A 55549-nucleotide genomic window follows, 5' to 3' on the forward strand; every position below is an offset into this window, starting at 1 on the left:
GCGCAGCGGGCAAAGCCTATGACATCGACACGTCGATCAGTTATTTGCTCGGTATCGGACTCGTTGAAGGAAGAACGGAGCCGTACCCGATCGGGTTCCACCCCGACGAGCCGGTGACCCGGGCGGAAGCGGTGACGTTCGTTCAGCGCTTTAAGGCGTATTTCCCGCAGCTGCAGTCTGTGTCGACAGGCGGCTTGCAGCCGAACGAAATGGATCCGTTGACGGCCAAGGTCGGCGATCAGGTTGCAGGCTGGACGATCGCGAGCATCGAGACGACGCTCTATGAGGATGGTGCACTCATGTCGGCGATCGTGAATTTCGAGCCGCGGGAAGTAACGGTCAGCGGATTTTATCAAAATATGCCGGACGGCAGCGAGTTTTTCGACGGTATTATTTTTACGCCGGATGCCGCTTCCGATCAGGTGATCCCGAAGCTCAGGATCGGGCAGCATACGGTCGGAGACCGGTTTCTGTTCCGGTCGGAGGAGGCGGAGGCGGCTTTCCTGCCGCAAGGGTCGAAGGGGAAGGCCACGATCGTCATCTCCGGCTTCTCTTACCACTACTGGCCGAAGGACGATTACAGAGACAACACGACATTCGTCAAGCTGGTGGAGATCGATAAAGCGACTCCGTAGATGGATAACGAAAATAGGGCGCCTTGGGCGTCCTTTTTCAGTTTCGGTATGACGAGGCATGCAAACGACTTACGGTTGCAATTGTCGCCCCAGCGCGATACAGTGAGGAGGATTCCAAGCTTGGCAGCAAGGAGCGGGAGATGAAGAGCGTTCTAGTTACAGGATACCGGGCGCACGAGCTCGGCATTTTCGATCAGAAGCATCAAGGGATTCCCTATATCAAGCGGGCGATAGAGGCGAAGCTGCTGCCCCTGCTGGACGAAGGGCTGGAGTGGGTGCTTACGCCGGGACAGTACGGAGTCGATCTGTGGGCTGCGGAGGTCGCGATCGGGCTGAAGGAGCGCCAGTACCCGCAGCTGCAGCTGGCCATCGTCACCGCGTATGCGAACCCGGAGGAGAAATGGAAGGAAGACAAGCAGCAGTACTACCGGGATATTTTGAAAAAAACCGATTATTACGGCTCGGTGAGCAACCAGCCCTACAACGGCGTATGGCAGCTGACGGCACGCGACGAGCTGCTGCTTCGTAAGTCGGACGGGATTGTGCTGTTCTATGATGAGGATGCTGCCGAGGCGAGTCCGAAATATATGAAGCGGAAAGCGCTGAAGAAGAGCGAAGAGACCGGATACCGGATCATCACGATCACAGCGGAAGATGTGCAGAGCATGGCTGAGCAGGAACGTTACGATGGAGACGGAATGGAGGCATATACCGATGTTATTGATGAACGAGAAAATTAAGGCGTCCGAGGTGGCGCTAACCGGCTTGGACGGCGAAGATCTGGGGATCGTGCCGACCAAAGAGGCGCTGGAGATGGCCAAACGGCTGAAGGTCGATTTGATTTGCACCTCGCTGATGAGCAGTCCGCCCCCTTGCAAGCTGATGCGCAGCGGGAAGGCCAAGGAGGAAGCGCAGCAAGCCCGCAAACGCGAGGCGGGAGCGAAGCTGAAGGAGCTGCGGCTGACGGCGCGGATTGAAGATCACGATTATGAGACGAAGAAGGCGCAGGCGGAGCGAATGTTGACGGGAGGCGATGCGGTTCTGTTCGTCGTAAAGCTGCAGGGCAAGGAGGGTCCGGAAGCGAAGGCGCTGCTCGAGTCGCTCGTCAAAGAATTGCGGCACGCCGGCCGGGCTGCCAGCGGTATTCAGCTCAGTGGAAAGCAGGCGGCGGTACAGCTGAATCCGCTATAAGCAAGGGGGAATTATTTGTATAAAAAATCCCTCTTGCGCATCTTCGGAAAACGTGGGATTCTTACCCTTGATCGGGTTGTTTGACAAGGGAGCGACATGCGATGATCAACAGCATTATTCAGAAGCTCGGACTGCATATGAATCCGGAGACGAAGCACAACTTCTTCAGCGATTTCGGTGCAGCGGTGATATTCAGCTTGTTTAACGTCGCATTCAACCAATTTTATATGCCGTTTGCGATCCGGCAAGGCGCTTCCAACGTGGAAGTCGGCCTGCTGGCGGCCGCGCCGGCGATCGGGCTGCTGTTTTCCCCGCTGTGGGCGGGATGGATGCAGCAGCGAAGCCCGAAGCCGTTCGTCATCATACCGAATCTGATCGGGCGGCTGCTGCTCCTGATTCCGGCGTTCTTCGGAGCTCCGGCCGTTTATGTCACGACTGCTCTCGTCTATCACTTATTAATGGGCATCCAGGCGCCTGCCTACGCTACCTTGGTGACACGCATGTACCAGCCGGAGCTTCGCGGGCGTCTGATGGGGTACGTTCGCGTGGCGATGGGGGCGCTTATGATTCCGCTCGCCTACATCGTCGGGTTGTGGACGGACCAAGCCGGACCGAGCGGACCGCTCGTTGCGGCGGCTCTGACCGGGGGATTGTCGATCCTGTCGCTGGCCCGTGTGCGGGAATTCCCGGTGAAGACGAGCGGTACGACGCGCCGTTCGACCTTCATGGAGCAAATTCGGCTGGTCAGCAAGCACCGCGGGCTGCTCGTCTTCTTCGCTGCAACGACGCTGTCCGGCTTCGGCAACATTCTCGCGAGCCCGCTCTACCAAATTGTGCAGGTGAATGAGCTCCAGCTGAACAACGCTCAGATCGGCATCGCGAGGATGGCGTACTATCTCTGCCTGCTGACGGCTTTCTTCGTCGTCGGCTGGGCGATCGACCGTTATTCGGCGAGGCACACGCTGGTGTACGGCATCGCGGCGTTCGCTATCGTGCCGATGCTGTACGGCTTGTTTCCGAGCTACACGGCCGTCATCATCGGGAGCGGCGTGCAGGGGATCGGCGACGCGATCTGGGATATCGGCATTCTGGCCTTCGTCTTCCGGGTGATGCCGGGCAAGGAAGGGATCGTGTTCGGTCTGCATCTGATGCTGTTCGGTATTCGCGGCACGATCGCCCCGCTGCTGAGTACGGCGCTTACCGATCATGTGCCGCTTGCGGCGCTGTTTCTGGCGGCGTCGCTATTCGGCTGGCTGGGGACGCTGCTGTTCGCATGGAAGGCGAAGGAGGCCGACCGCGAAAGCGCGATGGAATAGGAACAGGCCCGCTGCTTGGCAGCGGGCCTGTTCGGTTTGACCGGCTAAGTCCGGCCATCGAGCAAGGCGGCGACGAATTGGGTACGATTTTTCATGCCGGTTTTGTACAGCATCGACTGAATGTGCTTCTTGACCGCTGCCTCGCTGACATACAAGGCACCGGCAATTTCCCGGTTGGTCGCTCCCTGAGCCATCAGCTGCGCGACGTCCCGCTCGCGGGGAGTCAGGTCCGGCAGCCGAATTGCTTGGGCCGGCTCCTGTCCGGCCGGAGACAGCGGAGTCGGAGAGGATTCTGTACGCGGCCTGCTTTCGTCAGCCACATCGTCGAGCCATGCACCGAGCTTGCCGCCCCGCGTATCGAGCCTATAGAAGACGGCAGGCGTGTCTCCGTCGTAGCGGAGGCCCGGCACGCCGGCAACCTCTTTGAAGCCGTAGCTGCGGTGGGCGTCGCGGAAATACGGAACGTCCGGCAGCACCGTGATCAGCAGATTGCCCGCCGCAATATGCTCGAATATCAGGTGTACCACATCGGACCGCAGCTCCGTCTGCTTGATATCCTTCACATCAACGGCGAAGATGAAGCGGCCTTCCGGTCTCGACGGCGGAGCCGAGCGGCACGCCTGCAGCTCCCGCTCCGGCAATGCGCGGAAATACGGCGACGACAGCGGAGATTGCTGCAAGTAAGGCATCGTTCCTTCGTGAATCGGAACGATGGCCGCCAGACCGACGACTTCCCCGTCGGCGCTGCGCAGCAGCCTTAGGGCGTCGCCCGCATGCGCAGCCAGTTCGCCCGGCTCCCAGCCGTACAAACGCATGATGCTGACTTCCGGGGGCAGCTCGTAGCGGAACCAAGTATCGCTTTCCGTATCGACGCATACGATTTTGGCTGCACTGGGCTGTGCCCGGCGCAGCGCCGTGTAGCGCTCCGCTTCGGGGAGCGTCGACGCCGTGACCGTTTCCCAATAGTTTTCCGAGCTGCGGCTATTGCGGAAGTGAGCCCGCAGAATCGGGTTGCCGATGACGCTGAGCAGCTCCGCTGCGTGCAGCGTGACGCTCGCACCCGCGGAGAGCCCTGCGTCGATGCGGTTCTTCAGCGTCTCGACCGCGCGCTTCCGGTATGCATCGAAGGTGTCCGGCATGCGGGTGCGCAGCAGGTCTCTGGCCGCATCCCGAATCAAGTCGTGAATCGTCCAGCCGTTGGACGATTTTCTTACGAAGGACAGCTCGAGCAGCCGTTCGAATTGCTCGGCGGATATTTTGTAGGAGGTAACGGCGCTGAGCAAGTCCTGATCGAAGGTGCGGGGGACGGATGCCGCATACACCAAAGAACGCAGCGGATCTTCCGGAGCCTCCTGCAGCCAGTAGCGCAGCAGCTCCGCGAGTGTCCGGCGGCGGGGCTCGGCAAGGGCGGCTTCGCGCTCGCCGAGCGTTGCGAGCAGCGAAAGCGACAGCGGGTGGCCGGATGATTCCAGCCACAGCCGGTCCCGCAGCGCTTCGTCCGCAATTCCTTGCCGGCGCAAATAATCGTGAACCTCCTCGTACTGAAGCTCGCCCAGAGGCAACGGCAAGATCAGCTTGCGCCATAGCGGGGACAGCCTCCATGGGCCTCCCAGCGCATATTTTCCGGCGATGACGATACGGGTGGCGGCGTGCAGCGAAGGGAACAGCTCATCGCGCAGCCAGGAATCCAGCCCGCCGGCTTCCTCGTACTGGTCGAAGGCGAGCACGACCGTACGCTTCTCCGCCTCCCGGTTCACAATCCAGCCCGCCGGCTTCCTCGTACTGGTCGAAGGCGAGCACGACCGTACGCTTCTCCGCCTCCCGGTTCACAATCCGGGCTGCCGCCGCCGCCGTTTCGCCTGCAGCATAGCCCGCCGGCGCCTCGTCCTCGTCCTCGTCATGCAATTGCTCGGCGATGACCCGGAGCACCGTCCTGCTGTCACCCATACATTCCCTCATGTCTACCCCCGCATACGCGGCCCCGCCGTTCTCCGCAATGACCCGATAACGCTCCAGCAGCGTCGATTTGCCGATGCCGCCTGTACCGTGCAAATTCAGGATGCCGGCCGGCGAGCCCCTATTTCCTTCCAGCAGTTGACGAAACAGCTCCAGCTCAAACGAGCGGCCCGTAAATTCCGACGCGGCCATCCGGTTCATCGCATCTTGAAACGTGCCCATTCGCCGGCACCTCCGATTCCGATTTTTAGCCAAAAGTATACTATCAAAATAGCAGCTTGGGTAGTACTCTCTCCGAACCGTCCATGTTACGTTGAAGAAGCAAAGTCGAGAGAGAGGAGCAAGAGCATGATAAAAGAACAGGCAGTTCATCCCATCCGGCAAAATGAAACGATCAGCGGCTCCGAAATATTGCTTCGCACCTTGCTGAAAGAGGGAGTGGAGTGCGTCTTCGGCTACCCCGGCGGCGCGGTGCTGTACATTTATGACGCTATGCACGGGAATCCCGAGTTCCGCCATGTACTGACCCGGCACGAGCAGGGGGCGATCCATGCGGCGGACGGTTACGCGCGGTCGACCGGCAAGACGGGCGTATGTCTCGCGACCTCGGGTCCGGGAGCCGTCAATTTGCTTACCGGAATCGCAACAGCTTACATGGACAGCGTTCCGATTGTCGTCATTACCGGCAATGTCGCTACCGATCTGATCGGAACGGACTCTTTCCAGGAAGCCGATATCGTCGGTATGGCTCAACCGGTAACGAAGCACAGCTACTTCGTCCGGCGTGCCGCAGATCTCGCGAGTACGCTGCGCGAAGCGTTCTATCTCGCAAACACCGGCAGGAAGGGGCCGGTGCTGGTCGATATTCCGAAGGATGTGTCCGCCGAGCATACCGAGTTTGTTTACACACAGGAGAGCATTACGGTAAACGGGTATGAGCCCTATCCGGACGTTGACATGGAGGAGGTGCGGCGGCTGGCCCAGGCCATCCGTTCCGCCGAACGGCCGCTCATCATCGCCGGAGCCGGCGTTCTGCACGCCGGAGCGGAAAAGGAGCTGGCGGCACTCGCGCACCGTGAGCGCATACCGGTCACGACGACGCTGCTCGGCCTCGGTGGCTTCCCGTCGGGCGACCCGCTGGCGCTCGGTATGCCCGGGATGCACGGAACGGTAACGGCGAACAGGGCGCTGCTTGCGTGCGATCTGCTTGTTGCTATCGGCGCCAGATTCGACGATCGGGTGACGATGCGGCTCGACGGCTTCGCGCCGCAAGCGGCGAAAGCGCACATCGATATCGATGCGGCGGAGATCGGCAAGCTCGTCCCGGTTGACTACGCCCTCGTCGGAGACGCCAAGCAAGTGCTGCTGGAGCTTCTCGATGAGCTCGAGAGGACGCCGCCTGCGGCACCACAGGACCCTGCGGCCAATTCGGGCCGAACGGTGGCCTGGCTGCAGGAGCTGGAGATGATTCGCTCGCAGCATCCGCTGCGCTACCGGGACGACGAAGACATTCTGAAACCGCAATATGTGATCGAGATGATCAGCCGTACGTCCGGTGAAGATTTCATTATGACGACGGACGTCGGCCAGCACCAAATGTGGGCCGCCCAGTACGGCCGGTTTCAGCGGCCGCGCTCCTTCATCTCCTCCGGCGGTCTCGGGACGATGGGCTTCGGCTTTCCGTCCGCGATCGGCGCCCAGATCGGCAATCCCGGCCGGCTCGTCATTTCGGTCAACGGAGACGGCGGGATGCAGATGTGCGCCCAGGAGCTGGCGATATGCGCCATTCACAACATTCCGGTCAAGATCGTCGTCATCAACAACCGCACGCTGGGCATGATCAAGCAGTGGCAGGAGCTTGTGTATGACGGGCGGCACAGCCATATCGACTTGTCCGGCTCGCCGGATTTCGTCAAGCTGGCCGAAGCCTACGGCGTGAAAGGGCTGAGGGCCGCGACGAAGGAAGAGGCGGATCGCGTGTGGCAGGAAGCGCTGGCGACGCCGGGTCCGGTGCTGATCGATTTTGTCGTGGACCGCGATGAGCTGGTGTATCCGATGGTGCCTCAAGGCAAAGCGCTGCAGGATATGATCACGGGGGAGGAATAACGAAGCGATGAAACGCCATACACTTTCGGTCCTAACGAACGATCATCCGGGTGTGCTGCAGCGCATCGCGGGTCTGTTCGCCCGCCGCGGCTACAATATCGAGAGCATCACGGTAGGGTCGTCCGAGCGGGAAACGTTCTCGCGGATGACGATCGTCGCAGCCGGCGACGACCGGATCCGCGACCAAATCGTGCTCCAGCTCGCCAAGCTCATTGATGTCATTGATGTGACCTTGCTGGATGCGAAGCCGATGGTTTCGCGGGAGCTCATGCTGGTGAAGCTGCAGGCCGGTCCCGGGGAAAGAGCGGATATTATGGCGATTGCCGAATCGTTCCGCTGCGCGGTTGTCGATGTCAGCCCCGGCACGCTGATCGTTCAGGTCGTCGGCGACTTTGCCAAAAACAACGCCTTGCTGCAGCTGCTGCGTCCGTTCCGCGTCGTGGAGCTGACGCGAACCGGCGAAACGGCGATGAGCCGGTCTTCGTAGCAGCGCCGCAATCCGTATGCATAGAAGCACCCCGGTTTGGAGAATTTATGCAAAACAACCAAAACAGGGAGCTTACTACCGATGACATCGAACCGAACGATATCTACAGCTGCCGAAGCCGCAGCGATGCCGCAATTTCCCGAATCGTACTGGCTGGACTCGACCCGAATCCCGACGTATCCGAAGCTCGACCGCGATATAACGGTCGATGTCGCGATTGTCGGCGGCGGCATTACGGGCATTACAACGGCTTACCTGCTGACAAAGCAGGGGCTCAAGACAGCCGTCGTCGACGCCGGACGAATACTGCGCGGCACGACAGGCTCCACCACAGCGAAAATTACGGCGCAGCACGACTTGATCTACGACGAGTACATCACCCACTTCGGCGAAGAGAAGGCGCGGCTGTATTACGAAGCGAACAACGAGGCGCTGCAGCTGATCAAGAAACTGGCCGCCGACCACAACATCGAGTGCCAGCTGTTGGAGCAGGACGCCTACGTCTATACGAGCGATGCGAACTATATCCGCCAGATCGAAGCCGAATATCGCGCCTACGAGAAGCTGGGCATTCCGGGAAGTCTCGTCGACAAGACGCCGCTCCCGTTCGAGACGAAAGCGGCCGTCATCATGAAGGATCAGGCGCAGTACAACCCGGTGCCGTTTCTCGTGGCTTTGGCCGAAGAGGTCGTGCGAGGCGGCGGACAAATCTTCGAGCTGTCGACGGTAGTCGGTGCGAAGACGGGAAGCACGTGCACCGTGAACACCCAGGACGGACCGAAAATCACGTGCCGGCACGTCGTCAGCGCCTCTCACTATCCGTTCAACGATCGCAAAGGGTTTTATTTTGCCAAGCTGCACGTGGAGCGGTCGTACGCTATGGCGGTGAAGACGGAGAAGAGCTATCCGGGCGGCATGTACATCAGCGCGGAGAAGCCGGCGCGCTCGCTGCGCTCGGTGCTCGTGAACGGGGAGCCGATGGTCATCGTAAGCGGGGAAGGACACAAGACGGGGCAGGGAACGGCCACGCACCGGTATTACGAGAATCTGCAGAAATTCGGGGAGGAGACGTTCGGCATTCGTGAAATTGCTTACCGCTGGTCGGCGCAGGACGTATTCACGCTGGATCATATGCCTTACATCGGGCGCGAGCTGGCGGATACGCCGAATTTGTATATCGCCACCGGGTTCCGCAAATGGGGCATGACCAGCAGCGTCGTCGCCGCCATGCTGAACACGAAGCTGATCCTCGGCGAAGCGACGCCTTATGAGGACGTGTTTACGCCGCAGCGCTTTCAGGCGAACCCAAGCATCCAGACGCTGGTGTCCGAGAACGCGAACGTAGCCGGCAATTTGATTGCCGGGAAGTTCGACATGACGTTCAGACAGCCGGAAGAGCTGCAGAAGGGCGAGGGCGGCGTCGTGAAGGTGAACGGCAAACGCACCGGCGCTTTCCGCGATAACGAGGGCCGGCTGCATCTGGTGGATACGACTTGCAAGCATATGGGCTGCGAGGTCAATTGGAACGACGCGGAGAAAACGTGGGACTGTCCGTGCCACGGCTCCCGCTACAGCTACGAAGGCGACGTCATCGAGGGTCCGGCCAAGCAGCCGCTCGCAAAGGTGGAGCTGGAAACCGCCCGCTGAACAATGAAGCATGACAAAGAAACCACCCATTGAAAAGGGAAGCCATCGGGCAACCACTCCATGGAGTGGTTTTCTTTCGTTTACGCGCGATTCGATACGATGCTTCTACACGTAAACTTAACAAAGAAATGTCGAATAACCTAGTATAATTAGGGTATTCGACATGTGAAAAAAGTCCCGGAAAGGATTGTACGGAATGAAGCTAACGATCGCCAAACAAATTGTCATCGGATTTCTCATCGTACCTCTGCTCCTTGCCGGCATTGGCGGAATGTCCTATCGATACTTGCAGCAAATAGACGAATCGTACGACAGTATGATGAAGGTTCAGGCCGCCGCGGCCTCCAGTGCACATGTCATCCAGTTCGACGCCGCCCAGCAGATGAACTTCCTCAGCTCCTATATGATGACGAGCGAAAGCCAGTATCTCGACGGATTTCGACAGACGAACAGCGACTTGAACGAGCTGAACGCCAAGATCGTTCCGCTGCTGGCCGCAGAAGAACAGGAGTCCGTCCGGAAAATCCAGGAGCTGAACAAGCGGCTTCTAGAGCAGGCGGACCGAGTGTCGGCGCTGCTGAAGAGCGACCCGAAGCAGGCGGAGCTCATTATCAGGCAGGAAGTGCTCATTACCGGGACGAATATTAAGAGTTTATCGAAGGAGCTGGTCGACCGGCAGGAGCTGCTTATGGAAGAGATGAGCCGTTCGAATTCGGCGCTGATCGGTTCGACCAAAGAATTGATCGTCATCGCCAGCGCCATCGCGATTGTCATTGCTCTTCTCACGGGTATCGCTTTCGCCGTCCGCATCTCCAGACCTATCTCCCTCTTGACGAAGCAGCTGAAAAATATCGCCCAGGGCGAAGGCGATTTGACGCAGGAAATCCAGATCAAGTCGAAGGACGAGTTCGGCCTGATTGCCCTGTATTTCAACGAGATGGTTCGCAAGCTGCGCAGTCTGATGCTGCAAATTCATGCGCATGCGGAGACGCTGGCCGCTCAAGCGGAGCAATTGAACGGCAATGCGGCGGTTACCGGCTTGGAAGCGCAGAGCATCACGGACACGATTCAACACGTTGCCTCGGGGACCGATCTGCAGCATGAGCATGTCGAAGAAAGCTCCAAAGCCGTCGGCGTCATCTCGCAGCATGCCGGTCAAATCGCCGGAAGGTCGGAGCAAGTATCGACGATGGTTCATGACACGAAAGATCGGGCGCTCGAAGGGAATCAGGCGATCGAAACGGCGATGAGCCAGATGTCGGCGATCCATGCGTCGCTTGCCGCGATTGAGAACGCCGTTCTGCAATTGGAGGAGCGGGCGGTGCAGATCGAGGAGTCTACGCTGCTGATTACGAGCGTCGCGCGTAAGACGAACCTGATTGCGCTTAACGCCGGCATCGAATCTTCCCGGGCGGGCGAACAAGGGCGCAGCTTCGCGGTCGTGGCCGGCGAGGTACGATCCCTGGCGGTGCAGTCGTCCAAATCGGCGGAGACGGTAACCGAGATGATTTTTTCCATTCGGGAAGAGGCCGGGCGCATCACCTCGTTAATGAAAGCGAGCGCGAACGAAATCGAGCGCGGTCTTCAAGATGTGAACCGGGCGCGCAGCGCCTTTGATTCGATTACGCATTCGATTCAACAGATCGACAAGGAGATGGGGGAAGTCGCTTCCGCCTCCGGCCAGATGGCGTCGGATCTTCGCGACGTGACATCCGCAATCGGATCGATTGCCGAAGTGGCGGCGACGAATGCGGACAGCACGAAAAATATTTTCCATTCCGCCTCCCATCAGCAGCAGTCCGTTCAAGATATTACGTCTTCGATCCGGATGCTGTCCGAATTGGCCGGGCAGCTGCAGGACGACATCCGCCGATTCAAAATCAGCTAGCGAAGGAGCAGAGAAGCGGCACCATGACCGAATTCACCGAAAAAGTCATCACCGTCATCCGTGCAATTCCCGAAGGAAAGGTGATGACGTACGGACAAGTCGCGGCGGAAGCGGGCAGCCCGCGGGCGGCTCGCCAAGTCGTGAGAATTCTTCATTCGATGAGCGCTCCATACAAGCTGCCTTGGCACCGCGTCATCGGCGGCAAGGGAGAACTGCGTCTTCCGGACGGCGAAACGCTGGAGGAGCAGCTGTTCCTTCTCGCCGCGGAAGGCGTCGAGGTGACTGGCCGGCGGTACGTGGATTTGGAGCGCTACGGCTACCGGACTTAGGGGCCGCGTGATCGCTAGGCAAGATCGAATATTTGGACCACGAAGTGGTAATGCGCCAACAAGCAAGCCCGGCTCCAGACGTTTCCAACGTCCGGAGCCGGGCTGTTTGTTTGCCTATTTTCACTGCCGTTAAGGCGCTTGCCTAGGCCAAGCGAACTGACGAGCATAAGCTACAAATGAACATCCAAGATACTGGCTGTCTTGGGACGAATCGAGGTGGAACAACGATGACCCCGGTAATTACAAAGGCACAAGTCAAGCCCCTTATCGGCAAGTACGTGTATGCGCTGAAGAAGGACGGCACGGTCGTGCATGGCAAGCTGGTTCGCGTCAAGGGCTACGAGCTGATTCTCGCGCCGAAGGCGCGGAAGGGCGCCCGGAAAAACGTACAAACGAAAGCGTTCTTGGCACCGCTCGTTCTCTTCGATCTGCTGGCAATCGGTACGGCGCCTTACGCGTTCGGTCCCGGCTTCGGCCCCGGATTCGGCGGATACCCGTACGGCGGAGGCTTCTTCTGGTAATTCTTAACCCCCTCCATCGCAAAAAGAAAATTTTGAGAAGGAGGTGACGACCATGTCCAACATCGGCTTCGGCTTTACATCCACTGCTGCAATTCTGGTTCTGTTCATCCTGCTGGTTATCGTTGCTCGCGCATTCGTACTGTAAAGTGACCGCTGTAAAGCGTCCGCATCCCGATTATCGGGCGGCGGGCGCTTTCCGTCGTAACGGATTACCGCTGCGGCCCGGAAGCAGAATTCGCTCCGGACAGTTTCTGCTGAGCCATACGAACCATTTCACGGACCATTGCGCCGCCGATCTGGCCGCCGATCCGTCCGGCGTCCTCCGTTTGCAGCTGTCCGTTATATCGCGGATCGAGAGGAATGCCAAGCGATTTGGCCACTTCGAATTTAACTTGCTCCGGTCTTGCCGCCTGATATCCTTCTCGTCTCATGACGTCCGCTTTAAATTGATCGAGCGCTCTTCCCGCATGAGGGACAAGCGGGCGATTGCTGCGTCTGCGCGCCATCGATAGAAGCCTCCTTGTACTGAAATCGTACGTCCTGTGCTTCATATGATGCCCAATTGCAGCGCAGTTATGAACCTCCCATGGACCCTTCGGCAAGGTTAGGAAATGCCCGCGTCGGTCAACCTCGAGGCAGGAACGGACAGCGGCATTTCCGATGCAGTGTCGAGCTCCTTCTCGATCAAGTAGCGAGGACGCTGCTTGACTTCGGAATAAATTTTGCCGACGTATTCTCCAATTAAGCCTACAGCGAGCAGCTGAACGCCGCCGATGAACCAGAGTGACAGCATCAGCGATGTCCAACCCGAAACAGCGGTCCCGGACCACTTGCTGATCACTGTGTACAAGCCGGCCAGCAGCGAACAGACGAATAATACGAAGCCTGCGCCGGTAACGAACCGGATCGGCTTCGCCGTAAACGACGTAACGCCTTCGAAGGCAAGCGACAGCATACGGCCGAGCGGATATTTGCTGGTTCCCGCGGTACGCGGCTTGCGGCTGTAGTATACTCGGGCCGCCGGAAGTCCAAGCAGCGGTATGAGCCCGCGCAGAAACAAATTGACTTCACGGAACTGCTTCAGATGCTCCAGCGCGCGGCGGCTTAGCAGGCGGCAGTCCGCGTGATTGTGCTCGAGCTTCACGCCGAGCCGGGCCATGACCCGATAGAAGCCGACGGCTGACGTACGTTTGAACCAGGAGTCGGATTCGCGGTCCTCCCTAACGCCATAGACGATGTCGCAGCCGTCCCGATACAGCGTGATGAAGCTGCGAATCACCCGGATATCGTCCTGCAGGTCCGCATCGATGGAAATGACGCAGTCGGCGCCGCGTTCTCCCGCCCGCTGCAGTCCGCAGAGGAGCGCGTTCTGATGCCCGGCATTTCGCGCGAGCTTTACCGCCGTAACTAGCCGATTGGACCTCGCGTGCTGCTCCAGCAGCTGCCAGGTGCTGTCGCGCGAACCGTCGTCGACGAACAACAAGCAGCTTCGCCTGGAAACGAGCTCATCCTCCATCAAACGATCCAGCTCGTCGGACAGCGCTTCTATTGTTGACGAAAGCACTTCTTCTTCGTTATAGCAGGGAACGACAATCATAAGAACAGGCTCTTGGGCAGGCATGGAAACTCTCACTTTCTGCTGATAGGAGCGGGGAGTCGTATGATTTCCATTGTGGCCCAAGGATGAAGAGTACAAACGCTAAACCCCTCCATTGCTCGCAATAAGCACTGGAGGGGCTGGGGGGGTTAAGCTTTGGACTGGAACGGGCGCAGCAGCAAGCGGGGAATGTCGGTTTCGAATCGCATCAGCTTGCCGGTGCGCGGGTGCTCGAAGGAGAGGACCCTGGCATGAAGCCCGAGCCGGCCGATCGCCCTTGAGCGGGAGCCGTATTTTTTGTCCCCGACGATCGGATGACCGATGTCCGCCATATGGACGCGGATCTGGTTCTTCCGTCCGGTCTCCAGCTGCACCTCGAGCAGCGAAAAATCGCTTGTAGTTTGCAGCGTCTTGTAGCGCGTTACCGCATATTGGCCGTCGTTCGGATGCTGGCTGGAATACATCAGCAGCGTCTTCGTCTCCTTCAGCCACGACGTGATCGTATCCTCCGCTTTGCGGACCTTGCCTTCGACCAGCGCAACGTACGTACGTTCCTTGACGATATCCTGCCATTCGTTCTGCAGCTTCTGCTGGATCTCTTCGCTCTTCGCGAACATCATCACGCCGGACGTATCGCGGTCCAGCCGGTGGACGACGAATATTCTGGCATGCGGATTGACGACCCGGACATGGGCGGTCAGCTGCCGATAAGCCGTTAGCTCCTGATTGTCGGCCTTGTCGCCGGCCGAGATCGAAAGCAGCCCGGCTTCTTTATGGATAACGATAATATCGTCGTCTTCATACAAAATAGTCATCGCTGCCAACGGCAGCTTCTCGGCAGGCGCTTCCTTGCGCAAGGTAACCGTCTGTCCGGGCTGCAGCATGTAATCGTATGCCGTTACGCTGCGGCCGTCGACTTCAATTTGCCCGCGGGCCAGCATCGATTTGAGTGAATTCCGCCCTTGGTTCGTAACTGTCTTCAGCAGGAAGCTAAGCAGTTCGTCGGCTTCCGCCACCGGATAAGTTTTGTCGCCCCCGGAGCGGCCCGGTCTTGCAGCTGCAGTATGCATACGGAGCTCCTTGCGCTGGGAGAGCCGCCCTCCTTGCTGCCGTTCACCGCGGCCGGAAGTCCAGCCATCGCCGAGCGGAGCATTCCCTCGTCCATCGGCGGGCCGCCGCCGTTCCTGCTTGAACGGCCCGGCATTCGGCTGCTCCGCCGAGGTGTTCCTGGGACGGCCGGCCAGGCGCTGCGCCTCGCTGCCCCGAGGTTCGCGTACATGGCTGCGCTGCTTCGGTTCCTGCGGCGCTTGCGGGGCTTGCTCACTCAGCCGGGCCAGCAATTCCTGCTCCTCCAGCCATGACCGGCCGCCGCCGCGCAGCTTCGGCCGGGCCGCCGGAGCGCCAGGCGGTTTCCGCCCGGCGCCGCTGTGCCGCGCCTGTCCGCCCGGACGGCCGCCTCCGGGACCGCTCCCGCCGGGGCTATTGCCGCCGCCTGCGCGCAGCCCTCTGCTACCGCTTCTTCTTTCGTTCGTCATAAGATCGTGTCATCCCCTTTATATCGTTCAACCCACTATACCATATCGTAACCCTCCGGCATAACATTACTCGGGCATGGGAAAGCTGGATAGTAAAGTTAAGCGCATTCATGCGCCTATCCTCAGTATAAACGAAGGAGTATGCCCCATGCTGCTTTACCAATTATCGCAATGGCTGGATGAACGGCAGCGTTTGCAGCAAGAGCTTCGCCTCACTGGAGCCGATAACGAAGCGTTCTTCGGCGTTCAGAACCGGATTCACGATTTGGAGGAACGCCTGTACAGCCGCGCCCGGGAGTGGAGCGCTGCTCATTATGTGCAGCCCGCTGCTTCGTCCGCCGCGCCTGACAATGCGGCGCTGCTGAACGGTACGCCGTATGAGCCGCCTGTGCTGCTGGACACCGAACCGGAGCTGCCGTAACGCCCCATTTTGCCGATGCCGACGTTTCCGTGTAGAATGTTAGCATAACGCCTGCGGATTGGCCGCAGCTGCACGAAAGGTCGTAACCAACATGAATGTCGTTGTCGCAACGTTAAACGCCAAATATATTCACACCTCGCTTGCCCTGCGCTGCCTGAAGGCGTTCTGCCAAGACGAGTTCGTCGTGGAGATCGCCGAATATACGATTAAAGACCCTGCCATGAACATCGTCTCCGACCTGTATGCGCGTGGGCCCGACGTGGTCGGCTTCTCCTGCTACATCTGGAACATCGAGGAGACGCTCGTCATCGTCAGCATGCTGAAAAAAATTCGTCCCGATCTGACGATCGTCCTCGGCGGTCCCGAAGTTTCTTATGATACCGAGTATTGGATGAAGCGCGTGCCCGAGGTTGATTTTATCGTTGTCGGGGAAGGGGAGGAGACGTTCAAGCATTTCCTGCAGGAGCTGTCCTCCACCCGCAAATATCATTTCGTATACGGGCTCGCCTACCGCAAGGCGGATGAAGTGATTCTGACGCCCGGCCGCCCCAAGCTCAATCTGGCCGAGCTGCCGTCGCCGCACCGTTTCCCGGAAGACGTACCGACACTGGCGAACCGCGTCGTCTATTTCGAGACAAGCCGGGGCTGCCCGTTTTCGTGCCAATTCTGCTTGTCCAGCATTGAAGTCGGGGTCCGGTATTTCGATATCGAGCGGACGAAGAGCGATTTGCTCTACTTGATCGGATCGGGAGCCAAGCTGATCAAGTTCGTCGACCGTACGTTCAATATCAAACGCGATTACGCGATGGAGATGTTCCGGTTCCTGATCGAGAATCACGGGGGCTGTACGTTCCAATTTGAAATTACCGCCGACATTATGAGGCCCGAGGTGCTGGCGTATTTGCAAGAGCACGCGCCGCCGGGAGTGTTACGGTTCGAGATCGGCGTCCAGTCGACGAACGATTTGACGAATTCGCTGGTGCAGCGCCGGCAAAATTTCACGAAGCTGACCCGCACGGTAACGATGGTCAAAGAAAGCGGCAAAATCGACCAGCACCTCGACCTGATCGCCGGACTGCCGGAGGAAGACTACAACTCGTTCCGCAAAACGTTCAACGACGTATTTGCCCTCGGTCCGGAGGAGCTTCAGCTCGGCTTCCTGAAGATGCTGCGCGGAACCGGCCTGCGGAACGATGCCGCTCGCTGGGGCTACGTGTATATGGACAACGCGCCGTATGAAATTTTGGGCAACGACATTTTGCCGTTCGAGGATTTGATGCGGATCAAGCGGGTGGAGGACGTACTGGAAAAATATTGGAACGCCCACCGGATGGATCGTACGATGACGTATTTGATTCGCGAAGAGTTCGAGTCGGCGTTCGACTTCTTCCAGGAGTTCGGCGATTATTGGGAGCAGCGGGGCTGGCAGAAGATCGGCCACCAGCTGGAGGATCTGTTTACGAGACTGTGGGCGTTCCTGTCGCATCGGGGCGTACGGCGTCCGGACACGGCGCTCGGGCTCATGAAGCTCGATTATTTCTTGGGCCATAAATACAAGCCGCGGAAAATATGGTGGGACTTCACCCTCGAGAAGTCCGATCAGTCGGAGCTGCTGCGGCGGGTTGCCGAGCATCCGCACGCTTTATCGGACGCATTCGCGTCACTGGGATTGTCGGAGAAAGACCTTCACAAGCATACGATGGTCGAGGTGCTTCCGTTCGATCTGGCCGCTTACGAGGCTGAAGGCGTGCTGGCGGCGGTGCCGACGCTGCTCGTCGTCTATTATCCGCCTGACGCCGCTTCGCCGGCTTCGTATTACTCGATGAAGCTGGCCGAGAGGGCAGGGGCGTTCTAACGTCGGCTGCAGGCTAGGCCCTTCGGCAATGAAAAAAACCTTCCCTGCCATCCGGCGAGGAAGGTTTTTTGACCATATCAAAATTTATAGATTTCGCTTAGAGAAATGTGAATCTAAATTGGCATGAAAAAGCTTCCTCTACGCCGGGTCATCCTTCGCGGAAAGGGCTTAGGGCTTGGAATAGAAGCTTTTCTTAGTAGCGGTTCCGAACGATCTCTTGGACTTACGTATACGGTACCGTTCATATAGCTTCATGTGAGAAGCTCTTCAGAGCAGTCTTATGTCAAGTTGATCGTTTATGAGCAAAAAAACATGTAAATGTACAGGAATCTTTAACGTACCCGGGACGTGTAGAGCAAATGCCTGCGAATGTACAGGAATCTGTGCGGTTTAAGCCTTTGTCGGGTTGTTTATAACGAAACAAATGTAAAATCGCAGTAATCGAACCGTGGAAAACCAGCTAGACTCGGGTTCCTGCACTTTTGCAGGCATTCTTCTACAAATGACTCCGTGCTGAAGTTTGGATCGCATAGTCGAAGGCGCCAAGCAACAAGCACTATTTTGCACAACCAGATTAACGCGGTAAATATACTCGTCCAAGGATGGCGCAAGCCGTTTTCTTACTAGCCGTCCGTTCAAGGCACCATGCTGCGCAGTACGGTCATGTTATCGCCCTCTAACGTGTAGGCGCCGAGCGTTGCCGGCAGAAGGAAGCACTGGCCCGCCTGGGCATCGAGTCGGCCGCCGTCCCATCCGATCGTCCCGCTGCCGCTGCAGACGATGATGATCGTGAAGCTTTCCGGCGTCGTCTCGAGTGCCCAAGAGCCGTTCACCAGACCCTTCTGCGTAACGAAGTAAGGAGACTGCGCCAGCGTCAGCCATTCGTTCGGCTGCGACACATTCGTCTTCATCCGTGTCGCTCCGGAGCCTTCATAAGCGATTACGTTCAAGGAATCTTCGATATGCAGCTCGCGCGGCTTGCCGTCCAGCCCCGGGCGGTTATAATCGTACAGACGGTACGTTGTATCCGAGTTTTGCTGAATTTCGGCAACGAGCACGCCGCTGCAAAGCGCATGAACCGTTCCCGCCGGAATATAGAACGAATCCCCGGCTTCAACGGATACCTCCTGCAGGCAGTCCATAATACGCCCGTCGGCGATAGCGGCTGCTAGCGAATCGCGTGTGACGCCGGGCTCCAAGCCATATATGATTTTAGCGCCAGGCTTGGCGTCGAGAATGTACCACATTTCGGTTTTACCCAGCTCACCGGCAGGCAGCCGCTCGTACGAATCGCTTGGATGCACCTGTACGGACAAGTCGTCCTCGCAGTCCAGCAGCTTGATCAGCAGCGGGAAGCGGCCGTTCTTCTCCGAGAAGCCCTTCGTGCCGAACCATGTCTTGCCGAGCCTCTCGCGCACTTCGTCGAGTCCCAGGCCGGCCAGTTCGCCGTTCACGACCCGGGTTGTGCCGTTCGGATGGTCGCCGATCATCCAGCCTTCGCCGATCCGGCCCTCCGGGAGCTCCAGCCCAAACTGCTCCAGGGCTCGTCCTCCCCAGACGCGCTCTTTCATCTCAGCCTTAAATTGCAGCGGATACGGTTTCACTTCGGTCACAGTCGTCCTCTCCCAGTCTATCGTAATATTTATCTATCAACGATTATACTCACGGGAGGATTTTTTTTCCACCGCCACCAAGTATGGGGCTGTAGCAGGAGCGTTCGTGAAGCTGTACCGCAGAGTTTGCGCCGCACGCTGCGGCAAGCCGGCCGCCCATGCTTCAACGGCTTCGGCTTCCTCGCGGCCGCCGGAATGCCCGGGATACAATACCGCAGTCAGCACGCCGCCGGGCCGCAGCAGCCGCAGCGCCGCTTCCATCGCCGGGATCGTCGTATCCGGGCGGGTAATGATGCGCTCCCCATCGCTCTCATCCGCTGCGGAGCCGTCGCCCGGCAAGTAGCCTAAGTTGAACATGACCGCTGCCACTCCGGCGTCTCTACCATCAATTTTGCCCAAACGATCCTCTGCTTTCACATACGCTTCCATCTCATGATGGCTCGCCAGTACAAGCCGGTACCTGCACGGATCCATTCCGGCCGCTGCAAGACGCACCTGTGTTTGCTCGAGCGCTTCCGGCTGAATGTCGAAAGCTACGACGCGGCCGGACGCACCGACGAGTCGGCACAGCAAGAGAGTGTCGTTACCGCATCCGGCCGTGGCATCTATGGCCATGTCACCGGCTTGAACCCGCTGCTGGACAAGCTGATGCGCAAAGCTCAGCACCGATAAGAACCCCATCCCGACGCCTCCTCACGCATCTCTCCAATATTTGCCCTGCCACGTGTCGCGGCGTGCGAGCTCGGCGTCGATCGCGTTGAGCACTTCCCACTTCTTCAAGCTCCACATCGGCCCGATCAACAGCTCCCGCGGCGCATCTCCGGTCAAGCGGTGTACGATCATCTGCGGCGGCAAAAATTCCAGCGTATCGGCGATGAGCCCCACATACTCGTCCTTCTCCAAAAAGCGCAGCAGTCCCGCTTCGTACTGCTTCACCATCGGCGTCTTGCGCATGAGATGCAGCAGATGAATTTTCACGCCCTGCACGTCCATCCTGGCCACAGCGCGTCCCGTTTCCAGCATCATCTCGTGCGTTTCCTGCGGCAGCCCGTAAATGATATGTGCGCAAACCCGAATGCCCCGGGCGCGCAGCCGCGCTACCGCATCGAGATAACACTCCGTATCGTGGGCGCGGTTAATCAGGACGGAGGTGGACTCGTGTACGGTTTGCAGACCCATTTCGACCCACAAATACGTACGCTCGTTCAGTTCGGCCAAATAGTCCACGACGTCATCGGGCAAGCAGTCCGGACGTGTCGCAATGGAGAGGCCTACGACGCCGGGCAGCGCCAGAACGGTTTCGTAATACTCGCGGAGCTCTTCTAAAGGCGCATACGTGTTGGTGTAAGCCTGAAAGTACGCAATATATTTGGCGTTCGGCCATTTCTGATGCTGCAGGTCGCTGATTGTCCGGAACTGCGTAATCAAGTCGTCGCGGCGGCTGCCGGCGAAGTCGCCCGAGCCCCGCGCGCTGCAGAACGTGCACCCGCCCGTGGCAATCGTTCCATCACGGTTCGGGCATGTAAAGCCGGCGTCGAGCATGACCTTGAACACTTTCTCGCCGAACGTTTCGCGCATTTCGTAATTCCATGTATGAAACCGCTTGTCTCCCCACAGGAGCGGGGATCCGGCGGCGGATGTATGGATTTGAACGGACATGAGTGAACATCCTCCTTATTTTTTCTATTGTATCGGAAAATACCCCCGAGCGCGACTCCCAGCCATCCCAGCATTGCCGCTAACGTCCAGCAAGTCCCCCGGGTGAAAGACGTCGTGAACGGTCACGCTATAAGAGCAGTTTAAATCGAATGGAGAGGGGATTTGGCATGAACAAGCTCCATACCGTTACGCTGGCTGCCGCTGTCGCTTCCGTATTGGCGTTTTCCGGCTCCGCTCTGGCCACAACAGGCATGGGCTCGACCTCGACGACGTCCGGTACGGGCACGACTGCCGGCGTAACCGGTTCGGCATCGTACGATTCCACCTACACGTATTCGAATCCGACTACGGGTACTCCCGATTCGACTAGCTCCCGGTACAGCACCGGGGCGCCCGGCACGTTCGGGGCGAGCACTACCGGAATCAACACCACTAGCACGAGTGGGACTAGCGGAACCACTGGTACAACCGGCACTACCGGTACAACCGGTACAACCGGTACTACTGGTACTACTGGTACTACAAGTACAACAGGCACATCCGGTACTACCGGTAGTACAAGCACAACCGGCACCACCGGCAACACGACGTCCGGCTCCAGCTCTTTCAACGGCACGAACACAGGCACTTACACCGGCGCTTCGACATCCTATCGGAATTATGGACACAACCTGCTTGACCGGATGAGCACGACCGGGATCGGCACAGGAACGCCATCGCCCGGTGCCGGTACCGGCAACTACGATACGAATTCGTACCGTGCATATGCAACCGGCGATAACTCGATGGATTGGGGCTGGCTGGGCCTTCTCGGCTTGCTTGGCCTTGCCGGCTTGCGGAGCGGCAATCGCGAGCGTGACGACGACACGGTAAAATAATTCAACGTTAGCCCCCTCCAAAATGAAGATTTGGCAGGGGGCGATCTCTATTCCTACCAGGAGGATAAACGATGATACAATCGGCGCCAGCGATCAAAATTCCTCACAGCGAGGATACGATTACGATTCAATTGACCGTCAAGGAAGCGATAGCGCTCGGTCACCATGTCCATTTTGCCGGAGACCGTCACATCGAAACGACAGCCAAACGAAAAATTGCCCAACAGCTGGAGCAAAGCTTAATTCGCAGCACCGACTCTTCGCAAATCGACTATTTTGCGCTTCAGGTATAACGTTTGCTTTCCATCATAATTCTTTGCATTTTCCCCGAAAATCTACTAAACTCAGTAGTTAGCCGGAAATTCGGGAGGAACAACAATGCGGTTAAGAGGAAGAAGAGGGACCCGGGAAGAGCTGGAGCAGCGCACCGATCTGGTGGTGCTGGATCCCAAAGCTTACAAGGGCCGATGGCACGAGCGGTTTGGCAACAACAACCCGATTCATGTGGAGCTTGGCATGGGAAAGGGCCAATTCATTACACAGCTCAGCGCCCAAAACCCCGATATCAACTATATCGGTATCGATATGTTCGACCAGCTGCTTCACCGGGCATCGGACAAAGCGATCAAAGCGCGGATCGAGCACGGACGTCCGGAGCTGAACAACCTTGCGATTGTACTGTTTAACATTGAATATTTGGAAGACGTGTTTGCCGACAATGAGTTGGAACGGGTTTATTTGAATTTCAGCGATCCATGGCCGAAGAAGCGGCACCACCGGCGTCGCCTGACGCATCCGAACTTCCTTCGCAAGTACATGCGAATGCTGAATTCGAACGGGGACATTCATTTCAAGACCGATTCGGAAGAGCTGTTCGAGTTTTCTTTGAACTCATTCTCCGACGTCGGTCTGCGCATGCGCAACATCACGTTGAGCTTGCACCGCGAGGGGAATCCGTCCTTCAACGTTATGACGGAATACGAAGGAAAGTTCGTCGAGCAGGGCAAGCCGATTTACCGGTGCGAGGTCGTTGTCGGAGCCGATGCTTTGGCCAAGCATGTAGAGGCGTTAAAGACGGAAACCAGCAAATAAGCAGACAAAATCCCTCTACTTGCGGCGCGGATCGCCTGAAGTAGAGGGATTGTTGCTGTTGCGGGCTTAAACCCAAGACGTGTACGTGACGACCGCCGCGGCAGAACCGATGAAGCTGCCCGCTGCGACGTCGGACGGGTAATGAAGTCCGAGGTAGATACGGGATAACGCGACGGACAAGGCGAGCGGAATCAAGGCGAAGCCGATTACCGGAAATGCGAATACATACGGAAGCACCGTCGAGAAAATCGCCGTCGTGTGTCCCGACGGGAACGAGTGGTCCTTGAGCGGGTTTTTGCAAATAATCGTATCCGGCACGACAAGATAAGGGCGAAGACGAGGGTATTTTTTCTTAATGATTGCAACCGGGATATGACTGGCGGCCAGCGCAACCAGTGCTTGCATAGCGGCGGTGCGGAGCGCGCCTTGACCGAATATGGCAAGCAAGAGCGATACGACGATGGTCGCCGTCGCTCCACCCAAATGTGTGACGGTATTAAAGAAGAATCCGAGCACCGAGTGTTGAATTCTTTGATTTACGAAACAAAACATCCGGTTCTCATGATGCTGAAGCCAGACGACGACACGGCTCATCGGATCCTCTCCTTAGTATGAAATTCATGTGAAGCAGGTTTATCCATATACATTGTAGAGTAAAATTGTTAAAGCAGCATTAAATCTGTAATAAATTTGTGAAGGTAATGATTTCATCTGGCTTTGACGTTCCGATAACACTCGCATGATACGGTCTAAGTTGTGGAGTAAAATGGGATACGAGAGGGGAATATCGGATGAGAATCGCTTTGTTTACGGATACGTTCCCGCCGGATGTGAACGGTGTCGCGAAGACGCTGGAGCGCTGGGTTCGTTATTTGGAGCGTCGCGGCGCCGAGTGCATGGTGTTCGCTCCACAGAAGGACGGTTCGGAAACGTTCGACGGACTTTCGGTGGAAAGATTTTTCAGCGTCCCCTTCGCATTATATCCCGAATGCCGGTTCACCATTCCGAACCCGGTTCAATTGAACCGGGCCTTGAAAGAATACCGTCCTTCCATGATTCATGTGGCCACGCCGTTTAATCTCGGATTGCTTGGCAAAACTTACGCCGTGAAGCACGATATTCCGCTGGTTGCGTCCTATCATACGAATTTCGATCAGTACTTGCCCTTCTACCGCATTCAGCTGCTGGAGCCTGTACTGTGGAAATATATGAACTGGTTCCACCTGCCTTGCCGCAAAGTATATGTGCCTTCTCGCACGACGCTCGAACATATTGAAGCTAAGGGCATCCAGAACCTGGAGATTTGGAGCCGCGGCATCGATACGGATCGGTTCCGCCCGCATGTGAACCGCCACGAGGTGCTGTCCGCTTACGGCGTCGACCCCGGCAAATTCGTCTTTTTGTATGTCGGGCGGCTGGCTGCGGAGAAAAACATCGACGTACTGATGGACATCATCGACGCGATTCCCGCCTATGTGCAGCATCGGGCTCATTTTATCATTGCAGGCGACGGACCGCTTTCGGCGTCTCTTCGCGAACAATATAAGCGAGACAATATCACGTTCCCCGGCTACGTGCAGGGCAAAGCGCTGGCGGAGCTTTACGCGGCATGCGACACGTTCTTGTTCCCGTCGGCTCACGAGACGTTCGGCAACGTCGTTCTTGAGGCGATGGCCTCCGGCACGCCGGTTATCGGCGCCGATTCGGGCGGCGTGCGCGACATCGTCCAGGACGGCATCACAGGCTTCCTGCGGCCGCATGGCGACATCGGCGGTTACGTCGAAGCGGCGGAGGTGCTGTTCAATAACGACGAGCTGCGCCGCTCGATGGCGCTCAGCGCCCGCGAGTACAGCCTGCGGCAATCTTGGGATGCGATCTTGGGTCGTCTCTATAACAGTTACGAAGAAGTGCTCGGCGGGGTTGCAACCATTTCGCCCCGGCACGCCCAAATTACCGGCTGAACGCAGAAGTTGTCCTTATGTGGGTAAAGTAGTATAATATGGCATGGATATCCATTCATTATACATGATGCATCATCATTATGGTACAAATTCATGAACATTGAAAACAAAATAATGAAAAACGATGAAAACACGACGAAATCAGGTATACAAGGAGACGTTCGCGGGATTGTATGGCTTTTTCGGCACATTCCTGCGGCTTTAGCGTGTTTGGCGTATCACGACCCTTTTGACAAATCAGAGCAAACAGGGGAAAATCGTTAACGGCGAACTGTGCGTAAAGTTTGCAACTTTTTGGTAACCTGATGACAAGCATCCAATACATATACGACTAGACAAAGAACGGTTGGGTGTTATAGACAAGAGGGGGTTTAACATGCTGGACAATGTGGTTTTCGGTTTGCAAATCGTACTCGCAGTGATCGGCGCTTATCAACTCGGATTGACGTTCTTCGGATGGCGTCGTCCTAAGGCGAAGCCGAAGCAGGCGCCGCAGAAGTCGTTCGCCGTGCTCGTAGCCGCTCACAACGAGGAGCAGGTTGTCGGAGCGCTGATCGAGAACCTGAAGACGCTCGATTATCCGCGCGAGCTGTACGACATTTTCGTCATCTGCGACAACTGCACGGACCGTACGGCGGACATTGCCCGCAGCCATGGAGTGTACGCGATGGAGCGTCATAACCTCAATCTGCGGGGTAAAGGGTACGCAATTGAGTGGATGCTCAAGGAGCTGTGGAAGCGGCCGCGGCAATACGATGCCATCGTCATGTTCGATGCGGACAATCTGGTCAGCCCGGACTATCTCCAGCATATGAATGATGAGCTGTGCGCCGGGTCGCGCGTCATTCAAGCGTATTTGGATACGAAGAATCCGAACGACTCGTGGGTTACGGCCGCCTATGCGATTACGTATTGGTATTGCAACCGTCTGTGGCAGCTGCCGCGGACCAATCTGAAAATGGCCAATTTCCTCGGCGGCACCGGCATGTGCTTTGAATCCGGTCTGCTTAAGGAAATGGGCTGGGGCGCAACGAGCCTCGTCGAGGACTTGGAATTTACGATGCGCTGCGTTCAGCGCGGCATTAACCCGGTGTTCAATTATGACGCCCGCGTTTACGACGAGAAGCCGCTGACGTTCAAGGCTTCCGCGCGTCAGCGTTTGCGCTGGATGCAAGGCCACTTCGATGTGGCGCGCCGCTACTTCTTCCCGCTCTTGTGGAGCGGCTTGAAGGAGCGCAACTGGGCGAAGCTCGACTCCGCTCTATATGCGGTTAACGTGTACACGCTGTTCGTTGGCTCGATTTTGACGGTGATCATGTATTTGTCGATGTCGGTCCCGGGCTTGCATAAGTTCACTTCGCTGTACAATATGGCGCCGCTCCTGTTCGGTGGTCTTACCGTTGCGCAGTACATTCAATTCCCGTTCGCTATGGCGATTGAGAAAGCGCCGAAGTCGACGTACAAATGGATTGTGCTGTATCCAGTATTCCTGCTGTCGTGGTGGCCGATTACGTTCTACGCCTTCTTCACACAGAACAACAAGCAGTGGAGCCATACGCAGCACACCCGCGTCATTCGTCTCGAGGAAGTGCAGAGCAAGCAAGTCAGCTGACTCTAGGGCCGTCACCCTGCCGGGTGGCGGCTCTTCTGCGTTTCGGGGCACTGGAGAATTCGATACGCGGGTACGCGTTGACAAAGCTTCTCCGGAATGGTATAGTATTCGAGTGCCGTAAAGACGGCGCATCTCAGCAAGCAGAAGCGCCCGCTTCTCACCTGTCCGACGTTCGTCGGCTGGTTCATGACGAACATGACCGAACCTCTGGCCTTGCGTACATACGCATGAGCCGGTGAATCCGACATGCGAACGTGACGTGGGCTATCTGCTGCCTGCGTCTTTTTTGTTTACTTGCCTACAAGGCAAGGCAATCCCGCTTGGAGGTGGAGCATTATCAGTAAAGATCATATGATTAACGACGAGATCCGTGCCAAAGAGGTTCGCCTCATCGGTGCAGACGGAGAGCAGCTCGGTATTATCGGGTTCCGCGAAGCCCTGCAGATGGCTCAGGATGCTAACCTGGATCTCGTTAACGTAGCCCCAACGGCGAAACCGCCCGTATGCCGCATTATGGATTACGGCAAGTTCCGCTATGAGCAGCAGAAGAAAGAGAAGGAAGCTCGGAAAAATCAGAAGGTTGTGGAGCTGAAGGAGATTCGCTTCAGCGCGACGATCGACGAGCACGACTTCCAGACCAAGCTGCGCAACTGCATCAAATTTTTGCAGGACGGCGACAAGGTGAAGCTGTCGGTCCGCTTCCGCGGACGCGAAATCGCACACGCCGATATCGGACGCCGCGTTCTTGAGCGCGTCGCAACCGAGTCCGCCGAACACTGCATCGTCGAACGCGTACCGAAGCTCGAAGGGCGCAGCATGATTATGATTCTGGCGCCTAAACAATCTTCATAACCGTTACAGGAGGAACTCCACATGCCAAAGATGAAAACACACAGCTCGCTGAAGGATCGTTTCAAGATCACCGGCACGGGCAAAGTGAAGCGTTACAAAGCGTTCAAGAACCACCTGCTCTCCGGCAAGTCCGGTCGTCAAAAGCGCAGCTATGCAACGAATCCAGTTATGGCTCCGGGCGACGTGCGCCGCTTGAAGCAGTCGCTCGGCAACATCGGCAACCTGCGATAATCCACTACCTGCATACGTATAATTTTTAGGAGGTCATCATCATGGCAAGAGTGAAAGGCGGCATCGTCCGCGCTCGTCGTCGGAAGAAAATTCTTAAGTTAGCAAAGGGCTACTACGGCTCGAAACATACACTATTTAAAACTGCCAAAGAGCAGGTTATGAAGTCCCTGCTTTACGCATACCGCGATCGTCGCCAAGTGAAGCGCGACTTCCGCAAGCTGTGGATCGTCCGGATCAACGCGGCTGCCCGCACGAACGGCCTGTCCTACAGCAAGCTGATGTACGGCCTGAAGCAAGCCGGCATCGAAATCAACCGCAAGATGCTCGCCGACATCGCTGTGAACGACGCTAAGGCGTTCTCCGAGCTGGCGAATGCTGCGAAAGCAAAAGTTAACGCGTAATTTCGGATTTCCGTTCGGAACCGCCGTGCTGATGCACGGCGGTTTTTGTTATGTGTATGGGATCGTTTGGGAGAAACGGTAACAGCCTTTATTAAATAACAAGAACATATGTTCGATTCATGTTGATATTTTACCAAAAGATAGTATAATAAAGAATAGCGATAGACGGTTTGCAGGGCGGTTGGCGGAACCTTTGGACGGAGCTTCGTGTGCGAAGCTTGCAGGAAGGAGGTGATGCCCGTGGATGCGAAGGATATGCTGACGATCGTGGTCGGATGCGGTACGTTGCTCATAGCGCTGCTGACGCTGATTGTGAATATCGTAATGGCATTGATTTCCCAGAAACGAAAATAGACCGCCCTTGGACCAGGCCACGGTCTATTCTCCCGTGAGATGAACTGACGCCTACCGCTCTTCAAGCGGCTATTGCAGCGGCTGCGGGTGTCCCCACACCTGCAGCCGTTACAATGATTGGCTATTATTGAGTTTATCATACCATAGCATTCCATTTCCTCGCAATCGGGGGATCGCTTGTTTAAGCGATTTTCATAATCGGTCTTGACTAACTCGTATGCGATGCATATAATTACTATCAAATCATAAAACTTAAGTTAGACCTGAACGGCAATGATGAGGACGAAGTATTAAGGGCCCTTATGCACCAGAGAGCTAGTGGATCAGCTGAAACCACGGCCATAATCCCTTAATGACGAGCTCACCTCGGAGCTGTTTTCCTGAAACGCCGGAGCAGCAAGGTTCGAACCCCGGAATATTAGGGAAAATCGGAGTGGCGCACGTTACCGACGCCAAGGTTATGAGAACGCTATGCGTGTATCTCTTGACCTGCTAAGGCTGTCGATCGCAAGACGTACAGCAAACCTGGGTGGTACCACGGAAGAGATAACCCCTTTCGTCCCTTCAGACGTTCGTTCCGAACGTTTGGGGCGAGAGGGGTTTTTTGGATTTTCACACATGGTTAAGGTCGCTACCGTCGCATGTATGTGAACCCCGCAAGGGGACTATGAAAGGAGGATCACGAATGAACGTTCAAGCAGCACCGAAAAGATCCAAGCAGGAATTGATGGACAAACTGAGTCAACCCGATTTGATCAACGGGTCGGAAATTTTGCTTCGCTCCTTACTCCTGGAAGGTGTCGAATGCGTCTTCGGGTATCCGGGCGGCGCGGTGTTATATATTTACGATGCAATGTACGGGTTCTCCGATTTCAACCATTTGCTGACGCGGCACGAGCAAGGCGCGATCCATGCGGCCGACGGCTATGCCCGCTCGACCGGTAAAGTCGGCGTGGCGCTGGCCACTTCCGGTCCGGGAGCGACGAACCTCGTAACGGGGATCGCTACGGCCTACATGGACTCCGTTCCGCTGGTCGTCATTACCGGCAACGTCGCGTCATCGGCGATCGGTACGGACGCGTTCCAAGAAGCGGATATCATCGGCATTACGATGCCGATCACGAAGCACAGCTACATGGTACGCGACGTCAACGACTTGCCGCGCATCATTCACGAAGCGTTCCATATTGCCAATACGGGGCGTAAAGGTCCGGTACTGATCGATATTCCGAAGGACGTATCGAACCAAAAGACGATCTTTAAGCCGACGGACCGCATCGAGCTGCGCGGATACAATCCGACCGTACAGCCGAACAAGCTTCAAGTCGACAAGCTGATTAAAGCGATTGAAGAGTCGGAGCGTCCGGTCATTATCGCCGGCGGCGGTGTCGTGTACGCGGATGCGGCTCCAGAGCTGATCGCGTTCGTTGAGAAGACGCGCATTCCGATCACGACGACCCTGCTCGGTCTGGGCGGCTTCCCAAGCGGTCATGAGCTGTGGATGGGCATGCCGGGGATGCACGGCACGTACACGGCGAACAATGCGATTCAGAATGCCGACCTGCTTATTTCGATCGGCGCCCGCTTCGACGACCGGGTAACGATGAAGCTGGACGGCTTTGCGCCGAACGCGAAGAAGATCGCCCATATCGACATCGATCCGGCGGAAATCGGCAAAAACGTGAAAACGGACATTCCGGTGGTCGGCGACGTGAAAGCTGTCCTGGAGTACGCGATCACGAAGGCGAAGCCGGCAAAGTCCGAAGCGTGGATCGCTCAGGTTCAAGCGAATAAGGCGGCATATCCGCTTCGTTATAAAGATTCCGACACCGAGCTGAAACCGCAGTTCGTGATCGAGCTGATCAACGAGACGACGAGGGGCGAAGCGATCGTGACGACGGACGTCGGGCAGCATCAGATGTGGGCGGCTCAGTTCTACGGTTTCAAGAACCCGCGCTCGTGGGTCAGCTCCGGCGGCCTTGGTACGATGGGCTTCGGTTTCCCGTCGGCGATCGGCGCGCAGCTTGGCAACCCGGATAAGCTCGTCGTATCGATCAACGGTGACGGCGGCATGCAGATGTGTTCGCAGGAGCTCGCGATCTGCGCCATCAATAATATTCCGGTCAAGGTCGTTATCATCAATAACCAGGTGCTTGGCATGGTGCGTCAATGGCAGGAGATCATTTACGACAACCGCTACAGCCACATCGATCTGGCCGGTTCGCCGGACTTCGTCAAGCTGGCTGAGGCCTACGGCGTAAAGGGCCTGCGGGCTACGAACAAGGAAGAAGCGCGCAAGGCTTGGCAGGAAGCGCTGGATACGCCGGGACCTGTCGTCGTCGAGTTCGTCGTCAGCAAGCACGAGAACGTCTACCCGATGGTCACGCAAGGAAGCACGATTAGCGAGATGCTTATGGGGGATGATGACTAATGATCCATAAACATACGATATCGGTATTAGTGAATAACCAACCAGGCGTGCTGCAGCGAGTGTCCGGCTTGTTCGGACGCCGGGGGTTCAATATCGAGAGCATTACAGTCGGGGAGTCCGAGGAACTCGGACTTTCCCGGATGGTAATCGTTACTACAGGCGACGATAATACGCTGGAGCAGGTGCAGAAGCAGCTGTACAAGCTGATCGACGTCATTAAAGTGGTTGACCTCAGCTCGAACCCTATGGTCGAGCGCGAGCTTGCTCTGATCAAGGTCAGCGCCGAACCTAGCTTGCGGCCCGAAATTCTCGGCATTGTCGAGACGTTCCGTTCCGCCGTTGTCGACATTAGCCCGAACTCGCTTATCGTTCAAGTGGTTGGCGGTTCGGACAAGATCGACGCGATGGTTGAGCTGCTCCGTCCTTACGGTATCCGCGAATTGTCCCGCACAGGCGTAACGGCCATGATGCGCGGCGGCGCGAAGTAAATAAAGTCTACGTTCCTGCATCAGAAAGTATAAAACTTCGTTCTATACTTTGGCTGATTCCGCTACGGTAAACGCGCCCGTCCTTACGGACGGCGTAAGCCGTTTATCCTTCCTTGAGCGGGGTTTTCAGCGGGTTAAGCTTTAACGCTTCATAAGGGTAAACCGTTGAAACACCCGCTCAAGGGGAATAATACCTAATACCAATCATTATGAGGAGGATTTACAAGCATGGCTAAGATGTACTATGAGAAGGACGCAGATTTAGGAGTATTGAAAGGCAAGACAATCGCAATTATCGGTTACGGTTCCCAAGGCCATGCGCAAGCGCAAAACCTCCGCGACAGCGGTCTGAATGTTGTCATCGGTCTTCGCCCGGGCAAATCGTGGGATACTGCGAAGAATGACGGCTTTGAAGTGCTGAGCGTTGAAGACGCAGCACGTCGTGCAGACGTTATCAACATTCTTCTGCCGGACGAAACACAGCCGAAAGTATACAGCCAGTCGATCGAGCCGAACCTGAAGAGCGGCGCGGCGATCATGTTCTCGCACGGCTTCAACATCAACTTCGGTCAAATCCGTCCGACTGCGGACAAAGACATTTTCATGATCGCTCCAAAATCCCCGGGCCACATGGTTCGCCGTACATATGTTGAAGGCTTCGGCGTACCGGCGCTGATCGCCGTTGAGCAGAACGCTACAGGCCAAGCTTACGAAATCGGTCTTGCCTATGCAAAGGGCATCGGCTCCACTCGCGCAGGCGTTATCGAGACAACGTTCCGCGAAGAGACAGAAACCGACCTGTTCGGCGAGCAAGCGGTACTTTGCGGCGGTACTTCCGCACTCGTGAAAGCGGGCTTCGAGACGCTGATCGAAGCCGGTTATCAGCCGGAAGTTGCCTACTTCGAGTGCTTGCACGAGCTGAAGCTGATCGTTGACATGATGTACGAGGGCGGCCTCGCTTCGATGCGCCACTCCATCTCCAACACAGCTGAGTATGGCGACTACGTAACGGGCCCTCGCATCATTACGGCTGAGACGAAGGCCGAAATGAAGCGCGTTCTGGAAGACATTCAGACAGGCAAGTTCTCCCGCAACTTCCTGCTCGACCAGTCGAACGGCGCGTTCATGCATGCGACTCGCCGCAAGGAAGCGGAGCATCCGATCGAGCAAGTCGGCGGAAGCTTGCGTGAGCTGATGCACTGGATTAAGAAGTAAGAATTGAGCTGCTGAAACCTTAAGGGCTAGGGCTTCGGCTGTGGATTGGCATATAGGGGTTGCGGCTTCGTTGAACTCGGGTTCCTTGAATTACTCAATGTAGAGGGAACCCGAGTTCAAAAGTCGCTCTCAACCCCTTTATGCCATCCGCCGCCTCCGCTCGCTCCGATGAAGCAAGGCCGTACATCAACTCACGAGGGGGGAGGGTAACAATGAGAAAAATTTATATTTTCGATACGACGCTGAGGGACGGGGAGCAGTCGCCAGGCGTAAACCTCAATATGCAGGAGAAGGTCGAGATCGCGCTGCAGCTGGAGAAGCTCGGCGTGGACCGGATCGAGGCCGGCTTCCCGGCTGCGTCGCCGGGCGATCTTGCCGGCGTGCGTGCGGTCGCTGAAGCGGTGCGCAACGCCTCGGTCATCGGCCTGTCGCGCTCGCGTCAGCCGGATATCGATGCGGCCTATGAGGCGCTGAAGGCGGCGCAGGATCCGTGCCTGCACCTGTTCCTTGCGACGTCGCCGATTCACCGCCAGCACAAGCTGCGCATGGACAAGGCGAAGGTGCTGGAGACGGCGGAAGCGGCAATTCGGTATGCGAAGAAATATTTTAGCAAAATCGAGTTCTCGCCAGAGGATGCGGGCCGTACGGAGCTGGACTTCCTGTGCGAAGTGACGGCGATGGCGATTCGCGCCGGGGCGACGGTGGTCAATATTCCGGATACGGTGGGGTATATGACGCCTGCGGAGTTCGGTAATATTTTCAAGGTGCTGAAGGAAAACGTTCCTGGCATTGAGAACATTCAGCTGAGCGCACACTGTCACGACGATCTCGGGATGGCGACGGCCAACGCGCTGGCGGCGATTATGAACGGTGCCGATCAGATCGAGGGTACAATCAACGGCATCGGCGAACGGGCCGGCAACACGGCGCTTGAAGAAGTCGCTATGGCGCTGGAGACGCGTCAGGACTTGTACCAGGCGAAGACGACCCTCAACCTGTCCGAAATTGCGCGTACGAGCCGCCTTGTCAGCAAGCTGACAGGCATGGTCGTGCCGGGCAACAAGGCGATTGTCGGGGCGAATGCGTTCGCGCACGAATCCGGCATTCACCAGGACGGCATGCTGAAGGAGAAGTCGACGTACGAGATCATGTCGCCGGAGACGATCGGTCTGAAGGAGAGCAAGCTCGTGCTGGGCAAGCACTCCGGCAGCCATGCGTTCCGCGAGAAGCTGGTCGATCTCGGCTACGAGCTGAACGACGAGCAGCTGAAGGAAGCGTTCGGCAAGTTCAAGGACCTCGCCGACAAGAAGAAGGACGTAACCGACGACGACATTCGTGCGTTGGTTGAAGAGAAGCTTGTGCGAACCCCCGAGGTGTTCGTGCTCGAAACGATTCAATTGTCTTACGGTAATCAATCGACCCCTACGGCTACGGTTCGTTTGCACAAAGCGGACGGCGCCGTCGTCGAGGAAGCGGCTGTCGGTAACGGCTCTGTCGACTCGATCTACAAAGCGATCGACAAAGCGACCGGAGAAGAAGTCGAGCTGGAGGACTATTCCATCAAGTCGGTGTCACACGGCAAGGATGCACTCGGCGATGTGCACGTAGTGCTTCGCCAAGGCGATATCTCCGTGCATGGACGCGGCATCTCGACCGACATCCTGGAAGCGAGCGCGAAAGCTTATGTCGACGCAGTGAACCGCCTGATCGACAAGCGTAAGCTGCCAAGTGCAAATCGGAGCAACGTTACGCTGATTTAATCGCTATAGCTATGTCAATAACGCCCTGCCTCTACCGGTTAGAGTGCAGGGGCTTTTTATATATCACCCGGACATGACAGGAGGTTGGGCAGCAATGGAGTATCGTTTTTCGAAAACGCTGGAAGGGTTTCAATCCTCGGCGGTTCGTGAAATTTTGAAGCTGACGCAGGGGAAATCGATCATATCGTTCGCGGGCGGATTGCCGGCCGCGGAGCATTTTCCTCTGCAGGCAGTAGGGGAAGCGGCTAACCGCGCGCTAGCTCAAGGTGCATCGGCGCTGCAGTACGGGTTAACCGAAGGATATTTGCCGCTTCGCGAGACGATGACCAAGCGGATGGCCGGTAAAGGCATGAACGTCAAACCGGAAGAAATGATTCTTACCACAGGCTCGCAGCAAGTCATCGACCTGTTGTCCCGCGTTTATATCGATCCGGGTGATGTTATCCTTGTGGAACGGCCGACGTATTTGGCAGCCATCCAAGTGTTCCAGGCACGCGGCGCGCAGATCGTTTCCGTGGAGAGCGACCGCGATGGGATGAAGCTGGACGATCTCGCGGCGAAGATCGCACAGTATGCGCCCAAAATGGTATACGTCACACCGACCTTCTCCAACCCGGCAGGCAAAGTATGGTCGCTGGAACGCCGTAAAGGACTGCTGGAGCAATGCTTGAAAGCGAATGTGCTTATTCTGGAGGACGATCCGTACGGCGAGCTGCAATTCGACGGCGGGGAGCGGTACCCGTCGATCTTTTCTTTGTACGACGGCGGCCAGGCGGCCGGCAATCCGGTTGTCTATACGAGCACCTTCTCCAAAATCGTAGCGCCTGGACTTCGTACCGGCTGGGCTCTCGGCGACGTGGAAGTGATCCGCAACATCGCGAAGGCGAAGCAGGCGGCGGATTTGCAGTCGAGCACAATGGATCAGATGACGCTGCATCAGCTGCTGGAGCATTTCGACATCGACCAGCATATCGGAGTCATTCAAGCCGACTACAAAGGCCGGATGAAGCTGATGGCGTCGCTGCTGGCGGAGCAAAATTGGGAAGGCGTGGAGTGGAGCGAGCCGAAGGGCGGCATGTTCTTCTGGGTCGAGCTGCCGGAAGGGGCAAAGGCGGAAGATCTGCTGAAGCTGGCCGTTGAGGAAGGCGTCGCCTTCGTTCCGGGGTCAAGCTTCTATGCGGGCAATCCGGTTCACAACACAATGCGGCTTAACTTCACCCATTCCGATAACGATACGCTTCGTCTTGGTATGCAGCGTCTTGCAACAGCGATGCAAAAATATCAGGCGGCAGGACGGATGAGCCGATAAGGAAAGCTCGTCATCGATGATAAAGCCGGACAGGAATGACCTTGTCCGGCTTTTTGTTACTTAGGTCCGGTATTCGAAAGATGCGATGACTGAGCCGGACACCATAGTTACAACCTATAAAGCTCATAGCTTTTCCATCTTTGTTTCTCCAGGCGAAATATGCTACAACTTAGAGTAGACAAGTGTAAACTAGGAGTGAACATATACCCATGGCAGACGTGAAAAAAATTGCAGTTCTCGCCGGCGACGGCATTGGCCCGGAAGTGATCGCCGAGGCAGAGAAGGTATTGAAGCGCACTGAAGAGCTGTTCGGCTACAAGTTCGAAACGGAGCACGCGCTGTTCGGCGGCATTGCAATCGATGAGCGCGGCACGCCGCTGCCCCAGGATACGCTGGAGCTGTGCCAGAAGTCCGATGCGGTGCTGCTTGGCGCGGTCGGCGGACCGAAGTGGGACAATAATTCGAAGGAGCTTCGCCCGGAAACCGGTCTGCTCGGTATCCGCAAAGCGCTCGGCTTGTTCTCGAACATTCGCCCGGCTGTGATTTTCGATTGCTTGAAGGATGCTTCGACGCTGAAGCCGGAAGTGCTGGAAGGCACCGACCTGATTGTCGTTCGAGAGCTGACAGGCGGCATCTACTTCGGTGAGAAATTCCGCCGCGACACGCCGAACGGCCAAGAAGCCGTTGACACCTGCGCTTACAATGTCAGCGAAGTGGAGCGCATCGCCCGCCAAGCGTTCGAAATCGCCCGTACGCGGCGCAAGAAGCTTGCTTCGGTTGACAAAGCGAACGTTCTGGAGACGTCCCGCCTGTGGCGCGAAACCGTAATCCGCGTGGCAGCCGATTATCCGGACGTTGAGCTGGAGCACGTGCTCGTTGACAACTGCGCGATGCAGCTGCTCCGCCGTCCGTCGAGCTTCGACGTAATCGTAACCGAGAACATGTTCGGCGACATTCTGAGCGACGAAGCCGCAATGCTGACCGGTTCGATCGGTATGCTGTCGTCCGCGAGCCTCGGCGAAGGCAGCTTCGGCTTGTACGAGCCGGTTCATGGCTCCGCACCGGATATCGCGGGTCAAGGCATCGCTAACCCGATTGCCACTATTTTGTCCGTAGCGTTGATGTTCCGTCTCACGTTCGGCTATCACGACGCAGCCGACAGCATCGAGCGCGCTGTCAAGAACGTGCTGGATGCCGGCCATCGCACGGGCGATATCGCGGTGGACAAGAGCCAAGCCATCGGCACGACGGCAATGGGCGACTTGATCGTTCAAGCGATGAATCGTTAATTAGTCCAAATAAAGCTCCTCCTGCAACCCGGCTCGGGCGTGCAAGAGGAGCTTTTTTGCGCTTGTGCTTGTATAGGAGGTTATGCAAGCCATACGATGCGGATAAGCGGGGGACTTGGCCGGCAGGAAGAACTACCGTAGCGGTTTCTCGAGCGCATATAAATCGTCTTCCAGCGTTGTCCAGCGCTGCTGAAGCGTGGTTCGGGCGTCTTGAAGCGCCTGATTATATACGTGCGGACCGAGCTCGCGCAGAAGCGCATCGAGCAGCGTCTCGGCGCCAAGCTCCCCGAGCTTCGCATCCGTATGATCTTCAATTATAGTTCGGATCCGGTCCAGCAGCAGCAGCTTGTGCTCACGCGGGAGCTTGATTACGTTAGCTTTCGGGTTTGACATTGGTTGCATTCTCTCCTTTAGGGACGGGTGATTCCGACTTGCGAATGAAACTGCGCTTGCAAAGCGCATCGGCTATCGGATAATGAACAAGCAGCTTCTCCAGTACCGCGGCGGTCGCCGACATCTCTTCCTTCGTAAAACAAACGTTCCATATCGGTGTACAGCTGCTCTTCAAAATCGCGGATGAGGAGGGCTTTGGCAGTGCCCTTCTCGGTCAACCGAAGAAGAACGTATCTGGCGTCGTTAGGATTCACGATTTTGTCGACAAGACCGTCGTCCGCCATACGCTCAAGCAATCGGGACGGACTTCCGGTTTCGCATACCAGCGGCGCCCCCAGCTCTTTTAAAGAAATCGGCTGCCATCGCTCAAGAACCGTGATGACTTCCGCCTGCGAGGGAGTGAGCCAGATGGTTTTCATTTAATCGTTAAGCTGGCGCTGTCCGACTCGCTGCGCGGCCAGAATGAAATAGCGGAACCGTTCCGCTTCGAAGTGTGATGACGTCATCCTGCCTGCTCCTACTCCAAAAGCTTAGACGATCGTCTGCGGGCGTATGTCCGGGTCGCGATTGGCTATAATAAGGCGGCAATCATGCCGGGCAGGAAAATCGCGTAACCAGCGCGATGAGTTATCGGCCTCATCTTTTTTTGATACCGGGTAAAATATGCTCGATCCAGGACCGCTCGGCTTAGCCGACATCGCTTGCCGGCCCTACCCAGCCGGCGGAGGTCCAGGAGGTCCGCACCATGACCGAAAATTGGCCCTTACTGTGGCCCGCTGTATGCACCAGGTACAATGAGCCGTCCCCAAACAGATCGATGCCTATATTATAAGGGGCGTAGGGGATCGTTTCCAGTTCAATCGTGGATCAATTCAGCTCCTTTAAATGACGTGTCATCTATAAGTTCTGCCATATTAAATGACGCGTCATTTATTTACAAGTGCTGAAAGCCGCTCCGGTTTTGACCTACTGTTGTTATTTGTGTTACAGTTAACGGCAAGAGGTGATAATTTCAATGAAATTAGGGATATTGGACCAATCGCATATCGGGGAAGGCCGGACAGCCGCCGATGCGTTGGCGGAGACGACGCGGCTCGCTCAGCATGCGGAGCAGCTGGGCTATTCGCGATTCTGGATGTCGGAGCATCATGCCAGCGCGGCGCTCGCCCACTCCAGCCCGGAGATTATGATCGCCCATGTTGCGGCTGCAACTTCGCGGATTCGTGTCGGCTCCGGCGGCGTCATGCTGCCGCACTACAGTACCTACAAAGTTGCGGAAAATTTCCGGCTGCTCGAGGCGCTCCACCCCGGACGCATCGATCTTGGCCTCGGCCGGGCTCCGGGAGGAATGCCGCTGGCGACCCGTGCGCTCCAGGAAGATAAACACGTCGATATCCGCAAATATCCGGAGCAAGTGGCCGATCTGCGCGGTTATTTGGTTGAAGGCTTACCGGCCAGCCATCCGTTTGCGAAGCTCGAGATTTCGCCTGCCATTGACACCGCTCCGGAAATATGGCTGCTCGGCTCAAGCGATGAAAGTGCCAGAATAGCGGCGCTGCAGGGTACGGGCTACGCGTTCGCCCAGTTTTTCGGTACGCCGGGAGGGATGGAGGCGATCCGGTATTATCGCGAGCACTTTCGGCCGTCTGCCGCCTGCGGGCTGCCGCGCACGATGGCGGCCGTGCTCGCGATTTGCGCCGACACGGAGGAAGAGGCCAATTTGCTGGCCATGAGCACCGATTTATTTTTCCTGCGCCTGGAGAGCGGTCTGCCTTTGAACGATTTGCCGTCGGTGAAGACGGCCGTCGACTATCCGTATACCGAATACGATATGCTGCGGATCAAGCACGCCCGGCAGCGCCGTATCGTCGGAACGCCGGCTCAGGTGAAGGAGCAGCTTGAAGCGCTGGCGGCGGATTACTCCGCCGATGAGCTTCTGATCGTTTCCCCGATTCATGAGATGGAAGCCCGGCTGAAGTCGTACCGGCTCATCGCCGAAGCGTTCGGCTTGCATGCATCAGTCCCGGGCGGCGACAAATAAGGACGGCTCCCCATTCGGGGAACCGTCCTTAATGCCTTACACGCTTGATGCGGAAGCGGCGAGCTTCTGATATTTCTGCGTATACTTCGTTACCGCCAGCACATAGGTTGCATGCGACCAAGTGAGCGGCGCCACGGATACCGGCGACCCGTCGAACGGATCTAGCTGCTCCGGCAGGATCCCGCTCTCCATGGCGTGCCGCTCGACCCATTCCAGGGTGCGGCGCGGCGACTCCAAATCGGCGAGCGTCTTCGCTTTATCGATCTCCCATTCGGCAATCCACAGCGTACAGATGATCCACGGGTTGCCCGGAATGTTATGGATATCCGAAGAACGCTGGAAATAGTAGTCGTGATGGTAGCGGGCCACGCCGCCAACGTGCGTCTTAATCGTCAATCCCGCACGGTTCGCTTCCATCGTGCGCTCGACGCGAGGATCGTCGGCCGGCAGCACGCCGAATTCGAAGATGCCGTACACCGAGCTTTCCAGCGTCGTGTCCTTAACCCATTTGCCGTCTTCCATATATAAGCCGCGGACGAATCGGCCGAGCTCCTCATCGTACAAATGCTTGAGGATGCCGGATTTGATCTTCTCCGCCGTATGGCGGTAGCGGTTGCTCCGCTCGTCGTCTCCGAACAAAGAGGAGAAGTTGGCTGCCGCAATTAGCCCTCCGTACACGGCGGAAGCGGTGAATGTATAGATGCCGTACCGTTCTTCCCACAGGTCATAGCTCGGCTTCGGCAGGTTGAGCTCCTGCTCGATGTAGGAAGACATGAAGCGGGCCGAGCGCCGGATCAAGGTGCGGTATAAGCCCTGCGCCTTTTCCAGCGAGCCGTGCGTTTTGTAGTCCTGCCATAGGGCGAACAGCACGAGCGCGGTTTCGTCTTCCTGGATCGGCAGCTGCACTTTGCCCATATGAATATACGGATGCCATGAAGAGCCGACAGTTCCGTCCGGATTAAACTTGTGGTGCAGATAGCCTTCCGGTGACAGCACCTCGGCGCAAAAGTCGAAGAACGGGGACACCATTTCATTGTAGCCGGCCAGCGTCATCGCATAGGCGATCAGAGCGCCGTCACGCGGCCACATATAGCTGTAGTGGTCGCGGTTGCTCTGCATGATGTCGGAGTCGTTCGCGGCGATGATGGCGCCGTTCACGTCGGTCTGGGTGCGAACGATGAGCAAGCTTTGCTTAAACAGGCGGATAACGTTCTCCGGCAGATCGGCGTAGGACCGCTCGGATTTGTTGACCCAGCGCTGCCAATATATTTTCACACGGTCGAGAAGCTTGCCCGGATGGCTGTCGCGCACGTAAATGTCGAGCTTCTTCACTTCCTCCAGATTCTTGCCCGCCGTTAGCCAGTAATACATCGTTTGTTCGCCTTCCGGCGGCACGAACAACCGGAACGATATCGTGGAGTCGACGGAGCCCTGCGCGATGGCGTTGCCCATCAGATGGCCGTCCTCCGCGTCGCGCCATGTACCCTCGGCGTTATGGAAACGCTTGACCCCGGTCGTGTATTGGTAGATGCCTTCCGTACCGGTGGAGCCGTTGACCATAAAATACTTATCTTTCTTATAATGAAACACCGTATGAAGCGCCGGGTAGTACGCCGCAGTGTCGCCGACTTCCGTCTCGTTGATGACCAAATCCTGGTTGAAGAACACCCGTATCTCGCGAACGGTGCTGCGGTGATTCGTAATATGAATGCGTTTCAAAAAAATATTCTCGCGCTGGTGCACGCCATCGTTGATCAGCAGCGTGACGCCGAGTCCCTCATGAGTTGCCGTGACCTCAGTGACGAGCGAATCCTCCGCATAGCCCAGACGGATGTTCCAGCTCGGATCGTTCAGCCAGGCGAAGCCGCCGTCAACCCAGACGCCTATGCGGCACTGGTACCCACAAATGTGGTTCAACTGGCCGACGTACGGATAATACAAATCTCGCATATAACCGAACCGGTCCATATTGATCAAAAACTTTCCATTTCCAACTACTAATTGTCTAGGCATGCCATCACTTCCCATCCTTGGAGGTCGCGGAATCCGCGAGAGTCGTAGTTTTATGAAAAATATGTAGTCTGTTTTCAATTCATCGTACATGCAGCGAAGGGGATGCGTCAATATGCGCGGCAGGTAATTTTTAGGTAAACATTCCTCTCCCCATCATGCCCCGAAAGGACAATCTCTAATCCCCACAAGCGCAGCAAATAGGGGCGGTGTATGGCGCCGCTCTGCAGCGTCTTCCCGTCCCGGCTCATTTGCCGTTTCCCAGCCCATCCTGCGGTTCTTGGCGGCTTAAGTCCGATGCTTCAGCTTGACGACCCAATCGTACCGGTTGGTGGACAGCAGCAGCCCGGCTAACTCTTCTTTCTTAACGTTCATTACCGCTTCCGTTCTGCCGGTCGAGTATTGGACGATGATTTGCGACGCTTTGTCGTCATACTGAACATAAGGAATTTGGGCCGAACCGATCGGAATCATATTCATCGTAAACCCTCCGTTCCAGAGTTGGTAGTGGATCGTTTTCAATATATGACGGGGCATGCAAAGCTAGAAGGCGTCAGGTGAAATCGGACCGGCCCCTCCAGCCGCTGCGGGCGTTGTGCGCGGTTATCCCCTAAAATCTGTTACTATGAAAAAGAGGAATTATCGTGTATATTGTGGAATATATTTTGTCAAACCTTCGGGGGATGATGGAGGAGGAGGGACCGCTCATGAGCTTTTGCTGCGGCGCCAGTATGATCGGCACCCGAGGCACGCTGAAGCATATCCGGACGCGCATTCACAACGTTCCGATTTTGTTTTGTCCGGTTTGCCATCGTACCGAAGTGCATTATCAGGCTGAGAACGAATACGAGATTTTGGCTGAATACGCTCACGGTGACGGAGCGGCGGAAGTCGACTTCTTGGAGTATGTCGATAACAAGAGCGGCGGCGAGCTGTTCGAGAACTGTGTGAGCAACGAGGAAGAAGATCCGCTAGACGTCGTGCATAGACAAATCGATATGGGTTTGGATTTGCTGACGGTGGCCAAATCGATAGATGATTGGGAATGGGAAGAACAGCTGAAACGGCGGCTGCAAATGCTGAGCAACCGGCGGGCCAAGCTGCTGAACAAGCGGGCTTCCAAGCGCCATTAATGATATTGGTGAAGTCTCTCACTGCGGTGGGGGACTTTTTTTGTTAATTTTGCACCCTCTTAAAGGTTTGTTACGTTTACGAAGTATATGATGCGTTAATAATTCGTAAAGAGAGGGGCAAGATGACCGTGGACAAATACTATATTCTTTACAAGGATAAGGTCCTTGCCGGACCGCTTCCGCACGAAGACGCCGAAATGAAGTGCATCAAGCTCGGGTATTGCTTCAAAAACGTAGAGGTTGTACCGGAGGACGCCGTGAAGGCGAAGCCGGATGAGGAAGAATCCGCCATGAGGGACGAGCTGGAGGCGGGTTCGTTACAGCTGTCCGCCGCCGCTTGCTGGAAGTAGCTGTATCGGGTAGGAGAGCCGTTTCAATTGCACGTATATATGTCCGGTCGTGTCGTTTACGCCGTCCGCCGCTCCGAATGGTGCGCGGGCGGCGTTTTCGTGTTTATTGGACTACTGGAAAGCTTATCTCCTCCATCATTTCCCATGGAGGCCATTCAACGTATAGATATGTTATAATAGGGATGTTTTTCTGTTCCGTGTTGCTGTTCATACCCCCGCATCAGCATACATATCAACGAAAATATTATAGTGTGAGGTGGAACGTTTGTTACTGGTACTGTTCAACAAGTTCCTGGGTAAACGTCGGTCTTCCCACCCTAATTCGAATTCGATAGAAGCAGCGCTGCCGGAGCAGCAAGTTGTGCGTATTCAACAGGGTGATTTGCGGCTTCGCAATCAGTTTATCGCGGATTATCAGCCGTATGTAGCTAAGGTGACAAGCCGATTCTGCAAACGGTATGTAGATCCGGCGAGAGACGATGAGTTCAGCATCGCGCTGGCGGCTTTCAATGAGGCGATCAATCAGTTCGCCCCGCAAGCTGGCAGGTCGTTCCTGAGCTTTGCGGAGACGGTCATGCGGCGCCGCTTGATCGATTTTGTCCGCAAGGAGCAGCGGTTTCGAGGACAAGTGCCGTTAAGCTCATTTGAGGTTGAGGATGATGAAGATAACATCATCAATCCGGTGGAAGTGCATCAAGCGATTGAGCTATACGAGAAGCAGAGAGGATTGGAGGAGCGAAAAGGCGAGATCGCGGACTTCAGCCGTGTGCTCGCTGAGTTCGGCGTGTCCTTCACCGAGCTGGCCGAGGTGGCCCCCAAGCATGAAGACTCGCGACGGATGCTGCTGCGGATCGGCCATACGCTGGCAGGATCCTCCGCGATGATGCGCATATTGGTGACGAAGCGAACGCTTCCGATCAAGGAGTTGCTCGAACAGGTCGACGTCTCGCGCAAGACGCTGGAGCGCAACCGGAAATATTTGATTGCCATGGCATTGATTTTGAACGGACCATACCCGTATTTACGCGATTATTTGCGAATTCACGATGAAGAAGACAACGACGCAGATGCTCCTGCAGGAAGGAGAACCGTACATGAATAAAGGAATCGTCATGGAAATGAGTGCCCGGCATATGGTCGTTATGACGCAGGAAGGCGGCTTTCACAAGCTCCCCAGAGACGGCCGAACTTGCGAAGTGGGCGAAGAAATTTTGTTCGCCGAGCCGGCTGCCGCTCGTAAAGTGCCGCCCATGGCGAAATGGACCGGAATGGCGGCCGCTGTCGTGATGTGTATCGCTCTCATCACGGGATTAACCAGCTTCACAGCGAAATCCGAGGTTGTAGCTTACGTATCGATGGATATTAATCCAAGCGTGGAGTTCGCCATCGATGCAGCGGAGAAAGTGCTGGAGCTCAAAGGTCTGAATGCCGACGGTGCCGCCCTGATTACCGGAATCGAATATAAGGGGAAAGCGCTGGATGTCGTCGCTGACGCAGTGCTGATCAAAGCGGATGAGCAGGGCCCCCTGAGCCGTGGCGAGGGTGATGTCATTATTGCCAGCTCCTTGGTTAAGGAGACGGATCGGGTGAGCGATGTAGTGATCGCGGAGAAGCTGAAGCAGAAGGTGACGCAGCTGATCGAAACGAAGCACCCCGAGCAGGTGCAGAACTACCAGGTCACCGCATTCGCCACGCCGAAGGAAGTACGGACTGAAGCCGAGGCGAAGGGAATCTCCGCAGGCAAATATGCGATCTATCTGACGGCCAAAAGCAACGGAACGATCGTGCCGATCGAGGATTTGAAAACAGCGTCGATTCATGAGATCGCCAAGGAAAACGGCGGCATCTCCGCGCTTGTGAATGAAAAGCAGCCTCCGGCGAAAGCCGCTTTCAAGCAGCTGCTGGAAGAGGAGAAGTCCGGCAAGCTTGACGAGATTGCCAAGAAGGTGTCGGAGGAAAAGAAGAAGACGAACAGCGATCCGAAGAAAACCGATACGAGTCAAAGCGGCTCCAAGGCGACACCGGCCTCGACAACCAAGACCGATTCGAAGACGGGATCGAATGCGAAAACGGATACCAAATCGGACGCAAAAACCGACACCAAGACGACGACAAACGGCAAAAACAGTACGACGAATAGCGGCGGCAACAAAAACACCCCGGCTGCCGGGAAAAATACCGGCAAGGACGACAACAACGGTAAAGACGACGAAGACGGCAACAAGAACAACGATGGCAAAAATAACAACAAGAACAACGACAACAAGAACAACAGCGATGACAACAAGAACAACAGCAAGAACGAGGACAAAGACGACGCGAAAACCGGCGGCACTCCTGCCACCGGTAAGAACGTTTCTAACAACGATAATAAACAGCCGACAACAACAAAGCCTGCCGGAGGCCAGACGTCCTCCGGCCAGGATTCTTCTGCTAGAGACGGCGACGACAAGAAGACGGATCCGAAGAAAGAGAACAAGGACGATTCTAACGATAAAGATAATAAAAATGCTAACGGCACGAATTCCAATTCTTCATCCAACGGGAACAAAAACGATCAGAAAAAGGACAAGGATAGTTAGCGAAAAAAAAGCATCCCGTGGGCTCGACCGGGGTGCTTTTTTGTCGATAATATTGATTTCATGTCGAATCTATCATTGTAACAACTTTGTTCAATAAATGTATACTGTAATATTCTCCAAAATTACCTCTTTCTATCGATTTCGACTGCGACATTATGCTAGAATGTACCGATAAGAGCTTTGAAAGTATCGAAAATAATTACCGGGCCTATCCCGAATTGATGAATGATGCTGCGAACTTATGACGGGTGATGCAAAACGATGTAGTTCGCTGTAAGCGAATGCGAGAATTCAAGAAATGGAGGATGTAGCATGCCGGCAAGTCAATTGGCTGCTTTGCAGAACGTATTTTCAGAGAAGGATCACATTATTGCAGAATGGCTGGAAGAGCTTGAGCTGAACCAATCCGGACTGTATCGCATCATCGGAGCGGAGAAGCTGCAGCGGATCAGCCGAACGCTGCTTGAAGAGCTGACCGCGCAGCTGCCGCACGGCTTAACTCTGAACGATATCGGGCAGCGGCCGGTGCTGGAGCAGGAGCTGAACGAGATGGCGATGATTGCTGCCGAGAATAAGATGCTCCCGTCGGCGATTGCACCATTTTTCCACACGCTCAAAACGATATTGCTGCGGCGCTGGACGACCTTCTTTCAAGAGGGCGGTACGGAGCTGCATACGAACTATACGGTGCTGGAGCAGTTGATCGAGGTGCCGCTCATGCACTGTTTGAACGCATATACGAGCCGCAGGGAGCGAGTCATCTACGCTCAATCAAGGGCGATTGCCGAGCTGTCCACTCCGGTCATTCAGCTGTGGGACAACGTGCTCGCCATGCCGCTCGTCGGGGAGATCGATTCCGTTCGGGCCAAAGGCATTATGGAAGGTCTGCTCGGCGCGATTGCGGAGCATCAGGTATCCAATGTAATTCTCGATATTACGGGGGTACCGGTCGTAGATTCAAACGTAGCGGACAGCTTGATCAAGACGGTAGAAGCGGCAAAGCTGCTGGGAGCCAATTGCATCTTGACCGGTATTCGTCCGGAAGTGGCGCAAACGATCGTACTGCTAGGCGTCAATCTGGGGGAGATTGTAACGAAGGCGAGCTTGCGTGCAGGACTGGCATACATACTGAGCACCTTGGAGACAAGCAAATAAAGACTACTAGGAGAGAGAGCGTGTTCAGTTAGATGCAAATACCCATTATAAAAATCGGCAACGTGCTGCTCGTAACGCTGCATCCGGATATTACCGACGATCAAGCCGTTGCCCTAAAACAGGAAATTTTAGTGAGGATTCAGAAGCTGGAATGTTCCGGACTTCTCATCGATATTGGGGTTGTCGATCTGATTGACAGCTATATGGGACGAGTGTTGAACGAGATCGTCGAAATGGCCAGGCTGCTTGGCGCGAGCTCCGTCATCAGCGGGATGAGTCCGCAGGTAGCGATCGCAATGGTGGAATTCGGGCTGACCTTCCGGGATGTGAGAACGGCGCTCACAGTAGAGAAGGGCTTGGAATGGTTCGCGGAAAGTTCCAAGACAGGGGCGAAATTATGAATGAAATGATTCTCATCAAGTCAGAGGGCGATACGATTGTTGCTAGGCAGCGTGGACGCGAGATGGCGAGAGTCGTCGGCTTCAATCTGGTCGACCAGACGCGGATCGCCATCAGCATTTCCGAATTGTCCCGAAATATTTTGCTCTATGCCAAGAATGGAAAAATAGAGCTGGAAGAAATACGCAAAGAGGACGCGCTGGGAATCGAAGTCCGGGCAATCGACAACGGACCCGGCATACAGGATCTGAATAAAGCGATGCTGGACGGCTACTCCACATCGGATGGACTCGGCATGGGGCTTCCGGGAACGAAGCGGCTTATGGATGAATTTGTCGTGGACACGCAAGTGGGGCGGGGAACGAGAATTACGATTCGCAAATGGATGAACAAAGATTTGTATTCATGCTGACTTGAGGAGAGATCAGTCATCGTAGTGGCAGTTGTGAACCGACCCATGCAAGGCGGCGGGGCGGATGCATACGGCGTCAAACGGTGTGATGACGGGACATGGCTTATTACGGTTGTCGACGGGCTGGGGCATGGCGCGCGAGGGGCGGAAGCCGCGCATACGTATTTGCGGTTATTTCGGGAATGCTCCTGCGATTCGCTCTCGGCGCTTATGTCGGCGATTCATCTCGGCATGAGGGCAACTGTCGGAGCGGCTTGTATGATCGTACAGGTGATACCGGACCGGCAGCAGCTGCTGTATGCAGGCATCGGCAATGTGAGCTTGGCTCTGATAAGCTCGTCCGGCTTTCGTCGAGCGCAGTCGGCCCGCGGAATCGTCGGTTACCGCCAGGTCCGCATTCGTGAGGATGTTCTGGCATGGACTCCGGGAGACAGGCTGATGCTGCATACGGACGGAATTGCGCTTCCGCCGGAGGGGGCCGAGTCGCTTCGATACGGCGACCCGATCGTGTCGGCGAAGGAAACTGCGGCAGCCTACGCAACCGGTAAAGACGATGCACTTGTACTCGTATGCACCTTAGAGCACTTGGAAGCAGTGCGGATTGAGGAGGAGCAACATGCGTGAATTACGCGCCATGTACTTGCATGCATTGACGAAGTATGTGCAGAGCGGCAGTGAAGACAGCGCCGCGTTTACTTCGGAGCTCGGACCGTTAATAACAAGCTTGCTGCCGGAGGATACGATCGCTCTGCATGAAGAAAGTATGCAAGTGCTCATTCAGAACGTCAGCTTGGAACAGGCGCTGCAATATTATCACAAATCGTTCGTCTTTCTGATGGAAATAATCGTTTTCTCGCGGATGCTGCAGCTGAACGGGCAAGGTGGATCTCTGCTTGGCGAGCTGAAGCAAATGCTGAAGAAGACGGAGCATTCCTTAAGCTCGATCAAGAGCAAGTATGAGAATGTGCTGCAGCATATGGACAGCGGGATTGCTTTGTTTGATGAAGAGGGCTACTGTACGTTTGCGAACTTGAAGCTCAGTCATATCATCGGCGTGCCGCGGAAGAAGCTGATCGGGCGGGATGTTTTCTCGCTGATGGGGATGCACGAAATCGAACGCGGACGCCGCAAAATGTTTGCCCGCCTGTATCGCGAGCTGGTGGTGTACCGGATACCGATGAAGGAAATTATCGACGAGTCCGGACGGCATTTTCTCGTTTCGGTCAAATACGACGAGGAGCTCGAGGGCGACATCCTGGTCAGCGTTAAAGATGTAACCGAATTCAAAAAAATCGAACAATCCGCTTACCACAACGACAAGCTGGCGATGCTCGGCAAAATATCGGCGGCCATCGCCCACGAAATCCGCAATCCGCTCACTTCGATCCGGGGCTTTATTCAATTGCTGCTGCCGGAGCTGAAAAAGCTGGGCCGCGAGGAGTACGGACGCATCATTTTGAGCGAAATCGACCGCGCGAATGAAATTATTTATGAATTTTTGAACTCTTCCAAGCCGAGCGCGCCGGACAAGCGTCAAGTGAGCATGGCGGAGCTGCTGCGCGAGGTGACGCTGCTGTTCCAGAGCGAAGCGCTGATGAAGGGCTGTCAAATCGAATTGCTGCCGGTTAGCGAGACGCTGATGGTGGATGTCGATGCGAAGCAAATCAAGCAGGTGTTTCTGAACATCGTGAAGAATGCTGTCGAGGTGCTCGGCGAACGAGAGGGCGGGATTCAGGGGCGCGTGCGGGTACAAGCCGAACGTCGGGACGACGGCATTTGGGTGTCCTTCGAGGACAACGGCAAAGGGATGGACGCCAAGACGCTCAGCCGCCTGTTCGACCCGTTCTTCACAACGAAGCTGGAAGGGACCGGGCTCGGCCTGTCGGTCAGCTACCGGATTATTAAAAATCACGGCGGCGCCATTCATGTGGAAAGCGAAGTCGGGGTAGGGACGACGTTTCGGGTTCAGCTTCCGCTGTGACGGCGCACGGCCGGGTTGGTTCGTTCGGTGCAGGCATTTGAGAGAGAGAGTCGAATAAGCTATTGATAGATGCCATAAGGAGTGGATGGAAATATGCAGTACCGTGAATTCGGCAAGTCGGGATACCGCGTCTCGGCGCTGGGCTTCGGGGCGATGAATTTGCCCGGGGTGCCGTTTGAGCAGGCGAAGGAAGCACTCAATTATGCGCTGGACCAAGGGATTAATTATATCGATACGGCAGCGGCCTACCGGAATAGCGAAGAAATTATCGGCGAAAGCATAGCTCATCGCCGTTCCGAATATTTCCTTGCGACGAAGACGGGGGAGCGGAGCTATGCGGCGGCCAAGGAGCAAATCGACCGCAGCCTGATGCGGATGAAGACGGACCATATCGACCTGATTCAGCTGCACTACGTAAACTATGTACACGAATTCCAAACGCTGATGGGCGAAGACGGTGCATACCGGGCCGCACAGGAAGCGCGCGACGCAGGCAAGGTGAGGTATATCGGCATTACCGGACATCGTCCGGAGCTGCTGGCCAAATGGATTGCCAAATATGATTTCGATCAGGTGCTGTTTCATTTGAATTTGGCGCAGCCGTTCGCGCTTGACGAACTGATTCCGGCGCTCGCCGAGCGAAATATGATGCGGGTGGCGATGAAGCCGCTGTCCGGCGGATTCATTCAGCCGATCGACAAGGCGATCCGGTTTCCTTACAGCCAGGATGTGCATACGATCATCTCCGGCATGGTCAGTGTGGCGGAAGTGAAGGAAAATATGGCGGCAATGGAGCAGGACGTGGCGGCGGAGGAGAAGCTGGAGCTGGAGCAGCTGGCCCGCCAGCTTGGCGAGCATAATTGCCGGCGCTGCAACTACTGCTCGTGTCCGCTTGAAATTCCAATCCCCGATGTGATGATCTCCAGCATGATTCGCGAGAAATTCGGGCTGCTGCCGAAGGGCGACGGATTTTACCAGAAGCATAAGGAAAAGCTATTCTCCTGTGCGGATTACGAGCCGTGCCGGGAGAAGCCGCTTTGCGAGGAGAAGTGTCCGTATCATTTGCCGATGAGCACGGTGATTCGGGAGTCGACTTCGTACTTCGGTTGATAAGGAGATCGAGCGCAATGAGAGTGCGGAATGAGATTCGGTTTACGATTGTCTCGGAGGCGGAGGCTGGAGCCGCTTTGGCGGGCGGCGAAACGGCCGGCCGGGCGGCTTCGGCGCTGGGCGTGGCAGGAGCAGGTGCGGCGTCAGTGCCGGACGAGAGGCCCGACGAGGTAAGAGCGGGCGCTGGAGCGATGCGGAGCGAGACAGGAGCAGGTGCTGGAGCGGAGCGGAGCGAGACAGGAGCGTCGGCGGGTGCGGCGTTTGAAGCGGCGCAGAGCGAAGCTGCAGCGCTGCTGTTTGTGACGCCGGAGCAGCTGCGGGAGGCACAGCCGCTCGCGGAGGCGGCGGAGCTGCTCGGCGCCGGAGCGCTGGCGGAGCTGCGCCGCCGGGCGGCGAGCGGGCTGTTCGCCGGCGAGCTGGGCGAGACGGCGGTGCTGGCCACGTACGGCGCGGGACGGGCGCCGTACGTCGTCTTGAGCGGGCTCGGCGGCAGCGCGAAAGAGCCCGGCGGGGCCGTTTGGCGGGACGCGGCGGTGCACGCAGCCCGGGAGGCGCTCCGCGCGAAGCTGGAGCGCCTTGCGGTGCGGCTGCCGGCCGATGCGGTACAGCCGGCAGCCGAAGGCATCGCGCTCGGCCATTACCGGATGGCCGATTACAAGCGCGATGCCGCCCCGCGGCCGGTGATTCGCGAGGTCGCGATCACCGTGCCCGGCGGCAGCGCGGAGGCGGCGGCGGCCCGGGAGGCCGTGCGCCGCGCGGTGGCGATCGCGGAAGGGCAAAACTACGCCCGCGATCTGACGAACTTGCCGGGCAATAAGCTGACCCCGGCGCTTATGGCCGAGGAAGCGCTTCGGCTCGCCATGGAATACGGGTTCCCGTGCCAGGTACTGGATGAGACGCAAATCCTGGAGGCGGGGCTTGGCGGTTTGCATGAGGTCGGCAAAGGCAGCGTCAACCCGCCGCGGATGATCGCCATCCGGTATCAAGGGCGCGAGGAATGGGATGGCGACGTGCTCGGTCTCGTCGGTAAAGGAATTACGTTCGATACCGGCGGTATTTCGCTGAAGAAGCCGGAAGGGATGGAGGAAATGATCAGCGATATGGGCGGGGCGGCGACGCTGCTCGGGCTGCTCCATATCGTCGGCGAGCTGCGCCCGAAGATCAACCTGCTTGTCGTCATTCCGGCCGCGGAGAACATGCCGTCCGGCGGCGCCTTCAAGCCCGGCGATGTCATTACGATTATGGATGGTTACACGGTCGAGGTGCTGAACACCGACGCCGAGGGCCGCATCGTACTTGCCGACGGCGTGCTGTATGCGAAGAAGCTCGGCGCGACGAAGCTGATCGACGTGGCGACGCTGACCGGCGCCATTCTGGTCTGCTTCGCCGACGTCGCCACCGGCGCCGTGACGAACGACGACGCCTTCCTCGGCGATGTGCTGCAGGCTTCGAGCGAAGCGGGCGAAAAGCTGTGGCAGCTGCCGAACTATAAGGAATACCGCGATATGCTGAAGAGCGACGTCGCCGATATTAAGAATGCGACGACCGCCGACCGCTGGGCCGGAGCGATTACCGGAGGCTTGTTCGTCGGCCGCTTCGCCGAAGACACGCCCTGGATTCACCTCGACACCGGTGGAACGGCGTGGCTGTGGAGCGAGAAAGGTACCGAGCCGAAGGGCGGAACCGGAGTTATGGTGCGGACGCTGGCTCGTTACATTTTGACTCGGGAATAGAAGGAGCGAAACACCCTTATGATGAGGGTGTTTTTTGTTTGTGACTGGGTCGTGTGCAGCGGCGAGGGAGCGTGAAGTCGTGAGCAACAAGGCCCAAAAGGGCGTTGAAGGCGGCGAGGGAGGTTGAGGCCGGGCGCAACAAGGCCCGAAAGGGCGTTGTAGGCGGCGAGGGAGGTTGGGGCCGGGCGCAACAAGGCCCGAAAGGGCGTTATAGGCGGCCAGGATGCGTGAGTTCGTGTGCAACAAGGCCCGAAAGGGCGTTGGCGGCCAGGGTGCGTGAGTTCGTGTGCAACAAGGCCCGAAAGGGCGTTGAAGGCGGCGAGGGAGGTTGGGGCCGGGCGCAACAAGGCCCGAAAGGGCGTTGAAGGCGGCAAGGGTGCGTGAGTTCGTGTGCAACAAGGCCCAAAAGGGCGTTGTAAGCGGCGAGGGAGGCTGGGGCCGGGCGCAACAAGGCCCAAAAGGGCGTTGTAGGCGGCCAGGGTGCGTGAGTTCGTGTGCAACAAGGCCCAAAAGGGCGTTGTAAGCGGCGAGGGAGGATGGGGTCGGACGCAACAAGGCCCGAAAGGGCGTTGTAGGCGGCCAGGGTGCGTGAGTTCGTGTGCAACAAGGCCCAAAAGGGCGTTGAGGGCAGCGAGGGAAGAGCTGCGAAGACGAAAGGCATCTTCCGGCAAGCTCGTTCCCGGGAAGGATGTCTGAACAAGCAATCTGTGATAGATTGGAAAAACGCAAAACCTTTTGCCGACTGAGAGGGGACCGGACTCAACGATGAACCGAATCAATCCGCGCTGGGCGGGGAATATTCTGCTCGTCACTTTTGTGGTGCTTGTTATTTTTCATATATTAGTTATTGCTCAAGTCGTACCTGCCGGTATGGTATGGGGAGGTCAATTTCAAGGGAGCACGGGTTCCTTGCTGATGGTCGAAATCTTCGCCCTCCTCTTAACGGTGGTTTTCGCGTTATTTGTTGCACTGAAGCTTAGGTACGTTTACATCCCCATCAGCGGCAAAATCGCACAAACGGGCGTATGGGTTTTATTCGCGTATTTCGTACTGAACACTCTAGGAAACCTTGCAGCTGTAACATGGACGGAGAAGCTCGTATTTACGCCGATCACGATCGTTCTTGCTATTTTGACGTATCGGGTGGCCCGGATGAAATAGCATGAATGGTTAAGCCAAGCGATGCCTGGCAATCACTTTGACGATACGCGAAGGCAGGAAAACGTCAAAGCGGATGACGCTAGTAATACATGCTGTGGATACTCCCAACGTCAGCTGCAGCCAAGTAAAGCCGCGCTCAGCCACCTCCCGGAACGAAAAAAACCGGAGAGCTTCACTGCCATGCGTGCGAGAGCTTCCGGTTTATTATGCTTACAGCTGAATTACGCTTGGATACTTGTGCTTTTCGAAGCGGGGGAAGAGACGCCCTTGCCGGGTGTAAGCACCTGCTGGATATCCTCGACATGGATGACGAGCCGATTGATTTCCTGCAGCGTGTACGACATGTTCTGCGTGCGCTGCTTCAAGTTCGCGAGGCGGATCCCGATCCAGCCTTTCTTGCGGGGGTGGGCCTTCAGATCGTGAAGCAGAGCGGAGAGGGTAGCCGTCTGATCGCCGGGAATCGCCAGCATGGGGTAAGCGGAAATACCGGAAACGGAGAAATACAGCCACTTCTTGTTCCAGCGTACATATCCGGGATAAAATCGGATCATGATCAGCGGAGAAGCCCCGGAATCGCTTGTAGTGCGGATGATCTCCACTTGCCCGCGATTCTTGCCGGGTTTAATATACTGATTGGAGCCAAAATCCGGCAGAAGCGGAACGAACAACACAGGCAGTGCGCTGGCGATATACAAATAGATGGTAGATTCATAGACGACGGACAAAGCGAGGAAAAGCCCGAACAAGACGAGGCTGATCCAGAACGCTAGCGTTTTAAGTTTCATGAGTTGTCTCCCGATTCATAGTTGCTGCGGACCTACTACTACGCGCTATTCTATCATATTCTTAACGCAGTTGAAAACTAAAACAGCAGTTGAAGAGGCTGTCCGGCGTACGGGCAGAGCGTGTTGCGGACCGCCGGTCCGGAGGACCGAAGCGAACATTTCAAGGGAGTGGGGTTGGCGCATGAGGAAGCGGCGTATTGGGATTGTCGGACTGGGGGATATCGCCAGGAAGGTGTATCTTCCCCTGTTAACTTCGCAGGAATCGGTGGAGATCGTCGGTTTGCAGAGCAGGACGAAAGAAACGGTGGACCGTATCGGCGGGCAGTACCGGATTGACGGGCGATATACCGACCTTGGCGATCTGGTGGCGCTTCAGCCGGATGCCGTCTTCGTGCATAGCCCGACGCCGACGCATTACGAGATTGTGATGGCTTGCCTGCAGGCGGGCATCCATGTCTATGTTGACAAGCCGTTATCGTATGACTTGGGCGAGTCGGTTCGAATGGCGGAAGAGGCTGCGAAGCGGGGGCTGCTGCTCGGTGTCGGCTTCAACCGCAGGTTTGCTCCGCTGTACGCCGAAGCCAAGTCTTGGCTGGAGGGAGCAGGCGGTGCGAGCTGGTGCTCCGTGCAGAAGCATCGCCTGCGCAAGCAGCTGCTTCCGGCACGCGAGACCGTTTATGACGACCTGATCCATATGCTGGATCTGCTTGTTTGGCTGGGCGATGGCGAGGACGGCGAGCTTGCTGCGGCGGAGCTGGAGGCGGATATCGACGGGAAAATGGTTCGCGCCTCGGGTACGGTGCGTTTAACGGGCAGGGGCGCCACCGGGGTGTACGCCATGGTGCGCGATGCCGGGCGCGACCTGGAGAAGCTCGAGCTGCACGGATCGGGGCGGTCGGCCGAAGTCGTCAACATGGAAACCGGCGAATGGACGGAGGCCGGCGGTATGCCGGTGTTGCGAACGTTCGGCAGCTGGGATACGGTGCTGGAGCGGCGGGGGTTTGCAGGGGTTGTAAATCATTTTCTGGCATGTCTGGACGATCCGGATCGCTGCACCGTCAGGGCGGACCGGGTCCTTGCTTCGCACAGGCTGGCGGAACGGGTTGCGGCTGGAAAGCTTTAGTGATATAGTAAATTCAACTTCATAGCAAGATCACTAGGGGTGCCGATAGGGCTGAGACGGAATGCGAGATTCCGGACCCTTTGAACCTGATCTGGTTGAATGCCAGCGTAGGGAAGTGGTTAATAAGACGTTGATTGGCGGCTTATGTTTGGATAACGCTGCTAGGTAACGGCCACTTTCTCTATTTGGAGGAAGTGGCCTTTTTTTTTACATGTGCGAGGAGGCGAAACGTATGGCCGGGGAGCTGCATGTCATTTCAACGGGCAGGCAGCCGCTGGAGCGGCTTGCGGACATAGCGGCCGCAGTTGCTCCGTATGTGACCGCCATCCATCTGCGCGAGAGGGCGAGTACCGCCGCCGAGCTGCTCGCTTGTATCGAACGGATGCGGAAGCTCGGTGTGGCTGCGGAGCGGATTATCGTGAATGACCGTGCCGATGTGGCGGGGGCGGCGGGCGTTCGGGGGGTGCAACTGGCCGGGCATAGCATCGGAGCGGCTGCGGCGAGACGCTTGTTCCCGCAGCTGCGTATCGGCGTCTCTGTGCACAGCGAAGC

General features: G+C 56.6%; 57 protein-coding genes and 1 riboswitch (2 of these 58 only partly in view). Of the genes, 43 read left to right on the forward strand and 14 right to left on the reverse strand.

What is annotated here, in order from left to right; translation table 11 throughout:
• The 4 genes from ACFFK0_RS18815 to ACFFK0_RS18830 form a co-directional block, all read left to right on the forward strand.
• Positions 1 to 635, forward strand: the 3' portion of a protein-coding gene (locus ACFFK0_RS18815) for an S-layer homology domain-containing protein (protein ID WP_377471858.1). 397 nt of this gene lie to the left of the window's left edge; only the last 635 of its 1032 coding nucleotides appear in the window; its start codon lies beyond the left edge, outside the window; its stop codon occupies positions 633 to 635.
• Positions 636 to 775: 140 nt separating this feature from the next.
• Complete coding sequence (locus ACFFK0_RS18820; RefSeq protein WP_377471859.1) at positions 776 to 1375, forward strand: SLOG family protein; 600 nt, start codon at positions 776 to 778, stop codon at positions 1373 to 1375.
• Positions 1350 to 1826: a translation initiation factor IF-3 gene (infC, locus tag ACFFK0_RS18825; RefSeq protein WP_377471861.1), complete on the forward strand. Its 477-nt coding sequence runs from the start codon at positions 1350 to 1352 to the stop codon at positions 1824 to 1826. The genes ACFFK0_RS18820 and infC (ACFFK0_RS18825) overlap by 26 nt, the downstream gene beginning before the upstream one ends.
• Before the next feature lie 101 nt (positions 1827 to 1927).
• Positions 1928 to 3142: an MFS transporter gene (locus tag ACFFK0_RS18830; protein ID WP_377471862.1), complete on the forward strand. Its 1215-nt coding sequence runs from the start codon at positions 1928 to 1930 to the stop codon at positions 3140 to 3142.
• A 44-nt stretch (positions 3143 to 3186) separates the two neighbouring features.
• Here ACFFK0_RS18830 and ACFFK0_RS18835 read toward each other — a convergent pair whose 3' ends face one another.
• Together ACFFK0_RS18835 and ACFFK0_RS18840 are read right to left on the reverse strand one after the other, a co-directional pair.
• Entirely contained in the window at positions 3187 to 4899 is a 1713-nt protein-coding gene (locus tag ACFFK0_RS18835) for a helix-turn-helix domain-containing protein (protein WP_377471864.1), read from the reverse strand.
• Positions 4811 to 5320, reverse strand: coding sequence for an AAA family ATPase (locus tag ACFFK0_RS18840; RefSeq protein ID WP_377471865.1), 510 nt, complete (start codon positions 5318 to 5320; stop codon positions 4811 to 4813). Before ACFFK0_RS18840 ends, ACFFK0_RS18835 begins: the two co-directional genes overlap by 89 nt.
• 126 nt (positions 5321 to 5446) lie before the next feature.
• Here ACFFK0_RS18840 and ilvB (ACFFK0_RS18845) point away from each other — a divergent pair, with 126 nt between their 5' ends.
• The 7 genes from ilvB (ACFFK0_RS18845) to ACFFK0_RS18875 all read left to right on the forward strand — a co-directional run bounded on the left by ilvB (ACFFK0_RS18845) (position 5447) and on the right by ACFFK0_RS18875 (position 12221).
• The gene (ilvB, locus tag ACFFK0_RS18845) at positions 5447 to 7204 is read left to right on the forward strand and encodes a biosynthetic-type acetolactate synthase large subunit (protein WP_377471866.1); all 1758 of its coding nucleotides are present in this window, start codon (positions 5447 to 5449) and stop codon (positions 7202 to 7204) included.
• A 7-nt stretch (positions 7205 to 7211) separates the two neighbouring features.
• Positions 7212 to 7691, forward strand: coding sequence for an acetolactate synthase small subunit (gene ilvN / locus ACFFK0_RS18850; RefSeq protein WP_377471867.1), 480 nt, complete (start codon positions 7212 to 7214; stop codon positions 7689 to 7691).
• Between the two features lie 81 nt (positions 7692 to 7772).
• Positions 7773 to 9338, forward strand: a complete 1566-nt coding sequence (locus ACFFK0_RS18855) for an FAD-dependent oxidoreductase (protein ID WP_377471868.1) — start codon at positions 7773 to 7775, stop codon at positions 9336 to 9338.
• Between the two features lie 196 nt (positions 9339 to 9534).
• Positions 9535 to 11226, forward strand: coding sequence for a methyl-accepting chemotaxis protein (locus ACFFK0_RS18860; protein WP_377471869.1), 1692 nt, complete (start codon positions 9535 to 9537; stop codon positions 11224 to 11226).
• A 23-nt stretch (positions 11227 to 11249) separates the two neighbouring features.
• The gene (locus ACFFK0_RS18865) at positions 11250 to 11555 is read left to right on the forward strand and encodes an MGMT family protein (protein WP_377471870.1); all 306 of its coding nucleotides are present in this window, start codon (positions 11250 to 11252) and stop codon (positions 11553 to 11555) included.
• A 227-nt stretch (positions 11556 to 11782) separates the two neighbouring features.
• Positions 11783 to 12076: a hypothetical protein gene (locus ACFFK0_RS18870; protein WP_377471871.1), complete on the forward strand. Its 294-nt coding sequence runs from the start codon at positions 11783 to 11785 to the stop codon at positions 12074 to 12076.
• Between the two features lie 52 nt (positions 12077 to 12128).
• Positions 12129 to 12221, forward strand: coding sequence for a YjcZ family sporulation protein (locus ACFFK0_RS18875; RefSeq protein ID WP_377471872.1), 93 nt, complete (start codon positions 12129 to 12131; stop codon positions 12219 to 12221).
• A gap of 64 nt (positions 12222 to 12285) precedes the next feature.
• Here the strand turns inward: ACFFK0_RS18875 and ACFFK0_RS18880 are convergent, their stop codons facing one another.
• From ACFFK0_RS18880 to ACFFK0_RS18890, 3 genes are all read right to left on the reverse strand, one after another.
• Positions 12286 to 12582, reverse strand: coding sequence for an alpha/beta-type small acid-soluble spore protein (locus ACFFK0_RS18880; protein ID WP_377471873.1), 297 nt, complete (start codon positions 12580 to 12582; stop codon positions 12286 to 12288).
• Between the two features lie 98 nt (positions 12583 to 12680).
• Complete coding sequence (locus ACFFK0_RS18885) at positions 12681 to 13673, reverse strand: glycosyltransferase family 2 protein (protein WP_377471876.1); 993 nt, start codon at positions 13671 to 13673, stop codon at positions 12681 to 12683.
• A 149-nt stretch (positions 13674 to 13822) separates the two neighbouring features.
• Positions 13823 to 14743, reverse strand: a complete 921-nt coding sequence (locus tag ACFFK0_RS18890; protein WP_377471940.1) for an RluA family pseudouridine synthase — start codon at positions 14741 to 14743, stop codon at positions 13823 to 13825.
• Positions 14744 to 15356: 613 nt separating this feature from the next.
• Here ACFFK0_RS18890 and ACFFK0_RS18895 point away from each other — a divergent pair.
• Both ACFFK0_RS18895 and ACFFK0_RS18900 read left to right on the forward strand, forming a co-directional pair.
• Positions 15357 to 15629, forward strand: a complete 273-nt coding sequence (locus ACFFK0_RS18895) for a hypothetical protein (RefSeq protein ID WP_377471877.1) — start codon at positions 15357 to 15359, stop codon at positions 15627 to 15629.
• A gap of 91 nt (positions 15630 to 15720) precedes the next feature.
• Entirely contained in the window at positions 15721 to 17484 is a 1764-nt protein-coding gene (locus ACFFK0_RS18900) for a B12-binding domain-containing radical SAM protein (protein ID WP_377471878.1), read from the forward strand.
• Positions 17485 to 18119: 635 nt separating this feature from the next.
• Here the strand turns inward: ACFFK0_RS18900 and ACFFK0_RS18905 are convergent.
• The 3 genes from ACFFK0_RS18905 to mnmL are packed head-to-tail and all read right to left on the reverse strand — an operon-like array spanning position 18120 to position 20756.
• Positions 18120 to 19088 carry a type I phosphomannose isomerase catalytic subunit gene (locus ACFFK0_RS18905; protein ID WP_377471941.1) on the reverse strand — a complete coding sequence of 323 codons (969 nt, stop codon included), beginning with the start codon at positions 19086 to 19088 and terminating at the stop codon, positions 18120 to 18122.
• 45 nt (positions 19089 to 19133) lie between these two features.
• Complete coding sequence (gene mnmM / locus ACFFK0_RS18910; protein ID WP_377471879.1) at positions 19134 to 19778, reverse strand: tRNA 5-(aminomethyl)-2-thiouridylate-methyltransferase MnmM; 645 nt, start codon at positions 19776 to 19778, stop codon at positions 19134 to 19136.
• A 12-nt stretch (positions 19779 to 19790) separates the two neighbouring features.
• A complete protein-coding gene (gene mnmL / locus ACFFK0_RS18915) occupies positions 19791 to 20756 on the reverse strand; it encodes a tRNA modification radical SAM protein MnmL/YtqA (RefSeq protein ID WP_377471880.1) in 966 nt (321 codons plus the stop codon).
• A gap of 167 nt (positions 20757 to 20923) precedes the next feature.
• Between mnmL and ACFFK0_RS18920 the strand changes: the two genes are divergently transcribed.
• The 3 genes from ACFFK0_RS18920 (at position 20924) to trmB (ending at position 22726) form a co-directional block, all read left to right on the forward strand.
• Positions 20924 to 21634, forward strand: a complete 711-nt coding sequence (locus ACFFK0_RS18920) for a WGxxGxxG-CTERM domain-containing protein (RefSeq protein ID WP_377471881.1) — start codon at positions 20924 to 20926, stop codon at positions 21632 to 21634.
• A gap of 71 nt (positions 21635 to 21705) precedes the next feature.
• On the forward strand, positions 21706 to 21927 hold the full coding sequence (locus ACFFK0_RS18925) for a hypothetical protein (RefSeq protein ID WP_377471882.1): 222 nt from the start codon (positions 21706 to 21708) through the stop codon (positions 21925 to 21927).
• 85 nt (positions 21928 to 22012) lie between these two features.
• A complete protein-coding gene (gene trmB, locus ACFFK0_RS18930) occupies positions 22013 to 22726 on the forward strand; it encodes a tRNA (guanosine(46)-N7)-methyltransferase TrmB (RefSeq protein ID WP_377471883.1) in 714 nt (237 codons plus the stop codon).
• A 66-nt stretch (positions 22727 to 22792) separates the two neighbouring features.
• Here trmB and ACFFK0_RS18935 read toward each other — a convergent pair whose 3' ends face one another.
• Positions 22793 to 23320 carry a phosphatase PAP2 family protein gene (locus tag ACFFK0_RS18935; RefSeq protein ID WP_377471886.1) on the reverse strand — a complete coding sequence of 176 codons (528 nt, stop codon included), beginning with the start codon at positions 23318 to 23320 and terminating at the stop codon, positions 22793 to 22795.
• A gap of 197 nt (positions 23321 to 23517) precedes the next feature.
• On the opposite strand from ACFFK0_RS18935, the gene ACFFK0_RS18940 reads away from it, so the two are divergent.
• From ACFFK0_RS18940 to leuB, 12 genes are all read left to right on the forward strand, one after another.
• On the forward strand, positions 23518 to 24687 hold the full coding sequence (locus ACFFK0_RS18940; RefSeq protein ID WP_377471887.1) for a glycosyltransferase family 4 protein: 1170 nt from the start codon (positions 23518 to 23520) through the stop codon (positions 24685 to 24687).
• A 376-nt stretch (positions 24688 to 25063) separates the two neighbouring features.
• Complete coding sequence (locus ACFFK0_RS18945; RefSeq protein ID WP_377471888.1) at positions 25064 to 26299, forward strand: glycosyltransferase family 2 protein; 1236 nt, start codon at positions 25064 to 25066, stop codon at positions 26297 to 26299.
• A gap of 351 nt (positions 26300 to 26650) precedes the next feature.
• On the forward strand, positions 26651 to 27151 hold the full coding sequence (gene infC / locus ACFFK0_RS18950; protein ID WP_377471889.1) for a translation initiation factor IF-3: 501 nt from the start codon (positions 26651 to 26653) through the stop codon (positions 27149 to 27151).
• A 21-nt stretch (positions 27152 to 27172) separates the two neighbouring features.
• Positions 27173 to 27382, forward strand: coding sequence for a 50S ribosomal protein L35 (gene rpmI / locus ACFFK0_RS18955; RefSeq protein WP_377471890.1), 210 nt, complete (start codon positions 27173 to 27175; stop codon positions 27380 to 27382).
• 41 nt (positions 27383 to 27423) lie between these two features.
• A complete protein-coding gene (gene rplT, locus ACFFK0_RS18960) occupies positions 27424 to 27783 on the forward strand; it encodes a 50S ribosomal protein L20 (RefSeq protein WP_377471891.1) in 360 nt (119 codons plus the stop codon).
• 240 nt (positions 27784 to 28023) lie between these two features.
• Entirely contained in the window at positions 28024 to 28137 is a 114-nt protein-coding gene (locus ACFFK0_RS18965) for a putative holin-like toxin (RefSeq protein ID WP_377471892.1), read from the forward strand.
• Between the two features lie 685 nt (positions 28138 to 28822).
• Positions 28823 to 30568, forward strand: coding sequence for a biosynthetic-type acetolactate synthase large subunit (gene ilvB, locus ACFFK0_RS18970; RefSeq protein WP_377471893.1), 1746 nt, complete (start codon positions 28823 to 28825; stop codon positions 30566 to 30568).
• Positions 30568 to 31056, forward strand: coding sequence for an acetolactate synthase small subunit (ilvN, locus tag ACFFK0_RS18975; RefSeq protein WP_377471894.1), 489 nt, complete (start codon positions 30568 to 30570; stop codon positions 31054 to 31056). Before ilvB (ACFFK0_RS18970) ends, ilvN (ACFFK0_RS18975) begins: the two co-directional genes overlap by 1 nt.
• A 237-nt stretch (positions 31057 to 31293) precedes the next feature.
• On the forward strand, positions 31294 to 32271 hold the full coding sequence (gene ilvC, locus ACFFK0_RS18980) for a ketol-acid reductoisomerase (protein WP_377471942.1): 978 nt from the start codon (positions 31294 to 31296) through the stop codon (positions 32269 to 32271).
• Between the two features lie 212 nt (positions 32272 to 32483).
• Positions 32484 to 34031 (forward strand): 2-isopropylmalate synthase, encoded by a 1548-nt coding sequence (locus tag ACFFK0_RS18985; RefSeq protein ID WP_377471895.1) that lies wholly within the window; start codon positions 32484 to 32486, stop codon positions 34029 to 34031.
• 94 nt (positions 34032 to 34125) lie between these two features.
• Positions 34126 to 35340 (forward strand): aminotransferase-like domain-containing protein, encoded by a 1215-nt coding sequence (locus ACFFK0_RS18990; RefSeq protein ID WP_377471897.1) that lies wholly within the window; start codon positions 34126 to 34128, stop codon positions 35338 to 35340.
• 209 nt (positions 35341 to 35549) lie between these two features.
• Positions 35550 to 36629: a 3-isopropylmalate dehydrogenase gene (gene leuB / locus ACFFK0_RS18995; protein ID WP_377471898.1), complete on the forward strand. Its 1080-nt coding sequence runs from the start codon at positions 35550 to 35552 to the stop codon at positions 36627 to 36629.
• A 132-nt stretch (positions 36630 to 36761) separates the two neighbouring features.
• Here leuB and ACFFK0_RS19000 read toward each other — a convergent pair whose 3' ends face one another.
• Both ACFFK0_RS19000 and ACFFK0_RS19005 read right to left on the reverse strand, forming a co-directional pair.
• Entirely contained in the window at positions 36762 to 37022 is a 261-nt protein-coding gene (locus ACFFK0_RS19000) for a DUF2164 domain-containing protein (RefSeq protein WP_377471899.1), read from the reverse strand.
• A gap of 17 nt (positions 37023 to 37039) precedes the next feature.
• Positions 37040 to 37441 carry a winged helix DNA-binding protein gene (locus tag ACFFK0_RS19005; protein WP_377471901.1) on the reverse strand — a complete coding sequence of 134 codons (402 nt, stop codon included), beginning with the start codon at positions 37439 to 37441 and terminating at the stop codon, positions 37040 to 37042.
• Between the two features lie 596 nt (positions 37442 to 38037).
• Here ACFFK0_RS19005 and ACFFK0_RS19010 point away from each other — a divergent pair.
• Positions 38038 to 39063 carry an LLM class flavin-dependent oxidoreductase gene (locus ACFFK0_RS19010; RefSeq protein WP_377471903.1) on the forward strand — a complete coding sequence of 342 codons (1026 nt, stop codon included), beginning with the start codon at positions 38038 to 38040 and terminating at the stop codon, positions 39061 to 39063.
• 36 nt (positions 39064 to 39099) lie between these two features.
• On the opposite strand, the gene ACFFK0_RS19015 is transcribed toward ACFFK0_RS19010, so the two are convergent.
• Together ACFFK0_RS19015 and ACFFK0_RS19020 are read right to left on the reverse strand one after the other, a co-directional pair.
• The gene (locus ACFFK0_RS19015; RefSeq protein WP_377471904.1) at positions 39100 to 41076 is read right to left on the reverse strand and encodes a glycoside hydrolase family 15 protein; all 1977 of its coding nucleotides are present in this window, start codon (positions 41074 to 41076) and stop codon (positions 39100 to 39102) included.
• 285 nt (positions 41077 to 41361) lie between these two features.
• Entirely contained in the window at positions 41362 to 41553 is a 192-nt protein-coding gene (locus ACFFK0_RS19020; protein WP_377471905.1) for a hypothetical protein, read from the reverse strand.
• Between the two features lie 227 nt (positions 41554 to 41780).
• On the opposite strand from ACFFK0_RS19020, the gene ACFFK0_RS19025 reads away from it, so the two are divergent.
• From ACFFK0_RS19025 to ACFFK0_RS19080, 12 genes are all read left to right on the forward strand, one after another.
• Positions 41781 to 42206, forward strand: a complete 426-nt coding sequence (locus ACFFK0_RS19025) for a hypothetical protein (RefSeq protein WP_377471943.1) — start codon at positions 41781 to 41783, stop codon at positions 42204 to 42206.
• Between the two features lie 122 nt (positions 42207 to 42328).
• Complete coding sequence (locus tag ACFFK0_RS19030) at positions 42329 to 42556, forward strand: hypothetical protein (RefSeq protein ID WP_377471906.1); 228 nt, start codon at positions 42329 to 42331, stop codon at positions 42554 to 42556.
• A gap of 265 nt (positions 42557 to 42821) precedes the next feature.
• On the forward strand, positions 42822 to 43658 hold the full coding sequence (gene sigI, locus ACFFK0_RS19035; RefSeq protein ID WP_377471908.1) for an RNA polymerase sigma factor SigI: 837 nt from the start codon (positions 42822 to 42824) through the stop codon (positions 43656 to 43658).
• Positions 43651 to 45138, forward strand: a complete 1488-nt coding sequence (locus ACFFK0_RS19040; protein ID WP_377471909.1) for an anti-sigma-I factor RsgI family protein — start codon at positions 43651 to 43653, stop codon at positions 45136 to 45138. Before sigI ends, ACFFK0_RS19040 begins: the two co-directional genes overlap by 8 nt.
• A gap of 312 nt (positions 45139 to 45450) precedes the next feature.
• A complete protein-coding gene (locus tag ACFFK0_RS19045; RefSeq protein ID WP_377471910.1) occupies positions 45451 to 46293 on the forward strand; it encodes an STAS domain-containing protein in 843 nt (280 codons plus the stop codon).
• Positions 46294 to 46325: 32 nt separating this feature from the next.
• Positions 46326 to 46694: an STAS domain-containing protein gene (locus ACFFK0_RS19050; RefSeq protein WP_377471911.1), complete on the forward strand. Its 369-nt coding sequence runs from the start codon at positions 46326 to 46328 to the stop codon at positions 46692 to 46694.
• Complete coding sequence (locus ACFFK0_RS19055; protein ID WP_377471913.1) at positions 46691 to 47104, forward strand: anti-sigma regulatory factor; 414 nt, start codon at positions 46691 to 46693, stop codon at positions 47102 to 47104. Before ACFFK0_RS19050 ends, ACFFK0_RS19055 begins: the two co-directional genes overlap by 4 nt.
• A gap of 24 nt (positions 47105 to 47128) precedes the next feature.
• Complete coding sequence (locus ACFFK0_RS19060; RefSeq protein WP_377471914.1) at positions 47129 to 47728, forward strand: SpoIIE family protein phosphatase; 600 nt, start codon at positions 47129 to 47131, stop codon at positions 47726 to 47728.
• Positions 47721 to 49085, forward strand: a complete 1365-nt coding sequence (locus ACFFK0_RS19065) for an ATP-binding protein (RefSeq protein ID WP_377471915.1) — start codon at positions 47721 to 47723, stop codon at positions 49083 to 49085. The genes ACFFK0_RS19060 and ACFFK0_RS19065 overlap by 8 nt, the downstream gene beginning before the upstream one ends.
• A gap of 93 nt (positions 49086 to 49178) precedes the next feature.
• On the forward strand, positions 49179 to 50195 hold the full coding sequence (locus ACFFK0_RS19070; protein WP_377471916.1) for an aldo/keto reductase: 1017 nt from the start codon (positions 49179 to 49181) through the stop codon (positions 50193 to 50195).
• Between the two features lie 17 nt (positions 50196 to 50212).
• Positions 50213 to 51928, forward strand: coding sequence for a leucyl aminopeptidase (locus ACFFK0_RS19075; RefSeq protein WP_377471917.1), 1716 nt, complete (start codon positions 50213 to 50215; stop codon positions 51926 to 51928).
• A 765-nt stretch (positions 51929 to 52693) separates the two neighbouring features.
• Entirely contained in the window at positions 52694 to 53089 is a 396-nt protein-coding gene (locus ACFFK0_RS19080) for a hypothetical protein (protein WP_377471918.1), read from the forward strand.
• A 221-nt stretch (positions 53090 to 53310) separates the two neighbouring features.
• Here the strand turns inward: ACFFK0_RS19080 and ACFFK0_RS19085 are convergent, their stop codons facing one another.
• A complete protein-coding gene (locus tag ACFFK0_RS19085; protein ID WP_377471919.1) occupies positions 53311 to 53874 on the reverse strand; it encodes a hypothetical protein in 564 nt (187 codons plus the stop codon).
• Between the two features lie 181 nt (positions 53875 to 54055).
• Between ACFFK0_RS19085 and ACFFK0_RS19090 the strand changes: the two genes are divergently transcribed.
• Both ACFFK0_RS19090 and ACFFK0_RS19095 read left to right on the forward strand, forming a co-directional pair.
• The gene (locus tag ACFFK0_RS19090) at positions 54056 to 54997 is read left to right on the forward strand and encodes a Gfo/Idh/MocA family protein (protein WP_377471920.1); all 942 of its coding nucleotides are present in this window, start codon (positions 54056 to 54058) and stop codon (positions 54995 to 54997) included.
• Between the two features lie 25 nt (positions 54998 to 55022).
• A riboswitch (TPP riboswitch) is annotated at positions 55023 to 55128 on the forward strand.
• Between the two features lie 101 nt (positions 55129 to 55229).
• Positions 55230 to 55549, forward strand: partial view of a thiamine phosphate synthase gene (locus ACFFK0_RS19095; RefSeq protein WP_377471921.1) — the 5' portion only. The gene runs 313 nt beyond the window's last position; the window shows 320 of its 633 coding nt (coding positions 1–320); it begins with the start codon at positions 55230 to 55232; its stop codon lies beyond the right edge, outside the window.

Origin of the sequence: Paenibacillus chartarius (assembly GCF_042432825.1) — a bacterium.
GTDB lineage: Bacteria > Bacillota > Bacilli > Paenibacillales > NBRC-103111 > Gordoniibacillus > Gordoniibacillus chartarius.

What these genes read in the sequence shown, in the direction of transcription:
- rplT (WP_377471891.1), top strand. Translation starts at nt 27,424, where the DNA reads ATGGCAAGAGTGAAAGGCGGCATCGTCCGCGCTCGTCGTCGGAAGAAA.
- ACFFK0_RS18900 (WP_377471878.1), top strand. Translation starts at nt 15,721, where the DNA reads ATGAATGTCGTTGTCGCAACGTTAAACGCCAAATATATTCACACCTCG.
- ACFFK0_RS18860 (WP_377471869.1), top strand. Translation starts at nt 9,535, where the DNA reads ATGAAGCTAACGATCGCCAAACAAATTGTCATCGGATTTCTCATCGTA.
- ACFFK0_RS18870 (WP_377471871.1), top strand. Translation starts at nt 11,783, where the DNA reads ATGACCCCGGTAATTACAAAGGCACAAGTCAAGCCCCTTATCGGCAAG.
- infC (WP_377471861.1), top strand. Translation starts at nt 1,350, where the DNA reads ATGTTATTGATGAACGAGAAAATTAAGGCGTCCGAGGTGGCGCTAACC.
- ACFFK0_RS18840 (WP_377471865.1), bottom strand. Translation starts at nt 5,320, where the DNA reads ATGGGCACGTTTCAAGATGCGATGAACCGGATGGCCGCGTCGGAATTT.
- infC (WP_377471889.1), top strand. Translation starts at nt 26,651, where the DNA reads ATGATTAACGACGAGATCCGTGCCAAAGAGGTTCGCCTCATCGGTGCA.
- ACFFK0_RS19080 (WP_377471918.1), top strand. Translation starts at nt 52,694, where the DNA reads ATGAACCGAATCAATCCGCGCTGGGCGGGGAATATTCTGCTCGTCACT.
- ACFFK0_RS18830 (WP_377471862.1), top strand. Translation starts at nt 1,928, where the DNA reads ATGATCAACAGCATTATTCAGAAGCTCGGACTGCATATGAATCCGGAG.
- ACFFK0_RS19055 (WP_377471913.1), top strand. Translation starts at nt 46,691, where the DNA reads ATGAATGAAATGATTCTCATCAAGTCAGAGGGCGATACGATTGTTGCT.
- ACFFK0_RS18890 (WP_377471940.1), bottom strand. Translation starts at nt 14,743, where the DNA reads ATGCATACTGCAGCTGCAAGACCGGGCCGCTCCGGGGGCGACAAAACT.
- ilvC (WP_377471942.1), top strand. Translation starts at nt 31,294, where the DNA reads ATGTACTATGAGAAGGACGCAGATTTAGGAGTATTGAAAGGCAAGACA.
- ACFFK0_RS19070 (WP_377471916.1), top strand. Translation starts at nt 49,179, where the DNA reads ATGCAGTACCGTGAATTCGGCAAGTCGGGATACCGCGTCTCGGCGCTG.
- ACFFK0_RS18920 (WP_377471881.1), top strand. Translation starts at nt 20,924, where the DNA reads ATGAACAAGCTCCATACCGTTACGCTGGCTGCCGCTGTCGCTTCCGTA.
- ACFFK0_RS18925 (WP_377471882.1), top strand. Translation starts at nt 21,706, where the DNA reads ATGATACAATCGGCGCCAGCGATCAAAATTCCTCACAGCGAGGATACG.
- ACFFK0_RS19020 (WP_377471905.1), bottom strand. Translation starts at nt 41,553, where the DNA reads ATGAATATGATTCCGATCGGTTCGGCCCAAATTCCTTATGTTCAGTAT.
- ACFFK0_RS18880 (WP_377471873.1), bottom strand. Translation starts at nt 12,582, where the DNA reads ATGGCGCGCAGACGCAGCAATCGCCCGCTTGTCCCTCATGCGGGAAGA.
- ACFFK0_RS18885 (WP_377471876.1), bottom strand. Translation starts at nt 13,673, where the DNA reads ATGATTGTCGTTCCCTGCTATAACGAAGAAGAAGTGCTTTCGTCAACA.
- ACFFK0_RS18820 (WP_377471859.1), top strand. Translation starts at nt 776, where the DNA reads ATGAAGAGCGTTCTAGTTACAGGATACCGGGCGCACGAGCTCGGCATT.
- ACFFK0_RS18945 (WP_377471888.1), top strand. Translation starts at nt 25,064, where the DNA reads ATGCTGGACAATGTGGTTTTCGGTTTGCAAATCGTACTCGCAGTGATC.
- ACFFK0_RS18940 (WP_377471887.1), top strand. Translation starts at nt 23,518, where the DNA reads ATGAGAATCGCTTTGTTTACGGATACGTTCCCGCCGGATGTGAACGGT.
- ACFFK0_RS18895 (WP_377471877.1), top strand. Translation starts at nt 15,357, where the DNA reads ATGCTGCTTTACCAATTATCGCAATGGCTGGATGAACGGCAGCGTTTG.
- ACFFK0_RS19065 (WP_377471915.1), top strand. Translation starts at nt 47,721, where the DNA reads ATGCGTGAATTACGCGCCATGTACTTGCATGCATTGACGAAGTATGTG.
- ilvB (WP_377471893.1), top strand. Translation starts at nt 28,823, where the DNA reads ATGAACGTTCAAGCAGCACCGAAAAGATCCAAGCAGGAATTGATGGAC.
- mnmM (WP_377471879.1), bottom strand. Translation starts at nt 19,778, where the DNA reads ATGGGGTTCTTATCGGTGCTGAGCTTTGCGCATCAGCTTGTCCAGCAG.
- trmB (WP_377471883.1), top strand. Translation starts at nt 22,013, where the DNA reads ATGCGGTTAAGAGGAAGAAGAGGGACCCGGGAAGAGCTGGAGCAGCGC.
- ACFFK0_RS19005 (WP_377471901.1), bottom strand. Translation starts at nt 37,441, where the DNA reads ATGAAAACCATCTGGCTCACTCCCTCGCAGGCGGAAGTCATCACGGTT.
- ilvB (WP_377471866.1), top strand. Translation starts at nt 5,447, where the DNA reads ATGATAAAAGAACAGGCAGTTCATCCCATCCGGCAAAATGAAACGATC.
- ACFFK0_RS18875 (WP_377471872.1), top strand. Translation starts at nt 12,129, where the DNA reads ATGTCCAACATCGGCTTCGGCTTTACATCCACTGCTGCAATTCTGGTT.
- ACFFK0_RS19085 (WP_377471919.1), bottom strand. Translation starts at nt 53,874, where the DNA reads ATGAAACTTAAAACGCTAGCGTTCTGGATCAGCCTCGTCTTGTTCGGG.
- ACFFK0_RS18990 (WP_377471897.1), top strand. Translation starts at nt 34,126, where the DNA reads ATGGAGTATCGTTTTTCGAAAACGCTGGAAGGGTTTCAATCCTCGGCG.
- rpmI (WP_377471890.1), top strand. Translation starts at nt 27,173, where the DNA reads ATGCCAAAGATGAAAACACACAGCTCGCTGAAGGATCGTTTCAAGATC.
- leuB (WP_377471898.1), top strand. Translation starts at nt 35,550, where the DNA reads ATGGCAGACGTGAAAAAAATTGCAGTTCTCGCCGGCGACGGCATTGGC.
- ACFFK0_RS19010 (WP_377471903.1), top strand. Translation starts at nt 38,038, where the DNA reads ATGAAATTAGGGATATTGGACCAATCGCATATCGGGGAAGGCCGGACA.
- ACFFK0_RS19050 (WP_377471911.1), top strand. Translation starts at nt 46,326, where the DNA reads ATGCAAATACCCATTATAAAAATCGGCAACGTGCTGCTCGTAACGCTG.
- ACFFK0_RS18985 (WP_377471895.1), top strand. Translation starts at nt 32,484, where the DNA reads ATGAGAAAAATTTATATTTTCGATACGACGCTGAGGGACGGGGAGCAG.
- ACFFK0_RS19045 (WP_377471910.1), top strand. Translation starts at nt 45,451, where the DNA reads ATGCCGGCAAGTCAATTGGCTGCTTTGCAGAACGTATTTTCAGAGAAG.
- ilvN (WP_377471867.1), top strand. Translation starts at nt 7,212, where the DNA reads ATGAAACGCCATACACTTTCGGTCCTAACGAACGATCATCCGGGTGTG.
- ACFFK0_RS18855 (WP_377471868.1), top strand. Translation starts at nt 7,773, where the DNA reads ATGACATCGAACCGAACGATATCTACAGCTGCCGAAGCCGCAGCGATG.
- ACFFK0_RS19090 (WP_377471920.1), top strand. Translation starts at nt 54,056, where the DNA reads ATGAGGAAGCGGCGTATTGGGATTGTCGGACTGGGGGATATCGCCAGG.
- ACFFK0_RS18935 (WP_377471886.1), bottom strand. Translation starts at nt 23,320, where the DNA reads ATGAGCCGTGTCGTCGTCTGGCTTCAGCATCATGAGAACCGGATGTTT.
- ACFFK0_RS18865 (WP_377471870.1), top strand. Translation starts at nt 11,250, where the DNA reads ATGACCGAATTCACCGAAAAAGTCATCACCGTCATCCGTGCAATTCCC.
- ACFFK0_RS19030 (WP_377471906.1), top strand. Translation starts at nt 42,329, where the DNA reads ATGACCGTGGACAAATACTATATTCTTTACAAGGATAAGGTCCTTGCC.
- ACFFK0_RS19075 (WP_377471917.1), top strand. Translation starts at nt 50,213, where the DNA reads ATGAGAGTGCGGAATGAGATTCGGTTTACGATTGTCTCGGAGGCGGAG.
- ACFFK0_RS19040 (WP_377471909.1), top strand. Translation starts at nt 43,651, where the DNA reads ATGAATAAAGGAATCGTCATGGAAATGAGTGCCCGGCATATGGTCGTT.
- ACFFK0_RS19025 (WP_377471943.1), top strand. Translation starts at nt 41,781, where the DNA reads ATGAGCTTTTGCTGCGGCGCCAGTATGATCGGCACCCGAGGCACGCTG.
- ilvN (WP_377471894.1), top strand. Translation starts at nt 30,568, where the DNA reads ATGATCCATAAACATACGATATCGGTATTAGTGAATAACCAACCAGGC.
- mnmL (WP_377471880.1), bottom strand. Translation starts at nt 20,756, where the DNA reads ATGTCCGTTCAAATCCATACATCCGCCGCCGGATCCCCGCTCCTGTGG.
- ACFFK0_RS19015 (WP_377471904.1), bottom strand. Translation starts at nt 41,076, where the DNA reads ATGCCTAGACAATTAGTAGTTGGAAATGGAAAGTTTTTGATCAATATG.
- ACFFK0_RS19000 (WP_377471899.1), bottom strand. Translation starts at nt 37,022, where the DNA reads ATGTCAAACCCGAAAGCTAACGTAATCAAGCTCCCGCGTGAGCACAAG.